The organism is Bradyrhizobium sp. Ec3.3 (genome assembly GCF_000472925.1).
GTDB lineage: Bacteria > Pseudomonadota > Alphaproteobacteria > Rhizobiales > Xanthobacteraceae > Bradyrhizobium.
The window spans coordinates 1-57,671 of sequence record NZ_AXAS01000034.1; the positions used below are offsets into that span (position 1 = coordinate 1).

A 57,671-nucleotide genomic window follows, 5' to 3' on the forward strand; every position below is an offset into this window, starting at 1 on the left:
GAGTCCAAGTGGCCGAGTTCGAAAAACGAGGCGTTGTTGACCGGGCCTGGTTGCACAGTGAGACCGTAGGAGACGTTGATCTGAGTGCCGGCATTGACATGAGGAAACTCGATTTCAGAGCGGTTGGCGCCGCCATCGTTGGTCAGATCGCTCCAGCCCGAGGTGCTCCAATAGTCGCCGGAGCGGACCTGAAACTGCAGTGTGTTGGGATCGGGGTTGGTCAGGCTCCACGGCTGGTTGGCATTCTGGGCTTCGACAGTGTCGCCATCGACCATAAAATGGCTCATGTTGGTAGCCGAGAACGAGGTGATGTCCGGTGAGGTCGTCATTCCAATCATCCTTTGAAGATTTGAGACAAGACATTCCACTGCCGCGCGTGCGATGGCGCACGACATACTTCGTGCTCGCGGCCGCTGACGCGAGCAGACTGAAAGCAGCGTAATCGGGATGATTGCCCCCCCGACTGCTGAAGCGGATGGTTAATTAGCGAGTATGGCGAAAAAAATAGGTGAGCATGGCGATAATTAGAACCGCACGGCCCAGCTGTGGCAATTATCGCATCTGCCTGCCGTTGCTGCTGAATTCGGCGACACTGGCTTGTGGGGAAGCGAAAAGATCTCCCCTGATGGTATCAATGTATGTGCCCGTCGTCGGAAATCATCTTGCATTCTCGCTCCAAGCGGCCCACCAGCCACGCTGGCAAAGGTTGCTGGCGCCCCTCTCCGGGCGTACTCCGCAGAGCACCTGGCTGCCGACACCAGCGCCTTGGCAGCGGCCCATGGGCAACTGCCGTCATGCCTGATCAATGAGTGATGGAAATCGCCCTATTCGAAAAGCGATTGCGGATGTGGACTGTAACACCACGCTCGCCGCGCAACCGCCGGCTTCGTGTGGCAGTTCCTGCTCTCTCCAGGGGAGGGTGGGCCCGCCGCAGACGATGATCGTAGCTGCGCTGTGTCGAAGCCTTCTTTGCCGCCCATGAGGAGCGGACCAGTTCAATCCCGTGCGCATCTCCTGGAGCGCCGAGCCGCCTTTCAAGCCGCGCGATCGCCTCGCCTGGGCGATTGGGGCCGCCCCAGCATGGTCGCCGGTGTCGGTCTTACTCGCTTTCAGAACTTCAAGGGCGAGTCGTTTGGCCTCGCCGAACTGGTGCCCACGTAACGCCGCCGCGGCGAGCGATCCGAACATTGAAACGCTGTCGGCGCGGCTCTCTTTAGTGCCGGGCGTCGGGTGAATGCGATCGAACAATTGCGCTGAACAGTGGCGCGACGTCCGCCGTTGATCCCGGCCTTTCAAGAGCTCGTCGCCCAGTTTGTCGGAGGCGGACTCTTCGAAGAGGCAATTGCGGCAATCGATAGCGCGCTGGCACTCGCACCGCGAAACGTCAATCTGCGGCTCGACCTCGGGTTCCTACACCTCGAGCGCAACGACCGCGGCAAGGCGCGTCGATTCTGCAGCAGGCTGCCGCATTGCCTATCATCTTCCGCGCGGCGTCACCTTGGGCTGAGGCGAGCACAAATAGCTCGTTCGCGGGGCCACGTCGACAATGGCCACGAGTTAGCCCCAAGGCCATTGTGCTGCGAGCGGAAGGATGAATTGTGATCAAGATTGCGATGTTCGGACCTGGTTAAGTCGCCATGAGGGGAACCAAGGCGACGAAGTCATTTAGCATCGACGTGAGCGATGAAAACGTGGTCGAGGGTTTGCGAGCGCCACCAAGGATGAGAGCCAGCATCTGGACGGTTACGCCATGGCCATAGCTGTGTGGGAACGCCCAGCGCGCCGACGGATCTCGCAAGCTATGTCGTGGAGGTTTCCCATCAAATCGCGGAGTTGCTCGGTCGCGGTTGAGCGACGCCCTTGATAGTTGTATTTCGCTCCACGATGCGGCCGCGCACGAACGAGGAATTGGCGCTACCGACTTCGAGGACGGCCCGAACTCGATCGTGATCTTGTTGAGATGCGTGATGGCACAAGTAGCCCACGGCAGCGGACGGATGCCCGAAACGTCGAAACAGCGCAGACGTAGCGGGCGAACGACATCACGCTGATCTCCATTGTCGATTTCGAACAACGGTGATGGGATATCAGGGCAATCGGAGCCGAATCGCCGGCGCGCTCTTACTCACATTTAGGTAGCCACTATGCGCTCCGGTTGAACTCGATCGAGGTGCTTCTATTCTCAACTCCCTTGCTTAAACTTGCATCGTGACGCGTCCGATAGGAGGTCCAGGCTCGGCGTTGATTTGGACCCCTGCGGCAAGACCGTCGGAACTAGATCCCGAGCGCTCGCTTGCGTCCGCCCCGGCGACGCACCTGAAGCCGCTCCCCGCATAAGGATGGCGGTGCTTGTTGTGGTTCATGATGATGCGCTCGCGCTTGAACAGGATGTACAGCCGCCGATAGCCGAACCGCCGGCGAGCAGAACCGCGCGTGTGCTGCCGCATCATTCGCTCGGCGGCTCCGATACGCACCGAGGTGCCGTCGGCTCCAAGCGTAGAGTACGCCCGCCCACATTCGTTCTCCAGACATATCAACGCTTCGAACCAAGAATGGCGGCGAGTGTCCCTGACTACTTGTAACCAAAATGCTATTTGTCTCATTTAGCTTTGTTTTGCTGTTCCTGCCGATAACGATGGCGGGTTTCTTCTTGCTGTCATCCAGCCGCCCGCAGGCATCGATCGCTTTTCTTGCGATAATGTCGTTTGTTTTTTTTACCACTTCAGGCGGTAACCCGCTGTTATTAGTCGTGTCGGTGATCGCGAATTACACCTTTGGGAATCTAATTACAGGCGCGAAAAAAACCGCAGCTACCAAACGCTGGTTGATCTTGGCGCTAATTTTCAATCTTGGCATACTGTCGTATTACAAATACGCCAACTGGTTTATCGACAACCTTTCCGTAATCCTCGGACGCCATATCGAGTCGTTGAACGTCATATTGCCGGTAGGGATTTCATTTTTTACCTTCACGCAAATCGCCTTTTTGGTCGACTGCTATTCCGAAAAAGTGCGGGAAACGAAGTTTGTGCATTACCTACTGTTTGTGACTTTCTTCCCGCACTTGATAGCCGGACCAATTCTTCATCATAGTGAAATGATGCCGCAGTTCGCGCGGGCGGACAACAAAAAGATAGTCTTGAGGAACTGCGTGATCGGCCTCCTTTTGTTTGTCATTGGTGCATACAAGAAATTGTTGTTTGCAGACGGGATATCAGTGTTCGTATCTCCGGTCTTTGACTCTCGTGGGGAGCCGCCGACGATCGGAGAAGCATGGTCAGCGACGCTTGCCTACGCCTTTCAAATCTACTTTGACTTTTCCGGCTATACCGATATGGCCCTAGGCATCTCCCGCCTTTTTAATATCAAGCTGCCGCTAAATTTCGACTCCCCCTACAAGGCGGACAGCATTATTGATTTCTGGAGGAGATGGCACATGACCCTCTCCCGCTTCCTTCGGGATTACCTGTATTTTCCCCTCGGAGGAAACCGCCATGGCAAGTTTCGCCGATACGCAAATTTGATGATCACAATGCTGCTGGGCGGATTATGGCACGGAGCCGGCTGGACATTCGTGATTTGGGGCGGCTTGCACGGACTTTATTTGATGATCAATCATGCCCAGCGGGCGATCGGCGTCAGCGCAATTTCGTCAACGCTGTGGTTCCGTCTGCTAAGCCGGATAACGACTTTCTTGGCCGTTCTCCTTGCTTGGGTATTCTTTCGCGCCAGCGATCTGGCTTCGGCAGGGCGGGTGCTGTCAGGAATGATAGGTCTTCATGGTCTCACTTCTGCGGCATATACGAAAGACGTCCAACCCGGATTATTGCCCTTGCTCGATGCAAACCCGTGGATCTGGATTGCAGCGCTCCTTGCAATTTCTTGGCTTGCACCGAATTCGCAGGAACTCATTGCATTCGCAGAGTCGTTGATTGATCGATACGTCGAGAAGAGCAAACGGCCAGTGTTGCGGGCCACGTCACTGTACATTGGCTGTCTATCAATGTTGCTTTCATTGCTTCTCTTCATCATCACCATAAGCGTAGTACGAGATGCCGAATCCCCGTTCATATACTTCAATTTTTAGAGCCTCGATACGATACTCCTGGGCGGGGCTCATAGGAATCCTCGCGGCCGTCCTCTGCCTCGATGCGACGCTTCGCCTGATCGGATATGGATCGATTCCGTCTCTTGGTTACGGACGATACCAGACTAACATCGGGACACCTGAGCTTGGATATGCTGGAAGGCCGAACATCGACGGGATACAGACCCAGGAGGGCTACAGCCATCTCGTTCTCAACGATTTTGGGTTTCATGACGTCACCCATCGACTTGAAAAGGACCCTAATTCGTTTCGGGTAGCGGTCCTTGGTAATTCCCTCACCATGGCCATACAGGTGGAGACCTCCGAAACCTACGTATCGATTCTCGGCAAGGAGCTAAGGGAGTGCCCAGCTCTGAACGACAAACGCGTGGAGGCTCTCAATTTCGGAGTTGGCGGCTACACCACGACTGAAAATTATCTTTTGATGAGGGATTTTGTCTGGCGTTATTCACCCGACTTCATTGTCCTGCAGGGGTCTCCAGGCATGCCTGATCCCGAAGAAGACGTTTCTGCACGTGTGACAATTGAAAATGACGGGCGTCAGAATATCGATTTGAGCTTTATGGATACGAGGACGTACAAAATACGGTCGTCCAGGGCGTTTACCTGGTTCTTAATGATAAGCGATCACAGCCGGCTTCTTCAATACATCAATGAATTCCGTAGGAAATTGACCTCGAGATCTCGAAAGTCGGTGATGGAAGCGTCTGCCGAATCGAGCAGTGGTTCTTCGCAGCAAAAGACTCGACTGTTGAAAGCAATTGCGGATATAGCGAAATCTCATTCGACGCCTATTGCCATATTTCTTATGCCGGATGGGGGGGAAATGGACCCCCGGAAGGAAAGTAAGCCTGCCCTATCCAAGGACGAAACTTGGTGGGAAGAGCAAGGCCGTGATCTGTCAATTCCGATTATCAACCCGGCAGCGGATGCTTGGAGTTTTGCGCACAAGAACCGGATCTTCCTTTCTGGATTTGGAAGCCAATCAGGCAGTGGACACCTGACCCGGTACGGAAACGCCTTCTTCGGGCAAGAGCTCGCAAATGCGATCTGCGGCATGCTACGCCATTAGATCTCGGCTCGTGGTATTTTCCAATAATTACTCCAACGTAATTCGAAGGCGCTGCGGTAAGCGCCAATCCTCAACACATCGGCATGGAATGCGCTAAGGGAACGGTTCAGCGGCGAAGAGGTTCACGGATTGGTTTCTGCGCGCGCTGCCCGCCGGCCGAGAAGGCCGTAACTCCCACACGCGATCGCGTATCACCCTGTCCAGCGAAGCTGCATTCCTTGAACTCACGTCACAGCCGTACCGCAGTGAGCGCGGGGATAGACCGCGCAAATAGGCTTTGACCTGATCGACGATGCCTGGCGTTGGTGCCCGCCTTTTGTAGACCGGCGGCTCCACCCTTTGGCGATGTAGGCCCTGACGGTCCCTCGGTCGACACTTAGTTGCCGGGCGATGGCGCCGACGGACGGACCTTGGCGATGCAAATCCAGGATCATGACTAGTTCACCAAGCTTGGTCACCGCGCCCCCTCACGCCTGCAGCAGGAGCGTCAGCGATTTGGCGCGCCGGACGGCCGAACTTCGAGGGCAGGTCAGCTGCCTCAGGTTAGGCCGGGCGGAGCTACTGCACCTGGTCGCAGGACCAGAGGATCAGAATCGTCGGGAAACGTTTTGCGCCAGGGGCGAACGTGTCGGCGATCGCGCGCTCTCGCGGGCTTGATCCATCGCAGTTGTTTGTGTGGCGACGCGAAGCGCGGCGGATGGTCGCGCCGCTCTCTGCGGCGCGAGCCCGAGCGGTGAAGTTCACACACTTTGAAGCTGCGGCGCGACAGATGGTGGAAATCGTGACCAGCGTCGGCCCCTTGCGGAAGTCGATCGGCGTGCTGGCCACGTAAACCTGAACGCTCGTTGGTTCGTGCTCATGGCGGCGCTACGTTTCCGGCTCGATCGGTACATTCCGGGTCACCAGCTGGGAATTGGCATGGGACCTGGCAATAAATGGGTAGCTACGATGGTTCATTGAACTGCGGAACTGCGCGACTAAAGATCGACCAGCATTCCGGGCCGGTAAGTAAGTTTGGACGGCTGATGAACATATGGTTTGATCTCCATAACTCGCCCCACATCAACATGTTTCGAAGGCTTATCGGGGAGCTTCAGGAGGAACATGAAGTCGTTATAACGGCTCGACCGCTTGCGAACACGGTTGATCTGCTGAAGCTGCATCGGCTCAATTTCGATGTCGTCGGTAAGCATTACGGCGCCAACATCGCGAGAAAACTTCTAGGATATCCGGTGCGAGTGCGCGACTTGTACTATTTTCTCAAGGACCGTTCAATTGACCTCGCAGTTTCGCAAAGCTCCTTCTATTCACCGGTCGTTGCGCGACTTCTGGGTGTCCGATCAATTTATTTGAACGACAATGAGCACGCTCTTGGAAACGTGCCAGCTTTTCTGTTTGCCGATGTGATCATGCTCCCGGAATTCCTCGACATCAGCAGAGTGCGCTGGCAGGGGGCTCGCGCTGCCAAGGTGCGCCACTTTCCGGGAATAAAGGAAGGCATGTATCTATGGTATTTTGCCGATCAATTCATGTCGCGACGCACTAGGACGGCGCAGGATCAACGCAGAGCGGTCTATGTCAGGCCGGAGCCCTGGACCGCACAGTACTACAAGAGTGAAATCAATTTTCTCGACAGTCTTTTGCTTGGGCTTCGCGATCATGTCGCTTTGACCGTCCTGCCGAGAGGGCGTGCGCAGGGGGCGCATTACAGAGCCGAGAAATTCAACGGCATACGCGTGATCGATACCGCACTTGACCTGGCGGACATAGCTCCGGACTGCGATTTATTTATTGGCGCTGGTGGGACGATGACCCGGGAGATGGCAGTGCTCGGTCTCCCAACGATCTCGATCTACCGATCGGAGCTGCTCGACGTTGATCGTTACTTACTGCGAAGTGGGTGTATGCAGCATCGGCCAGACCTTGACGCGGAAACAGCGCTGAGGATCCTCGACAACACCACTAAGCGCGTCCCGAACCTGGAGCTGCTCCACAAGGGCAAAGTTGCTTACAACCAGCTGTACTCGGCCATTCTCGAGATAGGCGGCCGCCACTAACCGAAGGGCGAGATGATGATCAAAGCGGCTCTCATTGGGCTTGGTAAGATGGGAATCTCTCATCAAGCCATTATCACGGCTCACCCCGATGTAAAAATGGTTGCGGTGTGCGACGCTGCCAATTACGTGCTGACGCTGATGGAGAAATACACCGGTGTTAAAACGTATTCCGATTATCGAAAGATGATCGATACTGAGGACCTTGACTGCGTGTTCATCGCGACGCCGTCGCGTTTCCATGCTGAAATGGTTCGGTACGCACTTGATAAAAATTTGCACGTGTTTTGTGAGAAGCCCTTCTGTCTTGACGTGGAGCAGGGTAGTGCGCTGGCGCAATTGGCCGAAAGAAAGAGGCTTGTCACGCAGGTAGGGTATCATTGTCGATTTGTCGGCGCTTTCCGTGAAGCGCGACGTCTGGCCGCTCCGAATATTCTCGGCAATATCCACCATGTGCAAGTCGAAGCTTACGGACCTGTTGTCGTTAGGACGAAGGGTTCGACCTGGCGTCACAGCAAGATCGAGGGTGGCGGTTGTCTTCATGATTACGCATGTCATGCAATCGATCTAATGAATTATGTGGTCGGAGCGCCGCGTTCGGTCGGTGGAACGGTCGTGAAAAGCATTTTTTCGCAAGACGTGGACGATGAAGTTTATTCAACGCTCTACTTTGAAAATGGCGCTACCGGCTACCTGGCCGCAAACTGGAGCGATGACAGTTATCGAAAGATGTTTACTCGGATAACACTGTGGGGCACCAAAGGCCGATTAAGTGCTGACCGCCAAGAGTATCAGATCTATCTTCGAGAACCGAACGAAGAACTGTCTTTGGACGCCGGCTGGACCATTAAGAATACGGTCGAGTTAACCCAACCGGCGTGGTTTTATCTGCGAGGTGAGGAATATTCAGCGCAGATCGATCATTTTATCCAATCGGTAAAGGCCGGAAACCATCAGACGGAAAGCACATTCAGCTCGGCCCTGGCAACCGATCGTGTCGTACAAATGCTATTGGCTGACGCCGAGGGGCGCCGGACTGAAGTCTGGAAAAATAGCGGGGCGGCAACCGCAAAAAAGAGATCAGTTCTGCAAGACCTGTTGGTGGGCGGGCACTAGCGGCAGCTTGGAAGGTAAAAAATGGATCGAGTGCTATTCGGCGACAACCAATTTTTTGGCGTCAATCACATGTCGGAAGAGAAGGCGCGAGCGCAAGCCATGCGCTTTCAACACGATGAGGCGATAATTGAAGTGCTGGATGCCGCGCTTGACGAGGGCATCGCAACCTTCATGTGCACCACCCACGAGCGGATTGGCGCCATTTGCGATCATTGGCGCGCGAACCCCCCGAAGTACAAGGGTTATAAATTCTTTCCGTGCATGCCCTATGCGCACAAATACGCCAATGCGGCGACCGAATACGGCATCGTAGAGGCGATACGGCGCTTTTTGCCTCAGGAAGGGCTCCTGAACGCCGTCGTCCGCGGCGGCATGTCATTGGCAAAGAAAGATGTCGAAGGCGTTGCAACACTCCTCATCGACGCCGAGATGAAGATGTTTCAGGGCCTTGAGACCCCGGTCATCTTTTTGCAAAACGTGGTGACGGACTTGTTGTTGGGGACAGGCTTTAAGGAGGGGCTTCGGATTTTCGCGGACCATGTGCGGTTGCGGTATAATGCTGAGCCGGGGTTTATAACGATGAACTTAATCCGACTTCTCGATGCTTTGGATGAAGTTGGTCTGGAAAACCCGATAGTCTGCTGTAATATCAATAAGCTTGGTTTTCGTATGTGCGGAGGTGCGGCCGCCTATGAGCAGGCAATCGCGACCAGACGTTTCAGACCAATAGCGATGTCAGTGTTGGCTTCAGGAGCGATTCCTCCTAGAGAAGCGTTCGAATATGTCTGTGCTCAAAAACAAATTGCATCGATTGTTTTTGGGGCATCCACTCGTGAGCATATTCGGCAAACAAAGTCGCTGATACATATGCTCTCTTAGAGGAAGGTACCGAGTATATGGGAGCACGCGGCAGCCTGAACGGGCCGGCCAATACTCATAATAAGTAGCCACAATGATGGGGACTGGTTGAGCTAAATCGACGTTTACCGTTCGTAACCCGCGTGCCTACACTGGCGTCGAAGTTGCGCCTGGAGAATGCTTGGCGCTAGCGCTGAACGGATCACCACTGCGGGGGGTTGATTTGAAGCAGCAGGTTAAAAACGCCTTATTTTATGCAATTGAGAGCGCCGGATTTTTTCCGGTCTTTCGCCGTATCTTCGCTGGTAGGGCGGCGATTCTAATGTTCCACGAGGTTCAGCGGGATTCTCAGTCGGAATTGATGACCGGCATTTCCGTTGAACTATTCGAATATTCGCTCAGTTGGCTACAACGAGAAGGATGGGCGATAGTTAGCCTCGAGGAGTGTCTTGAGCGGCTGGCCGCAGATGACCAATCGCGCCGCTATGCGGTCCTTACTTTCGATGACGGGTACCGGGACAATGTCTCGGTGGCGCTTCCAATCCTCGAGCGCTACAACGCTCCCTTCATGGTGTATGTGCCCACCGGCGCCTTGACGCGGACTCTGCAGTCGTGGTGGTTAGGATTGCGCGAGCTGGTTCGGTCAAGAGATGATATTGCAATCGATGCAATGGGCATTCGGTTTCACTGTTCTGACTTCCGGAGCAAGGTAGCCGTCCTGGACAAACTGGACCGGTGGGTTCACCAGGATTACAAACGAGGCGCGGCGCTTGCGAGGACCTTCGATAAGGCTGGTATTTCGTTATCAGCGTTGAACAACCGATATTTCCTGGACGAGTGCGCGCTTCAAGAGTTGGCGCGTCATCCTCTCGCATCGATTGGCGGGCACACAACTTCACACGCCGCGCTAGCAACCCTGGATGCGACCTCAGCACGGACCGAGTTGGCCGATAACCGCAACTATCTGGAGAATTTGATTCAGTTGCCTGTGCTGCATCTCGCTTATCCGTATGGGTCATGTGGTCCGCGTGAAGAGCATCTCGCTAAGGAATCAGGGTATTTGAGCGCCGTAACAACGCGACATGGTCAGCTAAGCGACGGTCAGCTAAATCAATTCGCGCTTCCCCGTATTGGGATGAGCAGTCGTTTTGACACGGAAAGTTCCTTCGCTGCCAAAATGAATGGGGTGCAGTTGGCATTGCAAACGCTACTTGCGAGACAATCACATCGGCGGCAGTTGAAAGATGCTTCGCGCTTGGCTTGTCCGCCGCCGACAGTGGGTTGATACCACCGAAGGTGTCCGGAGGGGCGCTCGTCAACTGCGGTCCGCCACCGCTGAGTGGGCGGTGGGTAATCCGCCCCAAGAGCGCCGCTCGAAGAAGCCAAAAATGAGGCGTCGGCGTTTAGCGGGTGTTTCCGGCTTTCAACACCGTACCGCCATTCGCCAGATCGATACCAGACGCTTTACGTAGTTGTTAATTTCGTATCGTTCCGCGTGGTCGCGCCGGGCGGCGTCGCCCAGGCGCTGCCTCAACGCTCCATCGTCGAGCAATTGAACGAGCGCATTGGCAAGCGCTTCGGCGTTCCCAACAGGCACGAGGAGCCCGTTGCGTTCATGAGCAATGATTTCGGGAACCGCACCAACAGGTGTTGCGACCACAGCTACACCGTAAGCGAAGGCCTCGATGATTGCCATTGGGAGACTTTCGACGAAGGATGGCAGGGTAAGAATATCGGTCCGCTGAAGCAACGCGGCGGTTTCTGACGGATCAAGCCAGCCCGGCAACTCCACTCGATCGGCGATTCCAAGTCGACGAGCCTGATCGCGAGTTTGCTCCATTTCTCCGCTTCCCGCTATGGTAGCGGTCCAGTCGGTGCGGCACGCCAGCTTTCCGAGTGCATCAATGAGTTGTGGCACACCCTTTTCTGGATCAAGGAAGCCAAGGAAGGTAATGCGAAGCTGACCGGATTCCGACCGCCCCCGATTTGGTTGGTCCGGGGAGGTGGTGGCGTTCGGAAGGATCTTGATTTTATCTCGAAGACTGGGAAGCCGATCGAGAATGACGCGCGCACCATAGTCGCCTAGCACAATAATCGCTGCACTATCCAAGAACAATCGGTTGATGCTTCGACGCAAATATGTCCCGGCTCTTCCCCAGAATTGATCAAACTGGCCGGCGTGAAGATGAACGACATAGGGCACTCGAAAATAGCGCGCTATTGCCGCGATGATCAGTTTACGGTACACGCTCCCGCGAAATGAGAGGTGAAAGTGGATTAGGTCAACGTTACCGCGCGCCGCGGCAACACAGAATTGGACCAGTGCCCGAGCAAAGACCACCACTCCCCAATAAATGCTCTTCTGTCCTCTGGTTACCAGTCGCTCGGCCTTGACGCCAAGATCTCCGCGTGTGTCGATTGTATCAATGATGAGATCCGTAAGACGATCTATTCCTCCTCGCCCATGCGCGCCGTACGGCGTAGCTACGATCAAGCGAAGAGTATTTGGGGTTGTACTCATCAAATACACCGAAATTCGTTAGCACGCTCCGGCAGAGCCATCCTCGGCAATTCCTAACTGCGAAGATCAATCCGATGCCCTTCTGACAATGCTGCTCAACGATGCGCGATATATTCGACGGTGCCCAACATCGTAAGGGTCTCTCTGTGACCTTAGTACTTTTAGTGGCTTACCGACAAGGGTGTCTAGCTGGCGACGCGGCTCGCCCGAACGTTCGCCGTGCTAAGACGACGTTCGCTCATAGTCGTGCTACTGAACATCCAGCCGCCTCGTCGAAGTTTGTGTCGGACGTCCTCGACGCAAAGGGTGATCGAGTGCGACGTTTGTAGCAAACCAGCTAGCAACCGGATCTAAGATTGCGAGCTTCCGCTGCCATTGCGATGTGGCCGAACTCGGCGTTCACGTCGCGGGACTACGTGGACGACAGCGGCCGAGAACCGGTTGGTCACCGGGTTACCCACAATTGGGTAGCCACTCAGTCCCCGGTCGCAACCCTTTTGGCTGCACTTGCTCAGAACGTCCCAGGGCTATTGTCGCAGAATGAAAATTGCGGTGTTCGGAGTTAGCTGCGTCCGCATGGTGGCCGCCGGAGGGCGACGATGCGTACGTCATTTCGAGAATGCCCGACTCTGTCCTGAAGATGGCCCGATACGGTGGAATTCGCAGGCAGGGTGATGCGTAGCCAACAGCGTTTGCAACATGCTGCACTCCATGTCGCTAAGTTCGTGAGGATGCGCGTTGATCCTGCGGTAGCTGTCGATGCCGCTGGTAGCGATGTGATCAGAATTAGCACGGGCATCGTATGGGGTAAGCCTTCGCCACGCAAGGAGGGCTTTCCTGGATCGCATCAATGCGCTCGGCGTGCAGTTCATCATCGGTGTCGGTGGTTCGTTCGATATCCTTCCCGGTGCGGTACGCCGGGTGCCGGTTCGCATGCGACATCTCGGGCTCGAATGGCTGTACCGCGTCTACCAGGAACCGGGACGCATGTGGTGGCGACATGCGAAGACCAATACGCTGTCCGCCGGCATTCGGCCCAAGCCATTGTACGGCAGAGCCTAGGCATGGCGCCGCGAGCAAACAGGGAGCCGCCCGGAACGAGTCGGGTAGGAGGGTGGCGCGTGCAGAGACACCCTCTATTTCCGTTAGCTGTGTCTCGGGAAGCGAACAAGTTGTCGCAGGTCCTAAAGGGAGGAAACGCAATTGCGGATTTCGTTTTCAACCCGACGACGACAACCGGTCGTCCGATCGATTGCTTCGGCCTTCCGGCCTTGTTCCGTTTGATTGATGACTTAATCGCAGCCGGCTCCGGAAGGAGCACATGTCGCGGCTATCATCTGATTGTTGTCGAGGTAAGGCATTTGGCATGTGTGGGATCTTTGGATGGGGTCTTGGGGCCTCGAGGCATCAGGATCGTGAGACTCTTATCAGGCTTACCGATCTGATGTTTCATCGAGGGCCTGACGGCTCGGGTTACTGGCTTCACGAGACATCTGATGAGCGATTTCAAATCGGCTTCGGCCATCGCCGGCTTTCGATTATCGATATCGGTGGCGGCGGGCAACCAATGTCGAGTGAGGACGGCCGCTTTACATTAATCTTCAACGGCGAAATCTATAACTACATCGAACTGCGACAGGAACTCGTTGCCCTTGGCCACCGCTTTCGCACGAACTCAGATACCGAAGTGCTCATCGAAGCATATCGCGCTTGGCACCTTGATGCAGTAGGTAGATTTCGCGGCATGTTCGGCTTTGCGCTTTGGGATGAAGCAGAACAGCGCCTTATCCTGGCCCGCGATGCCTTCGGGAAAAAGCCGCTGTTTCTCGCCGAGTTGCAGGGTGGTCTTCTGTTCGGCTCAGAGATTGAGCCGCTCGTTCAGTTTCCGGGCTTCAGCCGAGCGTTCGATTTCGAAGCACTGGGCCACTATCTTCTTAATCGCTACGTTCCGGGGCCTCTCACGTTCTTTCGTGCGGTGAGGAAGCTGCAGCCTGGTCATTATGCCGTATGGCAGAACGGAACGCTGAAAACGACGCGCTATTTTACGCCACCAGTTGCGACGACGATGCCGGAAGTCAAGTCGTTCGGCGATGCAGTTCGCTTGTTCGAAGAGACATTCGATGAGGCCGTTCGAATTCGTATGCGTAGCGACGCGCCGTTCGGCGCCTATCTTTCGGGTGGGGTCGACTCGTCGGCCGTCGTTGCGACCATGGTCAAGCATAGTGGGGAGCCCGTGCGAACGTTCTCCGTAGGCTTTCGGGAAGCGGAATATTCGGAGCTCGATCACGCACGTGCCGTTGCGGAACAGTTTGGTACAACTCACAATGAACTATTCGTCGAACCCGATGCCTTCATGGAGCATTGGTCAACCGCGGTCTTACGCCGTGGTGCTCCGGTCAGCGAGACATCTGACGTTCCGATCTTTATGCTTTCGGAAATCGCCTCTCGTAGCGTTAAGATGGTGCTCACGGGAGAAGGCGCCGACGAGCTGATGGGAGGATATGCGAAGCATCGGGCTGAGCAGTGGATAGGTCTGTATCAATGGCTGATGCCGCACTTGCTTCACGAGCGACTAATCTATCCACTGGTGCGTTCATTGCCGTACGGGATGCGGCGCGTAAAGATTCTTGCATTGGCTGCGGGCGAACGAGACCTGGTGAACCGCATGCGAGTGTGGTTCGGCGGCACTTCAGTTGCCGAAGCTGAGGCGATGCTCGGCCGACGCCTCTCGGCAGCGCCGCCGGATGTCTATCCGTACTCGTCTGGGCTCGCATCCAGTCTGCGGCGCACATTATTCTTCGATCAGACGTCCTGGCTTCCGGATGATTTGTTGGAACGCGGCGATCGAATGATGATGGCGGGGTCGATCGAGGGGCGGATGCCGTTTATGGACACGATGCTGGCCGGCGTCGTGGCGCGCTTCCCGGATGAGTTTCTGACGGGAGGCAAGGGCGGCAAGACCGTGCTGCGCGCAGCAATGGACAAGATCCTTCCGCAGTCAATCCTGCGGCGCAAAAAGGTCGGATTCCGTGTGCCCGTCGGAGAATGGTTTAGAGGCCCTCACCGGGATCTCGTACAGGACATGCTTGTGAGCGAGAGTTCATGTGTAGCGCGAATGATAAGCGGCTCCAAGCTTCGTAGGCTTGTAACAGACCACCTTAGCGGTCGACAGAACCACGAAAAAACTCTTTGGTCGTTGACAAACCTTGAAATATTCCTGCGCACGTTTAGGATACCAACGTGAAAATAGCGCTCTTACTTTTGTATCCGTCTCCGGAGCTCGGCGAATATCCAATCTGGCTTTTCCACGGGGCGGCGCGTAGCTAGCGTTCGGCGCATTGGTCGGCATGATTTCCGATGCAAGGAGCTCGTGCCTAACCGCCCGCGGTACGGGCTCGCCGCCCTTGCCTTGCGTCAGAAAATCTTCCTGCAAACGCCCTGGCCGGCATCAGCTGAGTCAAAAGAAAAGCGCCTACCGCCTAAAACCGAAGTCGCACCCGTCGGCGTTGATCGACTTGTCAAACGAAAGCAGCGGAGATTCGAAATTCTTGGATGCGTAGATTTTGTGATTCGAAAGAACCACCAGCACATCCGCCCAGCCGTCGACCTTTTCGATGGGAAAGAGCTCGAGATCAAAATCCTTCACGAACGGATCGTGGCAACGGATACTGTATTTTTTCGAGAGAAGCTTTGCAACTTGCAAAACCGGAGTTTCCCGAGCATCGTCGACATCCGGTTTGTAGCTCACTCCCAAAATTCCGATTCTCTGAACGGACGGCCCGATCTTGTTTTGAATTCGCTCGGCAGTGTGCTTCGGCATTTCGTCGTTCAGTTCGCGCGCGGCTCGTATAAGAGTCAGGTCGCTGATGTCTTCGGTCAAAAACCACGGATCAATGGCGATACAGTGGCCCCCGACGCCGATCCCCGGTTGCAAAATGTTGACGCGCGGATGCTTGTTCGCAAGCGTGATCGCTGCCGAGATGTTGAACTTGAACTTATCCGCAATCAGGGAAAACTCGTTCGCGAGAGCGATATTGACGTCGCGGAATGTGTTTTCCATGAGCTTCACGCACTCAGCAGTTATCAGATTCGTTTGGTGAATCGCGCCCTTGGTGAAGCTAGAATAGAGACGCGCCGCTCTTTGTGCTGCTTCCGGCGACGTGGCGCCAATGATGCGGTCGTTGTGCACGATCTCATGTAGCGTGTTGCCGGGAATCGCGCGCTCCGGGCAATGCGCGACTTCGACATTCAAATGTCTCGACTGCAGAATTGGAAGTACGACGTCTTCACAAGTCTTCGGTTTGATTGTCGATTCGATGATGAGGAGATTTCCATCTTTCATGACGGAAAGCAGGCTGTTCACGGCCGCAACGACGAAGGACAGATCGCACTTCTTGTCTTTTTGCGGAGTCGGTACGGCCACAACGAAAACGTCGGCCGGTCTAGGTTTCGTCTCAGCTTTGAAATTGTCAGTCTTCAAAGCCGCCGTTAGCAATTCCGGAATACCTTTCTCTTCAAAAGGGCAGCGACCGCTGTTGATCTCATCTACTGTCTTCTCCCTGAGATCGACGCCTGTAACCCTTAGGCCCGCATTCGCGAACAACAGGGACGTCGGGAGTCCCATGTAACCAAGGCCTACAACGCAAACGGTATCCTGCGTTTGCAGAACCGGCTTCACATCGTGGCCCACAATGACGTCGAGAATCCTCTCGGCGGTGTGGCCGTCACCAAACGGATTAGTCCAAGGTTTGATCGGGCGATTGAGAGCCGCTATCATCGCCTCCGCGTTTCGGTGAACCAACACATTCGCGCCGACATCGACGGTTTCGGGCCGTTCGGTGCGATCGCGAATCGTCACGCAAGGGATGCCGAGGATACATGCTTCTTCCTGCACACCGCCCGAATCCGTAATAACGGCCGAGCAATTCGAAAGCAAATTCAAGAAATCTGAATAGCCAACGGGTTCGGTCCAAGTCAGATTCGCAGGCAAATCAAATTTGTTTTCTTTGAGAACCTTCTGGGTGCGATAATGGATTGGCCAACACACTCTACCTGGAAGTTTCGTGATCAGTTGGATGATTTCCTTCAGCGCACCTGGATCGTCGACGTTCGCGGCACGGTGGGACGTGAGAAGGAAATAACCCTTGGTTTGCAATTTCAGTTCCGAAAGAATCCGACTGTGTTTCTCCGCTTGAACCCGATGAGCGAGTAGAGCGTCGACAATCGTGTTACCGACCATGAAGATTTTCGACTCGGGCAGACCTTCTCTTATCAAGTGGCCGACCTGCAAGTCGGTGACGGCAAATAAATAATCCGAAATATGATCGGCGATAATCCGGTTGCTTTCTTCCGGCATCGTTTGGTCAAACGAGCGTAATCCGGCTTCGATGTGCCCGACTTTTATGCCAAGCTTGCGCGCCGCGAGTGCGCCAGCCACGACCGTGTTCGTGTCTCCTTGTACGAGCAATACGTCGGGTTGCTCCGACATTAGGATCGGCTCAAGCTCAATCAAAATGCGGCCGGTCTGGTTTGCGTGACCGCCGGAGCCGACATTCAGATTGTATTTCGGCGCTGGAAGATCGAGTTCTGAGAAAAAGATCCCGTCGAGCTGCTGCGAGTAATGTTGCTTCGAATGGATGACGAAGTAGTCGAGCTTTCGCTTCTGGCATGCGCGAATGACCGGCGCCATTTTAATGATTTCCGGCCGCGTGCCAACGAGAATGGCGATCTTCATCTGTCCTCCGAGAGCGGCTCAAACACGACCACCCGAGGAGCATAGCCTTTGAGCCGATTCGCGGCTCGACCCTTTCGGGTTACCCATTCTCGATCACAAGGGAAGAGGAGACCTGCCGGTGCGGGAATGGTATAAGGCTCTTGCCGCGATTTCGTACGGCACATGTATAACTCACTGGCGTTTGTACCCCAGCGGGACGCTTTCAGCGACTAATCGAAATATCGAGGGAGTCTGAATTGGGTCGCCTCATTCAGGATTCAGATCTGAGGAGAAAATGGGAAGGTTCGTTTGAATCCAACGCGGTTAGACATCGAAGTTGGTGCTGAATTCCTCGTACGTGGATCGAATCAGTCCGAGAGCACCGACATGCGCATATTGCACCTCACCGATTCTCTAGGCCCGGGAGGGAAAGAACGACAAATCGTCGAACTGTTGAGGGGACTTCTCGCTCACCGTGACATAAAGTCATTCGTCGCTGTTACGGACGAAGAGGAGGTTCGTTACGAAATTGGCTGCGAACTCGCGCAAGTTATCCAGCTCGTTCGGAGAGGCAAGAGAGATTTGCGCCTTTTCAAGAATTTGTACGACCTGGTCTCTGATCTGAAAGTAGATATCATTCACTCTTGGAACCCAATGTGTTCCATTCTTGCGGCTCCAGTTGCAAAAGTGTGCGGCACAGCCTTCGTTAATGGCTTTGTGCGAGACGCACCGCCGCATATTCCGCTGTGGAATAAATACTTTTTAATGGGTAAGCTGACTATCCCATTTTCAGACATTGTTGTTGCCAATTCGCATGCGGGTCTAGCCGCCTATCATATTCCAGAGCGCAAAGGTCTATGTATTTACAACGGGTTCAATCCTGAAAGAGTCTCTAACTTAACGAACGAAGCAGAGCTTCGCAGCATTCTGGGAATTACGACACCCAACGTTGTCGGGATGATTGCTAATTTCACGCCCAGAAAAGATTACGCAACCTTTGTCGAAGTAGCATGCCGCATTTGCCAACTTAGGAACGATGTCACGTTTGTGGCAGTCGGCACCGGTGAAACGTTGTCGCGAGTGCGCGATCGCGTCCCACCGGAATACGCGCCGCGCGTAAAGTTTCTGGGTCGCCGGAAAGATGTGGAAAGTATCGCAAATCTTTTCACCGTGGGAGTCCTGGTCACCAACAGCCGCCTACACGGGGAGGGTATTTCCAACGCCATAACCGAATGCATGGCATTGGGTAAGCCAATCGTAGCAACAAACGATGGGGGCACTCCTGAACTCGTCCTAGAAGGACAGACGGGATTTCTTGTGCCGAGCCACGACGCTGAAGCGTTGACGGGTCGTGTGCTCGAGCTCCTCAATGACCGAGGGCTCGCTAGTGAATTCGGCAGGGAAGGGCGTCGGCGTATTGGAGCAGCATTCTCGCTCGATGCGATGACTAACGCGTATCTCCGCCTATATCGAGGGGTGGCAGATAGGAGAGCGCGCGCGACCTTGAGTGAGGGAGCTGTTGCTAGCGCTATAAATGCCGGCGTGGAGGTCTGCCATGATGAGGATCGGACGCGAGACGCGGATCGAAGCGCGAACTGATAGCGGCACCAGCTGCGTGGTACGGGTGGGAAGCTCTCGGCTGCTTTGCCTGTGGCAGTAGGCGGATCAGGGCGAGTGGGTGCGAGTTAGGGCTGACATGCGGCGTTGCCGGTGCAGTTTCAATTTCTGTGACGACAGGATTGCCGAGCGCATACCAAGGCCGCCCGAGTGATCGCAAGTGCGATGTCGGGAGCGAACTGCCGGGTGCCGCCAGTCCGATTTGGACCGGGTACGTGAACCTTTCGCCCTGGCTGTCGGAGTGTCCGTTCCAGAGCCTACGGCACTCGCCGACTAGGTTCGTGGTTGCATAGTTGCATAGCGCTCCGACCGGAATTGCGCGATTGAGCTCGGCGTACGCCTCCGATGAGGGCCGCCTCGTGCTGACGCAGGGAGGCACGAAGACATAGATCGTATGAGTGAGAGTCGACTATGCCGAAGGGGGCAAGAACAGAGAGCTGCACCGAGCTTTATGATTCGTGGTGTATTAGACAAAGCGGATAAATCGCCATTCTCTTCGAACCTCAAAAAACATTCGATAATACCCGGTCGCAAACAAAACAATAACGTACAACACCAAGATTGCCGCAGGCCCGCCTATTGCAGCGAGCGGTGTCGATGGGTTCAGCTCGTCGGCAAAGAGCCGTACCGCGAGCGCGCAAATTGCGGATATGCTCCAGATTTTTCCGAGGCTTTTCCAATCCTGCAATCTTCCGACCGGAACGCTTATTACCTCTGAAAGTCTCTTCAGAACGAGCGCGTAAACCATCAAACTACCCAATACCGACCCTATAGCTGCGCCCGGTAAACCATAATGCCAGGCGCCGACCAAACTGGTTAACACGGCCAGAGGAATACTTGAGGCTTCGTAACGCATACTCGGCAACCCCTGTTTGAACACATTTAGCAGGGTCATAATATCTATCGAATAAATCAATGTCTGAACCAGATAGATACGTAGCACTGGCGAGCCGCTCACGTACTCCTTTGTAAACAAGAACTGGATGACTTGGTCGGAAAAGGCGAATAACGCGGCAATCGTGGGGAAAATGATCGCGCTGAGGATCAGGTTTCCTTGATTATTGAGGCGCAGCAGCTCTTCGTGATCACCAAGTGAATGGAGGTGGCTCATTTTGGGCAAGAGCAAATTCGCGACTCCGCCTCTCAGGACTTCAATGGGCATAAGGAGCGTAGTTGCGATTGAAAAAACGCCGAACAGCGCCGATGAAAACATCGTAGCCACAATCCATTGCTCGGTCTGTTTCCTCGTGTGGAATAGCAACGTGGCCACGCCAAATGGAAGAGCATACCGAAGCTGTTCACGGAATTGCAGCTTGTCCACGGGGAACAGTCGAATACCACAATGTCCTGCAATGAAATAGGCCAAAAGCCCGAGGCGTACGCAGCCAGCAATCAATGTGGCAACCAGTACCACTTCAAGTCGTTGAAAAAATACTGCTGCCGAAACTATGAGCGCGGCCCTAAGCACAGATGCAGCCACGACAGCTTGCGCCTGCCAGCGAATCTGCCCTGCAGCGTTGGGTAATACATCGAGTATCAAGCCCAAATTCCAGATAAACAGGAAAGCCGCGAGCAAAAGCCCATGGTCGTGCAGCAGGTCTTTCATGCCAAGAGGAAGAGCGTCGCGAAAGACAAAAATCAGAAGCGCCGCAATCATCGTGGTGGCGAGCAAGAACAGCACCGTCTGCCCGACATAGAGCCGGCGTCCTTCTGAATCCAAACGGACAAAGAAAAAAAGCAAGCTACGAGGCACGTCGAAGGGGAACAACAGGCCTACGGTAGTTACAAGTAGCCAGAACAGCCGATATTCGCCGAAGGCTGTGGGGCCGATCGTCCGCACTAGAACGACCGGCGTCAATAGCATGATGGCCTGTTCGATGTAGCGCGCAGCGGAGAGTGCAATGCCTTGCCGCAATATTGATGCCATGGATCAGTGACCTACTCGCCAGCCGTCAGCTGCCGATGCATCGCCGCGTAGGTCATAGCCCTTGGTTAGGCTAGCAGGCCATTCATCCGTTGCCATGACGATGTGCATCACGAACATTCATTGATTGTCGATTGAGCAGTCATCGGAGAAATCATATCAGACCTCGCGTGGCGCATCTTGAGCAAATGTATGCAAAACGGTTAAGAACAGAAGGACTTATATCAAGACCAGCGGTGGCTGATTGGCTACCCATTCGTGAGTACTCCGGTAGCGCATTGATCGTCGATCGCCGCATTGCTATGATAAGCAATGCCCTCGCAACTCCTGAAAGATCCGAAGCGCGCGCACCACTACAGGGTCGAAATCGGGCTCGCAGACCGGCTGCGCAATTCCTCGCGCGCGGAGCGCAAGCATCTTTACAGCTCGGTTTACGAAGAGCTGTTTCGCGAGGTTCCGTACCACTCGCAGCTTGTGCATAAGAGCCAGGAGACGCTGAGGCGAGCCGAGTTGCAGAAGCTGTTTGAGACGCTCCGTCCGTTCCTGAATCCTGACACGGTGTATGCGGAGGTCGGAGCTGGCGACTGCGCGCTCACGATGATGGTCGCGCCGCACGTGCGGAAGGCCTACGCGATCGATGTCTCGGAGACGGTGACGCGCGGCGTGAGCGCGCCAAATCTCGAAGTTGTGCTCTCAGACGGTATCAGCATTCCGGTGAAGGCGACGCTTATCTTCTCGAACCAGCTGATGGAGCACCTCCACCCGGATGACGCCCGCGACCAGCTCGCGAACGTGTTCGCCGCGCTAGAGCCCGACGGAAAATACTTCTGCATCACGCCGAGCCGCATGAACGGTCCGCACGACGTCTCGCGCGGTATCGATGAAGTGGCGCGCGGCTTTCACTTGCGCGAGTACACGAATCGCGAGCTAGCGGGCCTGTTCCGCTCCGTGGGTTTCGCGCGGGTGCAGGCTCTCGCGGGCATCCGAAACTTCCAGATGACGCTGCCGGTTGGCGTCGTGATTGCGTTCGAAACCATCGTCGGCTGCCTGCCGCGGAGCCTCGGATGGCGCGTTTCGAACCTGCCGATTCTGCGCCGCATCCTCGGAGTCCAGCTCATAGCGACGCGGCGCTGAGGGCCCGCCAGACACTCCTGGAGTGGTCGAGAACCAGTGTTTGGCGGAGTTGGTGATTCCTGCTGGCGTTGATGACGGCGCGTGACCTAAGCCGCAACTTGGGGCGGAGCCTCCGGCGTAGCGCAGCGCACTGCCCGCGGCGCGGCAAACCGGGAATGATCGTGTCTGACCACGGCACCGAGGTCACCCTGCAATGCCATGCTTTCCTCGAGCAAGATATTCATTCGGCGTAGGCCTCGGGTCATCGCCTGAGCCCGATGAGCTCGATCAGGTTTTCAATTCCGAAGTCGGTGAAGGCTTTGACGCCATCTTCTCCGATGCCACGGACCCAGATCACGCCATCTTCGATCTCCATTTCAATGGAGATGTCCCGCAGCCAATCTGTATCCGTCCGGTGAAGGCCGCCTTGCCGAACGAGGCGCGTTGTTGAGAACTGTCCTTATGGACAGTGATAGGCGCAGTGCCCAAGTCGAACGGCTTGAGGTGGTGGATACGGGCCGGCGGCGGCGCTGGTCCGAGGATGAGAAGCTCAAGATCGTCCTGGAGAGCTTGCAGGCGCCGCGCCAGGTCGCGGCAACAGCGCGGCGGTATGGCGTTTCGCGCTCATTGCTGCTGCGATGGCGACGCTCGTTTCGGCCGGAGCCGAAGGATGCCGCCGATCAACCTGGCTTCGTACCGGCGATAGTGGTCGCGGAATCAGAGCCGACGCCTTGTCCAGTCGCGTCGGCCAGCAGCGGCGGGTCGATCGAGATCGAGTTTGCGACCGGGGCTCGGATGCGGATCACGGGTGCGGTCGACGCGGCGACGCTGAAGGCCGCCCTGGCGGCGCTGGCAGATGGACGCCTACGGTGATCCCCATTGCGTCGGGCGTGCGGGTGTGGATTGCGACCGGCCACACCGATATGCGTCGCGGCATGAACTCGCTGGGCTTGCTGGCGCAGGAAGCCTTCAAGCGAGACCCGCACGGCGGCGACCTCTATGTGTTCCGTGGCAAAAGCGGCAAGCTGATCAAGATCCTTTGGTACGATGGACTGGGCATGTCGCTCTACGCCAAGCGGCTGGAGCGCGGCCGATTCCTATGGCCGTCGTCAGCTGATGGCGTGGTGACAATCACCCCAGCCCAGCTTGGCTACCTGCTGGAGGGCATCGACTGGCGGCTGCCGCAACATACCTGGCGACCGCAGGCGGCGGGCTGATCGCCGGGATTTGAATCGGTGGCAGGATCAGCGGTTCAGACAGAGATCGCGTCTTGTGATTCTCTGGTCGGCGATGGGCACTCATGATTCTCTTCCCGACGATGTGACCACCCTGCAGGCGATGCTGCGCGCCGAGCGAGCGGCCCGGTTGGCCGCGGAAGCCGAAGCCCAGGCGGGGACATTGCTGATCGAGAAGCTCAAGCTCACGATCAAGAAGCTGCGGCACGAGCAGTTCGGACAGTCCTCCGAGCGAGGCGCATTGCTGGACCAGCTCGAGCTACAGCTCGCCGACCTGGAGGAGAACGCGGCGCAAGCTGAGACCGCAGCGCAGATGGCAGCCGAGAAGATTGCGGTGCCATCGTTCGAGCGCCGGAAGCCAGCCCGGCGGCCGCTGCCGGAGCATTTGCCGCGGGAGCGCATTGTCTATCCGGTGCCTGCCACCTGCCCATGCTGCGGCGACAGCCGATTGCGCAAGATTGGCGAGGACGTGACCGAGACGCTGGAGCTCGTTCCACGCCGGTGGAAGGTGATCCAGCACGTGCGCGAGAAGCTCGTCTGCCGAGCCTGCGAAGCGATCACCCAGCCGCCGGCTCCCTCGCATCCGATTGCGCGCGGGCGTGCAGGGCCCAAGCTGCTGGCCCATGTCCTGTTCGCCAAGTACGGCCTGCACCTGCCGCTCAATCGTCAGAGCAACGTCTACTAGCGTGAAGGCATCGATCTCGACGTATCGACGCTCGCGGACTGGGTAGGTGCCGCGGCGGCAACCCTGATGCCGCTGGTCGATGCGATCCGGAGCCACGTCTTCGCGGCCGAGCGCATCCACGCAGATGACACCACGGTGCCGGTCCTGGCCAAGGGCAAGACCCGGACCGGCCGGCTCTGGACCTACGTGCGCGACGACCGTCCGTTTGCCGGCCCAGATCCGCCGGCGGCCGTGTTCTTCTACTCGCCCGATCGTGGCGGTGCGCATCCGGAGCAGCATCTGGCGGGCTATGCCGGACTGATGCAGGCCGACGCCTACGCCGGCTTTGGCAGGCTCTACGAGGCCAATCGCAAGGGCGGCCCGATCATCGAGGCCGCGTGCTGGGCGCACGGCAGACGCAAGTTCTTTGATCTGGCACGGCTCACCAAGGCGCCGATCGCGGCCGAGGCGGTCAAGCGCATCGATGTCCTGTTCGCAATCGAACGTGAGATCAACGGCCTTGCTCCGCAGGAGCGCCTGCGTGTGCGCCAGGAGCGTAGCCGCCACCTGATCGTCGAGCTGGAGGCGTGGTTGCGCGAGCAGCGCGCCAAGCTCTCCAGGAACAACGACACGACCAAAGCGATCAATTACTGCCTCAGCCGCTGGGATGCATTTAGCCGCTTCCTTGATGACGGACGGCTTTGCATGTCGAACAATGCTGCCGAGCGTGAGCTGCGGGCGGTCGCCGTGGGACGAAAAAATTGGACCTTCGCCGGGTCCGACGAGGGCGGCCGGCGTGCGGCTGCCATCTACAGCCTCATCGCCACCGCTAAGCTCAATGACATCGACCCACAGGCTTGGCTTGCCGACATCCTGGCGCGCCTACCGGATCACCCTGCCAAGCGCATTGACGAACTGCTGCCTTGGAATTGGCACCCTCAAAGCGTCGCTCACGCCGCTTAAGCGCGATCAGCCTTCCGCCAAAATACGGCCTAGCTGGGGGCCGTCGCCAGATGCGCACGAATAAGACGGGCTAGCTCTGGGTGGTCCAAAAATTTGGTCTCGCTGCAAATGTCACCGGGACTCCACTTGTCGGCGGATGAAAGTTGGGGCTCAGGTCACCGCCGTTCGCTCATCTCGTGCGCTCGCCGCAGATGAGCGACGGCCCCTCGCTTGACAGCGAGCGTCACCACTTTTTTGACAGCAGATCCTTCAGCGCGGCTTGTCCAGCATCGAGTCCGCCAACAGCTTCTTCAACCGGGCGTTCTCCCCCTCAAGCTGCTTCAGTCGCCGGCCTCGGAGACGTCCAGGCCGCCGAACTTACTCTTCCAGTTGTAAAAGGCCGCCTCGCTGATCCCGTGTTTGCGGCACAGATCAGCTGTCTTCGCACCCAAGTCATGTGCTCACGCAAAACCCCGATGATCTGTTGCTCCGTAAACCGCTTCCGCTTCATCGTCTGGTCCTCCTTCAGGGCCAGACTCCTCGATAAAACCGCGGGGGCAACGTCAGGCGTTCTCCTCCCCGAGCCGATACAGTTGCTGCATCTTAGCGGCAGCAGAACCATCATAATTTTTCTCTCGTCGAAATAGATACTGCAACCGCGCCAAGTTGATCATCATCGCAATGATTGGGAATACATACATGTTTTGAAGTGTTGGAAAGATTTCACGGTCAGTCATCATGCCAATTCCATATCCGAAGATGCATGCGAACAAAGCCCAATAAAGGTCACTATTCAGGCTTCGTCCGACTCGCCAAGCGCTAGTTATTCCAACGAGAAGGAAAATTATAAGCACACTGGTAAAAATAGCGCCGCAATCAAGAAAGAAGCCGATAATCGCATTATGCGCATGAACGGCGTGTATGAGGGTTCCTGTATCCCAAAGTTGGCTGGTCATCATTCCGTAGCGACCAGCGCCAAACAGGAATAGCCCGATATCGTTCGTCCATTCATTTAGCAGCGGAACCCAAATGTAATCAACGCGGCCCGTCAGCAAGCTATTGGCAGAGAGCCCGGAACTGTCTCCAAACCCTGTCGAAAAAAGAGCGTAGACGCTTTGTCCGATCCACAGAAACGATGTGATGCCGATCGCCGCAGCACCAAGAACTAAAATGTCAAACCTACGTCGCTGAATCAGAAATAGACAACACGAAACTGCTACCGCGACAAGTGTACTGCGCGATTCGACGAAAAGAATTGCCAGAAGCGATAGAGAGAGAGGTACGATCCAGAGACCGCCGCGCGTAAGAGCTCTATAGAGTAACAAGGGTATCGTACAAATGTATATAGTTCCGAGCGTATTGTAATGGATACCAATATAACCTTCGCACAACTCAGCCATCTCATCCCGGGCGCCTGAGATCAGCCCAGCCATTTCGCTCCGTTCTGAAAACAGAACGGACGGATTCATCAGGACAAGTGTGATGAAAGCGACCGATAACAACAATACGGAGAGGCAGATCACGGTCGTGAGCCTCTCGAGCTCTTGAAAGGAGCGCATGCGCTTAAGGGTAAATAAAAATGCTACAATATAGAAGGAAGGGACAATGAAAGAAGACAGTACATAGTCCGAATAGGACTCTGAAAATGAATTGGGGTAGTGACTATGAAAGAGCGGAGCATTTGGAATCGATCGAATGAAAGCAATGGTAAAGGTTGCGAAGTACAGGAGAAAGATTCTGATGGATCTTTGCTCAATTTTGTCCGTCGCGTGTAAGGGCGCACTTTTGAAAAAATAGACCAACAATATCGCTGAAAGCAAGTTGAACGGCTTGAAGCCTTGTAGGCCAAACAAATTGTCTGTGAGGAACGGTACCTCATGGAATGGCAATGCAAAAACGAACAAAAGAAAAACAATTCTTCCACTCTGCACGTCTGAATGCGCAAATGTGAGATGATAAGGAGCGTGGCCGGTATAATTCAAAAAATCCCTCATAACGTATCGGAGTTTTTGCTTCTAGTGCGGCACGGATCTAGCCGTGCCGGTGATAGCATCGCTCCCTGAGTCAAGGGGGGCCGTGACGTGACGCCAGGTGGCCCCGACCCGGTTGTTAGCGTCATATTTCGAAAATAGGCTGCGACAGTCTCGGATGGACCTGCGTTCCGATAGAGTCCATACATCCAATAGGTGGGGGTCCCAAAGCCCAAGGGGCCATGATAGTTCGCAACGTTGTTGCCATTTACCCAAACCTGCAAATACCCGCTACTGTCGTCCGACACATTGGCCCGTATTTCGATATTGATATACTGTCCAGTGTGAATTGGATTGGGGTCGGTCCAGAGGGTGAGATGTGTCACGTTTCCGGCCGCGTTACTCGGATCCAGACCCACAGGGCAATAGCGCGCGACAATCTGCAGATGGTTGCCATCAAGCTGGATGGCGAATGCAGGCGAGCCTGACGCGGCGGTGGTTTGCATTTCTGAAGTGACGAACCAGTTCGCCGTGTTTATAAATGAGCCATTGGGCCCGTTTGCCTCCACCTTAAACTGATAGTTGATGTGGATAGGAGTACCGCCCGCAATATGCTCTTGGTCTCCACTGTTGGTGGTGCGCTCAATTTCGGCGCGATCACATTCTTCGCCATCTGCGTCATCGTAGTAGGCTTTATCACCCGGGCGGATTTCGAAGCGGAGCGTTTGTGGGTCAGGATTGGTCAGGCTATAGCTCTTGCCCGCCGTATCAACTTCGTAGATGTCACCACCGATAGGAAAGCGGGTTTGCGGCTTAGTCGAAAACGAAGTGATCGACGGGGCAGCTGTTATAAATACAGGCGGGTACGATGCGCTCTCGTTGCCTGCCATATGCGTGGCAGGAAAGCTGCGAGCAGATAGACCTGCACCTCCGAAATTCCGGGGACCACTTGCGTCTGCCACAGTACCGAGGAACCTCGATCCATCAGATATGTTCACCATGCTGCCGGCCGCTGCAATGATAGCTGGTATCATTATTATCATTGCTATTCCTCTTGCCTCTATTCTTACTTGTTAGTCGGAGCATGATAATGGCAACATCTTGTTGTAAAATTCCGTCAGCGTTCTGCCGCAGAAATGCTTCGCCACCTGTGAAAAGAGCTCATTCAAATCCCGATACAATTTTTCGATTGAGTCAATCGAGGGAAAATAAGGACTACCGCCAGGCATGAGCTCCGAGGAATGCGTCATGAATTCTACATAGGGCCGATTTTGGGAGATAGCAGTGTCAAGAATGCGCAGCATAGACGTCAGATTCGACCCATTGGGGCGGAGCCAATCAAGCGGCCAAATGTAGCGCCGCACCCTGTCCGGCAAGTCAGATATGTTTTCACAAGCTCGGGTCGCCCGGATCATCAAAGCAGGCGATCGATTGATAATCGTCATTGGAACCTGCAGTAGTGAAGAGGCTCCCGGAAGCGCGATATTTCGCTTACTCATCCAATAATGCTGCTCAGGAAACCCTCGATAGTCAGTCCCTCCTGCGCTCCGCCAGTCCACATGAGGGGTTACGGAACAGTCTACTCTAAATCCGAATTCCCTCAACATATCCGCATAGAATGCATTAAGGGCCCAGCGGCCCGATCGATGGCTCAGCATTTTGACGCCGAAAACGTCCTCCAGAAAATGCGTGTGAAACTCTATCTTCTTCCGAATCTCGTCTTCTGGATATTCGATTAGAAATGGCTGGTGCCAGGCATCATTGCTAGTCAGGGGATGAACTGGGGGTGAATTCCAAGCGTGCAAATGCATCCCGATTTCGCCGGCGCCTCGAGCGATTAGATCGCGGCCAAATTCAACAAAGCCACGATCATTCGCCATTTCATAGTTGACCAGGTAGGTCGGCTTCAGTCCGAATTTCTCACATAGCGCCTGAAAGCGAGGAAGAAAGGACGCGTTGCGAGTTTCGATACTTGAACGCTTGCTCCAAATATCATCGCCCTCTGTATCGATTGTAATAAGAAAGCTTCTCAAGGCTTCTACTCTACGTAAGCAACACGTCGACATTCGCTAGCGTCCGGCAGTGAGCCGGGGAACGGGACAGATGCCGGCCAATTGCGAAAGGACGCATGGACAGCACGTTACCATTCAGGGACTACGTTCCAGCTTAGATCACTACACACCGGGTCATTCCGTGGAAATTGGCAATAAATGGGTAACCAGGATGGTCCATTGAGCCGCGGCGGCGGGCGACTAGAATTCAAAAAAGCTCTGGGTGTCAGGTGCGGATTCTCTCAATAGATTTTTCCATTCCCTACCTATTGAAGGATGAGAACTATCCGATCGGCGGGTGGGCCGTCGAACTGTTAATATGGCTTCGCGCGCTTGAAGATGCTGGCCATGAAACAGCTGTGCTTACCTGGAAGGGCGCTTTGGCCCATGTTGGTCCGGGCGAGCAAACCAAGCTGATTGAGACTTATGATCCCGCGCAGGGCGTTCGGGTAGCGAAGTATTTCTACTCGTACATTCCCAAAGTGTTGGCAGCTGCCCGCGCTTATCGTCCGGATGTCATCATCCAGGGTGCACGTGGGGTGGGCACCGGCATCATGGCGTTCGTTGCGGATCAATTGAAGGTCCCGTTCGTCTACCGTGTTGTTAGCGACGCAGACGTCGATGAACGATACAAGATCGGTCTTCGACAGTATGAATGGTTATCCTATTCTTGGGCTCGGCACCGAGCAGCCGGATTTCTCTGTCAGAATCAGTATCAACGCGACCAGTTGGCAGCACTGTTTACTGGCAAGCCCATTCACGTCATTCACAATCCTATTGTCGTGGCGGAGGACGCGACCGCTCCGTTGCTGCGCGCAGAGCGCGGATATGTCGCTTGGCTTGGGGTCTTCCGGTATCCAAAGAACCTGCCATTACTTTTTCGGATCGCTCGTGAACTTCCCGCCGTCGAATTTCGCGTGGCAGGGATGCTGTCCCGAGATGCTGATCAAGTGACCGTCGATGCCGTCAATGGTCTGCACCATCTCCCGAACGTGAAAATGGTTGGGTATGTCCGGAGGGCTGACCTTAAACCATTCCTATCAAATGCGGCGATGCTCCTGTGCACATCGCATTACGAGGGCTTCTCGAACGCGTTTCTGGAGGCTCTGGCCGTGGGCACACCTATTGTGACGCGCCGGCCTGTCGATCCGGATTTAATCGTCCTGCGTCATGTCCTCGGCGCATCGGTTGTGGACGAGTTGGAACTCTGCAGATCGGTGCAGGCAATATGGGAGCTCGACGCGGACGATCACAACGCGCTGGCGCGACGATGTCAGATCTACGTTAAGACCAATCACTCGCCGACGGCAAAAGTTACGGAGTTGATTGCCGCTTTGACGCCTCTTGTTGCTGAGCGATAATTGCTCGTCTCGCCTACGTTCTCGTCGACCTGATCTTGCGCGAGCGAGGCCGCAATCGCGTACCTGCGCTCCACACATGATCGGTGGAATGGTCTTTCTGCTCGCCGCGCTCTACCGCTAAAGCCCGTGACACTCACGGTACCAGTTCGCGACCGTGCAACACCCTCGTCGACTGTCGTGAAGGGGCGGAATCCGATGTCGCATTCGAGCTCGGCAATATCGGCGTAAGGTACCGCGACATCGCTGGACTGGCGCGTTGACCTTGCCCCCTGGACTTAATCCAGATTGAAGTTCGCTCTGGCCCATATGAGGACCAGAGCATGAAGCGCAGCCGCTTTACGGAAGAGCAGATCATCGGGATTTTGAAGGAGCACGAGGCTGGCGTGTCGGTTGCCGATTTGTGCCGGAAGCACGGCGTCAGCGATGCCAGCATCTACAAATGGAAAGCCAAGTTTGGCGGGATGGAGGTCTCGGAGGCCAAGCGGCTGAGGACGCTGGGGGACGAGAACACGCGGCTGAAGCGGCTATTGGCCGACGCCATGCTGGACAATGCGGCGTTGAAGGACCTCCTGGGAAAGAAGTGGTGACGCCCGCAGGGAAGCGGAAAGCTGTCGCCCATCTCATGGAGGCCCACGGGATGAGCGAACGGCGGGCGTGTAAAGCCATCGGCTGTTGCCGCATGACCGTCAGATACCAGACGACCCGGGCGGATGACGCTGCCCTACGCCAACGCATGAGAGCGATCGCCGAGGTGCGCCGTCGCTTCGGCTATCGGCGCCTGCATGTTCTGCTCAAGCGGGAGGGCTATCTGGTCAACCACAAGAAGCTGTTCCGGCTCTATCGGGAAGAGAGGCTCGTGGTCCGTCGCCGTGGTGGCCGCAAGCGGGCGCTCGGGACCAGGGCGCCGATGGTGGTGCCGATAGTGCCGAATGACCGCTGGACGCTCGACTTCGTCTCGAATCAGCTTACCGATGGCCGCCGCTTCCGCATCCTGACCGTGGTCGACGAGTGCACGCGCGAGTGCCTGGCGTTGGTGGCCGACACCTCGCTGTCGGGCTCCCGGGTGGCTCGGGAGCTTGACCGGCTGATCATCAAGCGCGGCAAGCCCAAAATGGTGGTCAGCGACAACGGCACCGAATTGACCAGCAACGCCATCCTGACATGGGCCGATCAGAGCCGCGTCGCCTGGCATTACATCGCGCCCGGCAAGCCGACGCAGAATGCCTTCATCGAAAGCTTCAATGGCCGTCTCCGAGACGAATTGTTGAACGAGACGCTGTTCACTTCGCTGGCCCAGGCCCGGGTCGAACTCGGACATTGGCGGGCCGACTACAACGATACGCGACCCCACTCGCAACTCGGATGGAAAACACCATCCGAGTTCGCCTTCACCTGCAACCCGCGACGGGATCTGGCGCTGCGCTATGCCGATGGCTCCGCACCAGCTCCCGTCGCTACCACCGCCCATTCGGGTAAATCCACCAGCCAGAGCGAACTCAGGACTGGATAAAACTTGGGGGCAAGGTCAGCGCGTGCATCCGGCGGTCAGCTGGCTCGACCCCGAGGTCGACAAGGGATCTCCTCGAGAGTCGTACCTTCGAGCGTCATCTGGCGGACTTTGCCGGCGGGCGATGGCTATGCCGCCTATAATCGGCACGCCAGATCGGTGTTCAAAACGAACCGCCCGGTCGGGCGGAGCCGATCGTCGGTGAAGATGGCACTCTTCACCCCGAACCCGTGAGGCGTACAGGCGTTGCCTTTGCCGATGCTTCGGATTGATGATCTGGTCGAATCATATCCGGAGGCATTCGCTCGATCCGGCCCTCCTCGGTGCTTAGACGATGTTCCGGCCCGCTCGCGCGGACGCCTCGAGCCAATAGATCGCGCAGCACTGCGACAGCGATGCCAAGAAGTAGCCCTCCAACGATCGCTATTCCAAGCACGATTCTAGGTTTTGGCGAACTTGCCCTCAAAGGAGGTGACGCCGCGCTGACGAGGTTCGCCTCAAACACCGGCGAGGATTGTTGTTGCGTCGCTTCAGTCTTACGCAGCACGTGGCGAAAATTATCATAGGCCTTTTTTGATAATTCCGCAGCGGCTGCCAATTTATCGATGGTAGCAGCTGAGTCCGCTGGCTCTTTCCGATCCTTACCATAATCCTCCAATGCCTTTTGGGCAGCTAGTGCTTGAGTGCTCAATTCGTTCAGTCGATCCTTAACCCATTTGTCGTCTTGCCAGCTGGCCCTGTCCATTGGAGGGGTAATGTATCTTTCTGCAACGGCATTTGCGATCTGCGCCGCTCGATCAGGATCTCTGGAGTCGAAGGTAATCTCGACAAGATACGTAGGGCCGACACGTTTGACCGAAAGCTTGCGTTCGAACGGTTCCAGGGCATGGCGCGCGGCGCTGGCTTCCGTCTCCGGTTTGGTCCAGCCGAGCATCCGGGATATGGATATCATCCCTTGGCCAGTCGCAAATTCCGGGTCTTGAGCAAGGCCGAGTTTTTCGATCACGGCGCTGGCGATGCTCTCAGACTTTATGATCCCGACCTGGCTTTCCACGACCGTTGAGACCGCCGCAGCATCCGCAAGGCTCGCCCTCGAGTTTACGATGATTAGCGCCTTGGCGGTGAAGGTCGGTACCGCGGTGACGAGGTAAACTGCAGCAACGCCAAGCGCCGCGAAACATGTCAGCAATATGATCGGTAGATGCCGTCGCATGAAGGCCAGCACGGCCAGCACTTCTGCCAGGGACACGACCGGGCCTGGACGAAATTCAGGCGGCCTATTGTCGCGACTTATCCAATTATCGGTCCTGTTGTTCTGCAACATTTCTCACCAGCCTGATAGTCGATGCTACGACCCAGTCGCTCATCTCAAGCTAAATCAGTACATTCCAGGTCGCTAATGGGAACTGGCAATATGTGGGTAACTACGATGGTCGGTTGAGCCGCGGAACTCCCGGAATCCGAGCGCCCTGTGTTGGGCGAATGTCCAATGGTGGGCATCAGACGAACAGGACGCTGCATTGCTTCGCGCCAAGCCATGGGGCAACGCCTATTGGCTGCCATCGCGTTGTCAGGTTCAACCCCAACGAACCACGCCCTCTTATCGGCGGCGCGGACCCGCTGGCTCGAGCAGATAGACATCGCCATCGACGAGGAGGCCTGGTGCCGGCGAGCTGCAAGCAGGTATCGCTGCGGGAGCGATGAAAAACCGGCTCCCTCGGCCTGCGCGCTGCGCGTCGTCAGGCCGAGGGGAGTGCCAGCTGCGATCTCGCGTGCCATTCACGCAAGGGCAGCTCCTGCCAAGCGTCTGGACGTCGACGAAAGTGTCGCGGCTTACCGTGGGATCGTTCGCACGACGGCAGTCGTTTCCGGGTCCCTGCGCCTACTTGTAGAGCCGTGCCGCCGCGCGAGTCCCTCGGTCCACGCCCTTGCGGAGTAGACCGTCGATAGGGGGTACCGCGACGTGACTAGACTGGGGGACCAATGGAGCCGGCTCGCTGATCTGCTCCATCTCGGAGATCACCTCGAGAGGCTTCGCAATCCCTCTGCCCGGATCGACGGCTGTGAGCGCGCGACCGCTTGCCGCTCGTACCAGCGACCCATGGTTCATTCCCCAAATCGCCGCTTGCGTCCGGTTCTGGACCCGGATCTTGCGCAGGATCGCCTTGACGTGGACCTTCACGGTAGCTTCGGCGATATCGATCTTTCGGGCAATGCACTTGTTGGAGTCGCCTTCGATAAGGCAGGATAGAATTGCCTTCTCGCGCGGCGAGAGCTGCGGCGAGATCGGGTCCTCCGACGTGACGAGGATCGCGTGCTCGTTCTCGCTGAGCGGCGTCGTTTCGCATTCGCGATTGCCGTCAAGAGCGAACGACAGAAATGCCGGCGGGAAGACGGTCTCGCCCATCGTGACGAGCTCAACGGACTTGATGAAAGCATCGCAAGAAATGACGTTAACGAAGTAGCCGTTGGCGCCTGCACGAAATGCAGAAGCAAGTTCGGCCGGCCGATAGTTGTCCGAGACGATCGCGACGCGCGCGTCCGGATATCTATTTTTCACAGATCCAATTTGTTCTCTCGCGAGATCGAAATCATCGCCGGTGTGGACGATGAGAAACATCAGTTGCTGTTCTTGAAGTGAGCCTGGCAATTCCGCGGGGCTTGACGCCGATGCGGCGATACGAAAATTTGCCGCGTGCAATATTTTAGCAATACCTTCTCTAATCAGAACGTTCTTTCCAATAAGGACCGTTCCGTAAGATTGCCGCCTCCTCATTTTACCCTCCAGCCTACGCAATGACACAACAGCGACGGACGGTTGAACTCAATTTGGCCTTTCGACGAACGAATCGTTGTTGTTAAATTGGTCGTTCTCCCTCAGCGTGTAGTCTTCAAAAATATCGAGTTACTTCGATCGTGATCCTCCTCTTTTGTCGTTCGCCGAACGTTGTCGGCGATCACTCCAGATTGCTTAAGCATTTATGAATGTTAGAGGCGAATTTCCAATCGCCCTATATATCGTTGGTTATAGGAACGGGCCTGCATATATCCGTACGATTACGATGCCTGAAAACGCCTTCTGGCACAGTCTCTGCGCGAATAAGGTCGCGATGTTGATTCAACGTTGAAGAACTTGTCGGAGTTTTTGTTCGTCGATGCCACGTCTGCGCGAACACATTCTGCAAGCGAGTTAACGGCGCTGTGCAGATCGAACGTTGAGGAAATGTCGAAGGTGTGCGGCCGTAAGATTTCGCCGTTAACCAGGCTCGTCCGCAACGGAGGCGGGCGGGCGAAGGCTGATTACCGGATTCTTACGGGGCGTTCGTCTCGCCGAATTGCTGGGTGAGAGTCGGGAAGCGAGCAGACCGGCACGTCTGTTAACCTTTAAGTATTGCTTGTGTTATTGGCACGCCTGTTAACCTTTAAGTATTGCTTGTGTTATTGGTAATTTCGAATGATTCTATCGCTTGCAGTGAAATAGTGATGGGGACACAGAGTTTATCTTTTGGGGGCGACGCGCTGAGGAGCGCCCAATGCGACGTACCAGTGTAGTCATTGCAGACCGGCATCCGGTGGTTTTGCAGGGACTGAGCAACGTGCTCGGTGGCGTAGCCGATTTCAATATTGTCGCATCTTGTAGCGACGCCACGAGCTGCATCGAAGCGATTCGGAACTTGGCGCCCGATATCGCGATCGTCGATCCCGCAATGCCTGATCTGGGCGCGCTGAGAATTCTTTCGACCGTCAATTCAGAGAATCGTTCAACGCACGTGGTGTTTTTCGCCGCGGGTGAAGATTGCGAACTGATACTCGCGGCGACGCCCATGACCTGTAGTATCATCCTGAAGGACACGGAGCCCGAAGTGCTGGTGCAGTCCTTGCGGCACGTCGCCAATAATCACAGCCTGCTGCCAGCCGCCCCATCCGAGTCGATTATGTCGCAGGGCACAAATTCGGATAGCGCGCTGACCGCGCTGACGGACCGCGAGCGTCAGATCATGCGTCTGGTCTCCGAAGGGCTGTCGAACAAGGAAATCGGGCGGCGATTGAACATAGCCGACGGCACCATCAAGGTGCACCTGCACAACATCTTTCAAAAGCTTGAAATCAGCAATCGGACGGTGCTCGCGGCGCTCGCCATCTCGCAACATGAGCGCGCGACCATCCCGCGAGAGAAGGCCCGCATTCCGGATTGAGTCCGGCAAGTGGAGAGCGCTGAGACAATCTTCACGCGCCACGCTTGACCATCTGCGCGAGCCTCTACCGGCGGGGAACGAGACGCCAGGTGTCACCGTGCGCCGGAAATGATTGGCGCGGGCGCCGCTTGATTGGCGGCGCAATGTCCCGGAGGCTTGGTGGGGTAGTCCGTCGGGGCAGGCGGCTGATCCAGAATCGCAGCCAAAGTATCGGCCGGAAAGTGTATCTATTGGTCATCTGCAGCACTGGTCCATCGCGGTTTGTCCGTTGTCTGGTAAAACGAAGTCGCGGGCGATAGCGAGCGGCTCCAGATGCGATCGCAGAGATGTGCCGACCGGACGTGGGCACATCTGGAGCGGCGGCCCTGGCCCTCCCTGCTGCCCCCTATGGTCAGGGCCGTTTCTCCACAGACAGCCTGCCAACGTGACTAAACACTGTGGTCGAGCCGCAAGCGCGCAGGCGGGCGCATCTTGATGTCCCTTCAGTTTCACCGTGCCGTCGAGGACATGGAAATTTGGAGCACGACCGGCGAGGGCTTTTCCTTTGTGATCACGTATGAGAGCTCTGCTGGTTCCGGCTTTCATGGACGTGCCGGCTATATGGCGTCGTGGCGTCCGCTCGATCAGAGTAACAGCGCGATCAAGATCGGCGGTTCGGCGTTCGCGACTTTCACGGAAGCCGAGGAGGTCTGCAACACGATGCTTGAGCATCTGAAGGGGCCGCGCTGGAATGAAGTGCACAGCCTGCAGTCAGGCGACGTCGACTTCGATGCCTGAGTTTCGGCGGTCAGGCGGTGTTACCGGCGTCGACCGTGACCACGGTCCCGGTGATGTTCCGGCCGCCTTCGCCGAGCAGATATTCGACCATTGAAGCGACATCGTCGGCTTCGGGCAGGCGGCGCAGTGCGCTGCGGCCAGTAATGCGGCGACGGCCTTCGTCGTTCAGGGATCTGGTCAATTCGGTGTCGATGAAGCCGGGCGCGATCGCGTTCACGGTGATGCCGACCCTTCCGACCTCTCGGGCCAGCGAACGGGTGAAGCCGGCGACCGCGGCCTTGGACGCGGCATACACGGACAGGCCGCTGTAGCCGGTCGAGGCGACGATAGAGGAAATGTTGACGATCCGCCCCAGACCGTCGGCCATCATATGGCGCGCCACGTATTTGGTCAGGATGATCGGCGCCAATACGTTCAGGCGAATCAAGGCCTCGATTTCGGAATTGTGCATGGTCGCCAGCAACCCATCAGTGCCGATCCCGGCATTGTTGACGAGGCCGTAGATCGTGCCGAATTCGTCGCGCACCGATTTTGCGAAGACTGGAATCGCATCAGTCGCCGCAAGGTCGCAGGCGCGGAAATGCAGGCGCCGTTGTGCCTGGCGGATTGCGGCCGCGAGCTCCCGGCTTTCGCGGCGCGCTACCGCGACCACATTGTAGTCGCCGGATGCGGCGAGCCTGCGCGCAATCGCAATACCGATACCGCGGCTGCCGCCGGTGACGAGGACGTTACGCATCGGTGCGTGCCAGTTTTCCCGCTGCCGTGACGTCAAGCCGCTCGACGAAGCGGATCACTGCAGGCACCTTCCATACCATCAGGCAGTCCTTGCACTGGCTGAGAATTTCCTTGCGGATCGTCTCGTGGCGCTCCCGATCGGTGCCGTCGGCGAGGACGACATCGGCGACCACAATGGCGCCGGTGATCGGGCTCCTGCGCGATCGCGCGCGCGACATCTGGACGGAGGCGTGCCGGTTGATCACCGCTTCCACCTCCTCTGGATGCACCTTCAGCCCGCCGATGTTGATGATGCCGCCTCGCCGGCCGACGAAATGGTATCGTTCGCCGCGCAGCTCAACAATATCGCCGGTATCGACGTAGCCGTCGGCGTCGGTGAGCGGCGGCGCATCGGCGCCGACATAGGCGCGCGCAGTACGCTTGGAACGGATCCGCAGCGAGCCGTCGACCACCTTCATCTCAACGCCGCCGCGATTCGGTCCGATCAGGTGGGCAGGAAAACCCTCGCGCCCGTCGTCCACACTGAAACCGACGCCCGCCTCGGTCGAGGCATAGGCGTGGCCGATCGACGCATGCGGAAATGCCCGAGCCAGGCCGTCGAGCACTGCCTGGTCAGCGATTTCACCCGAGAGGCGGACATAGCGCGGCGAAAAGTCGGCGGCCGCGCCGCTCATCAGGAGCTTGCGCCAGTGCGACGGTGTTCCGGAGATGTGGGTGACGCCGCCCGTGCGCAGCCGCGCCACATGGGTTGCGATAGCCTCCCCGGGCTCCGAAAGCACCATCGATCCGCCGCCGATCAAGGCGCGCAGGAAGATTTGCAGGCCGCCGTAGCGACGGATGTCGTAGAACGTCGCCCAGGTTGCGTTCCGGTAGCGCGCAGGCCCGTCGGCGATGATCGCACCGGCGAGCCCATCGAGCGTATGCCGGACGATCTTCGGCAGCCCTGACGTCCCCGAGGTCAGCATCAACCACTCGGTCGCGCGGTCGACCTTCCATCCCACGGTCCTCCGTTCGGGCAGGTCGATGCCGATGACGATGTACTTGCCGGCAATACATCGCTGTAACGGCCGATCGGTGACGATGGTGTCGATCTCGGCCTGCTCGAGCAGGACCTGCAGGCAATCCCAATCGAGGTCGGGCGGGCATAGAAGCATGCGGCGGGCGACGCCGTCGAGCTCGATCATTGCAAGCGCGGACAGCAGCTGTCCCGACGTCGCAAGCAGCACCGAGCGGCCGGACAGCTCGCAGGATCTGCCAGTCAGGCAGCTGTACTGGACAATGTCGGTCAGCGATACGCTGTGCCGGGCATCGGAAATCGTGCGGTCCTTCAGCTCCGGGCCAAGATATTGGCGCAGCGCGAAGATGTCAGGCAGGGACATTCTCGTAGGCTCTGACGAACTCACCGAGCGTTGACGGGAAGGCCGCGTCCTCGGCGACAGTGAAGGGATCGATACCGAGCTCGTCCTCCAGTCGCGCAACCAGGATCGCGAATGCCAGTGAATCGAAGCCGGTTTCGTTGAGCGGCAGATCGTCCTCAAGCGGCGGAAGCGTGACCTTCTGTTCCTCGGCGATCTGCTTCATCGCGGAAAAGATCTTCGACTTGACCGACATGGTACACCTCACATTTCGGCTTTCCGGGCCGATGTTAGAGCCTGATTTCGCCTGCAACGATGCGCGCATAGACGGCCCGGTCGATCGAACGATAGTCGCCGGTCGCTGGATCGCGCAGGAACAGCGGATCGTCCACGACCGAAGGATCGAATCCCTCGCGGATCAGCCGCTGCTTCTTCTGCTTAAAGGTGTCGGTCGATTCTAGCGCCCGGCACAACCTGACGAAGGCTGGAACTGCATAGGACGGAAGCCGTTGCGAAAGGTGTTCTCTGAACATCCCGAAATCGAAACCTCGGTCCACCACCAAAGCCGCCATGCCCGCGCGGCCATCGGCTCCGGCAACGGCAACTCCGTAGGTCGAGGCGTCGAGAACGCCGGGGCAGTCCCGTATTGCGTCGTTCACTTCGCTGGTGGCGACGTTCTCGCCCTTCCAGCGGAAGGTGTCGCCGACGCGGTCGACAAAGTGCAAGTAGCCCTGCTGGTCGCGCAGCATCAGGTCACCCGTGCGGAACCAGGCATCGCCCGGGGTAAAGACGTCGCGCAGAATCTTCTTCTCCGTCTCGGCGGGATCGGTGTAGCCCTCGAAAGGAACGCCGTCGCGATCGGCGCCGCCGATGCACCCGACAGCCTCGCCCGTCTCGCCAGGGGCGCAGGCGATGCAGAGCCCGGCGTCGCTGCGCAGCGGGCTGCCGCTGTCGGCATCGACCTTGACGATCGAGGCGGGAAAGCGATGCGCCAGCACCGGCGGAATCCGGCCGATCGCGCCGGGTTTTCCTTCGACGTTGAAAAGCGAGAAATTGCCTTCCGTTGCGGCGTAGAATTCGAGGATCTGCGGAATCGCGAACCGGCTGGCGAACATCTCCCAGATGTCGCCGCGCAATCCGTTGCCGACAGCCAGCCGCAGCCCGTGCCGCACCTTTCGTTCAGACGCCGGCGTCTTCAGCAAATAGCGGCAGAGCTCGCCAATATACTGGAAGATGGTGCAGTCGAAACGCACGATGTCGTCCCAGAAGCTGCTGGCGGAGAATTTCTCCGCAACCACGACCGAACCGCCCGCGCAGAGCATGCTGCAGGGAGCTGCGACGCCACCCACGGAGTGGTGGAGTGGCAGGCAATCGTAGAGACGATCGTTGGTGGACGCGTCTGTCAGTCCGGCAAACCATCCGCCCCAGGTGAGAATGCGGCGATGACTGACGTTCGCCGCCTTCGGCAGCCCCGTGGTGCCCGAGGTGTAGATGAGGAGCGCGCGTCCATCGATCGTGACGTCGCCACGCTCGGCGGAGGACAGCGAGCCTGGCTCGAAAGCGGCGAGCGCGGCGTCCAGATCGCTGCCTGAGCCGCCGGTGCCGAGGCTCCAGCTTTGCGGCACGCGCTGCAGGTACGGACGTGCGGTCTCGAACGCATCCACGCAATCGGCCGCAAGGATGACGTGATCGGCCTGCGCGACGTCGATGCAGTGGGCAAGTGACCGGCCGACCAGCCTGGTATTGATCAGCGCCACCGTCCCGCCGACCCTGCTGATGCCGAGCCAGCAGGCGAGGTAGTCCGGCCGGTTCGGCATCAGCAGACAAACGGTGCGCCCTTCATGAAGGCCGAGGCTGCGCGCCCAGCGCGCATACCGGTTGATCCGGGCGGTGAGTTCTTCATAGGTGAAGGATTGGTCGTCCGAGAGCAGGGCAGATCGCTTGGGCTGACGCTGTGCCCATTCTTCCACGATGTCGGCGAACAACCAATGCGGCTGCGCTTCGACCCGCGCGGTCAGTGCGAAGGCTTGCAGCCAGGTCTTGGCGGCGGAACGTCTGCGCTGCGGCGCGTCGCGTCCGGTCGCCCGCTGGATTGCGGCTGAATGCAGCTGGGTCGGATCGACATCTGCGCGCACCTGCTCGCCAGTAGGCGAGGTCGCGGCCACGGCCACCGTGCAATCATCGTCGATGCGGCCTGCTTCGTTGTCGACGCAGCATCTCTGTTCAATCGGCTTCATCCCGACCGGGGTCCAAGCTGGTTGAGGATCATCCGCTCCATCGTCTTCACCGATTGAAAATTTTCGGGCGTGATCGCGAGTTGAGGAAGAATGAGATCGAACTCGGCCTCAACCTTGAGCATCAGCTCGACCATGCCCATCGAGCTCAACCCGATATCCACCAGCCGCGACTCCGGGTGGATATCGGCGGTGATCGCGTTCTGCTCGAGGACGCTCCTGACGACGGATAGAACACGGTTCTGAACGTTGACGGTAATGTCATGCATTTCAACGGTCCCTCGCCGTGACCGGGGCGTGATCACAATCGGGCGACGATACCCAACTGCACTTCCGGTCAATAGCTCTGCTTCGGAGGTACCTCGCTCGGGAGTGGAAGCTCCCTGGCACCCACTTTTGCGCCAACGACGCAACCAGGGAAGTGGGCTAGTTGTCGATTTTGAGGGGAATCATCTCGCGTGGTTCGCGTCGTCCAACCATGAAATCGAGGCTTTGGCCATGAGTGTGCAGGAAGTCCAGTTCCGCGACATCGCCCCGGAAATTGGCCGAGCAGCATTCTCTCCCGACGGCTCCTCGTTCCGGCAGCGGACGGCAAATGTCGCGGAGGTCGCTGCGATGGACGCCGAGGCGGTCGATCGCGAGGCGCGCTTCCCCCGGAAAGCGATCGACGCGGCGCGCAGCGAGAGACTTCTGGGCGCTCAGATTCCGATCGAGCTCGGCGGAGACGGTGCATCCATCTCCGAGGTGACCGATATGTGTTACGCGCTCGGCCGTGCCTGCGCCTCGGTTGGGATGATCTTCGCGATGCATCAGACCAAGATCGCGTGTCTGGTCCGCCACGGCAAAGGCAGCGGCTGGCACGAAAGTCTCATGCGCCGCGTGGCTGCCGAACAGCTGCTGCTGGCATCGTCGACCACGGAGGGCCAGAACGGCGGCAACATACGGTTCAGTTCGGCCGCAGTGGAGCACGCTGGTGCCGAGATTTCGCTGGTGCGCGACGCGACGGTGATTTCGTACGGCGCCGAAGCGGACGGCATCGTCACTGTCGCCCGCCGTTCCGACTCTGCCGCCGGATCCGATCAGGTGCTCCTGGCCATCACCCGCGACGACTATACGCTGGAACCCACTCTCGCCTGGGAGACGCTTGGCATGCGTGGGACCTGCAGCGCCGGGTTCAAGCTGAATTTCAGAGGCGCTGCGGACCAGATATTCCCGGTGCCATACGAAAGGATCCATGCGCAGACAATGACGCCCGTCGCCCATCTGTGCTGGTCCTCGGTCTGGGCGGGAATCGCGGCTGCGGCGGCGGACCGGGCGCAGCGCTTTATCCGCAAGGCCGCCCGCGGTGCGGGCGGCAACATGCCTCCCGGCGCGGCGCATTTCACCGCGGCCAAAATGACGCTGACGAAACTGCGCGCCATCATTGCCGCGAATCTCCAGTTCTATGAAGCTCGGGAACGGGACGAGCGCGCGCTGGCGTCCGTCGACTTCCAGTCTTCGATCAATCTTCTCAAGGTCGAGGCCTCCGAGCTCGCGGTCGCGACCGTTATGCACGCGATGCGCGCCTGCGGCCTGTCCGGTTATCGCAACGATACTGACGTAAGTATCGGTCGCCATTTGCGCGACGTGCTTTCAGCTCCGATCATGATCAACAACGATCGCATCCTCGCCAGCATGGGTACTGCTACGCTGATGAGCGCCGTCCCGGAATCCCTGCGCGATTGATATTTCGTCCTCGAAAGGAAATGGGTCTCGATATGAACGTGGCCATGTATCCCGCAACGCCGGAATCCGCTTCTCGTCCGTCCGATCCGCTGGACCATCTTTCCGATCTGCTGTTCCACGAGATGGGCTCTCCGGGGGTCTATGGTCGCACCGCGCTCTATGAAGACGTCGTAGAGCGGCTCGCGGTGCTGATCTCGCGGCATCGCGAAGCGGACACCGAGGTGATGCGCTTTCCCCCCGTCATGAATCGCGCGCAGCTTGAGAGGTCGGGCTATCTGAAAAGCTTTCCGAACCTCCTGGGTTGCGTCTGCGGCTTGCACGGCACGGATAGCGAGATCCATGCCGCAGTCAGCCGCTTCGAGGCCGGCGGCGACTGGACGCAGTCGCTTTCACCGGCCGACCTCGTGCTGTCGCCGGCAGCCTGCTATCCGGTCTATCCGATCGCAGCGAGTCGCGGTCCCGTACCGGCAAGCGGTTGGCGTTTCGACGTGGCCGCCGATTGCTTCCGCCGCGAGCCCTCGCACCATCTCGACCGGCTGCAGTCCTTCAGGATGCGCGAATTCGTCTGCATCGGCAGCCCTGATCGGGCCTTCACGTTCCGGGAGCGTTGGATCGAGCGGGCTCAGGAGATCGCCCGCGATCTCGGGCTGCCCTTCAGGGTCGACTACGCCAGCGATCCGTTCTTCGGCCGGGTCGGCCAGATGATGGCCCTGAGCCAAAAGCAAATGTCGCTGAAATTCGAACTGCTGGTGCCTCTGCGCTCCGAGGAGCAGCCGACTGCCTGCATGAGCTTCAACTATCACCGCGAACATTTCGGTGCTGCCTGGGGCATCGTGGATGCGGCCGGCGAGCCGGCCCATACCGCCTGCGTGGCGTTCGGAATGGACCGTCTCGCGGTCGCCATGTTCCACACGCACGGCGTAAACACCACCCGCTGGCCGACCGCAGTGCGGGACCTGCTCGGTTTCCCGCGGAACGACCAGTAGGCGGCGTCGGAATTGGAGAACGTGCAATGCGCCAGGGACATCCCGAGGTCGCCCGGGATCGAAGAGTCGAAGGACCCTCCTCAATGAGGAGAGAGACCATCGCCATCCACGGCGGCTTCAAGGACGATCCGGTCACCAAGTCCGTCGCCGTGCCGATCTATCAGACCGCCTCGTACGCATTCGACAGCGCCGACCATGGAGCCGCACTCTTCAACCTTGAAGTGGATGGCTTCCGCTATACGCGAATCGGCAATCCGACCAATGCGGTGCTTGAGAGACGCGTCGCGGCCATGGAAGGAGGCATCGAGGCACTCAGCGTGGCCTGTGGTCAGGCCGCGGTGAACTATGCGGTGGTCAATATCGCGGAGATGGGCACCAACATCGTCTCGGTCCCGCAGCTCTACGGAACCACGCATACGCTGTTCGCGCACATCCTGCCGAGGCAGGGCATTACGGTCCGGTTTTCAGAAGACGACCGGCCGGCGAGCGTAGAAAGACTGATCGACGACGATACGAGGGCGGTGTTCTGCGAGAGCGTCGGAAATCCGGCCGGAAATGTCTGCGACATCGAGGCGATGGCCGACGTCGCACACCGGCACGGCGTCCCGCTGATCGTCGACAACACGGTGCCGACGCCGATCCTGCTCCGGCCGATCGAATATGGCGCAGACATCGTCGTGGAGTCGCTGACGAAATTCATGGGCGGGCATGGCACCACGCTCGGTGGAATTATCATCGACAGCGGCAGGTTCCCATGGGCGGAGCATCGCCGGCGCTTCCCGATGATGAACGAGCCGGAGAAATCGTACCACGGGCTGGTCTTTACCGAGCGTTACGGGGCCGCTGCCTACATTGCGCGTTGCCGTGCCGTCTCCCAGAGGACCACTGGCGCCGTCCTGGCGCCGATGAACGCTTTCCTGCTGCTCCAGGGCATCGAAACTGTGGCGCTGCGGATCGAGCGGCACGTCGAGAATGGCGAGAAGGTCGCGCAGTTCCTGCGCAACAACCGCGCTGTCGGATGGGTGAACTATGCGGGCTTTCACGACAGCCCCTATTACGCGCTGACGCAGAAATATCTGGGCGGCCAGGCGTGTTCGCTGCTGACTTTTGGCGTGGCCGGCGGCTTCGAGGCGGGCAAGCGGTTCTACGACGCGCTGAAGCTCTGCAAACGGCTGGTCAATATTGGCGACGCCAAAACGCTCGCCTGCCACCCCGCATCGACCACCCATCGGCAAATGTCGCGCGAAGAGCAGGACAAAGCCGGCGTGCGGCCAGAGATGATCAGGCTGAGCGTCGGAATCGAGCACATCGACGACATCATCGCGGATCTCGATCAGGCCCTCTGTGCTGCGAATTGATGTTTCGTCAACCGTGAAGGTATTCGGATGGCTGTTTTAATTGATGTAGATTCGTACGAACACCACCTCTTATCGAGAGGGTCGCGCGGAAGCGATTATGCAAAGGCGTCAGCCGGAAAGCGGATGGAGTGTCTCGACATCGGGCTCATCAACAACATGTCGGATGCTGCCTTGATGTCGACCGAGCGTCAGCTGTTCGATCTGCTTGATGCGGCGGCCGGACGACTTCTCGTCAGGCTGCATTTCTATACGATGGAAGCGACCCCCCGTTCGGAATGGGGGCGCGATTACGTACGTCGATATTACCGCGGCATCGACGATCTCCTGAACAGGAGGCTGGATGGGGTGATCGTGACCGGCGCCGAACCCAAAGCCGCCAGCCTGACTGAAGAGCCATATTGGAGCACCTTCGTAGAGATCGCCGACTGGGCGAGGGAGAATACCGTGTCGTCGGTGTTTTCGTGCTTGGCCGTCCATGGGGCCGTCCTGCACTTGGACGGCGTTGCGCGGCACAAGCTGCCCGCCAAGTGCTTCGGTGTCTTCGCTCAAACGAAGAGGAGACACCATTCCTTGATGCAGGATGTTCCGACGACCTTCAGAATACCGCACGCTCGATGGAACGAGGTGCGGGAGTTGGATCTCCTGAACTGCGGATATTCGGTTCTGTCCGGGTCGGCGGAGGCGGGGATCGACTGCTTCGTCAAGCAGCAAAAGAATAGCCTTTTCGTCCATTTCCAAGGCCACCCGGAATACGAATCCCTGAGCCTGTTGGGCGAACATAGAAGAGACATGGGGCGCTTTCTCCGCGGAGAGAACGAAGTCTGTCCGACAATACCGAAGGACTATTTGAGCGTGGCGGCGGAAGAGATATTGATCGCTTTCCGACAGAAAGCCCTTTCCGACAGACGCCCGGAGCTTTTCGCCGACTTTCCAGCCGATCAGGTGGCGAAGGACCTGAACAACGTCTGGCATCTGCCGGCCAAGCGCATATACCGCAACTGGTTGCTTTACATGGTGTCGCAGCGAGCTGGACGCTCAAAGCCGTTGGGGGCGCGAGAGGCGGCTCTCTCCGCAGCCGGAATGCCCGCGCGGCGCCATGGACGCAAGTTGGTTGCCGCTCGATCCGCTCGCCTGGCGCGCTTGCCAAAGCTGATGATCAGGAATAGGACGCGGCTCGGATATTGCGAGTGAGTTCGGACCATGATCCGATGCCGCGAGATAGGATTAGCCGATCTTGGCGCCATCGCCGATCTTCTGACACGCGGCTTTCCGATCCGCTCGCGCGACTACTGGATCGACGGACTTCGGCGCCTGTCCGTGCGCGAGACGCCCGACAGTTTCCCGCGCTTCGGCTACATGCTCGAGCATGAACGGACGCCCGTCGGCGCTCTGCTGTTGATCTACACCGCACGGAACGATGGCGGCTGCGCCTCCATCCGCTGCAATCTTTCCAGCTGGTATGTGGAACCCGCATTTCGCGGCTATGCCCCGATGCTGACCAAGGTCGCGCAGCGCCACAAGGACGTCACCTACGTCAACATCAGTCCGGCAGAACGGACATGGCGGGCTATCGAAGCGCAGGGATTTCGCCGCTATTGCAGAGGCTTGTTTTTCTCCTTTCCAGCGTTGTCGCGTCCGGTCAGGGATATGCGCGTCGAAGTCGTCCGGCAGGATGCGCAGGCGGTCGACGGCTTGTCCGAAGCTGACGTCGCTCTGCTTGCACGTCACGCAGCCTACGGCTGCCTCAGCTTGGTGTGCCGCGCGGCCGACGGCCGCGTGGTTCCCTTCGTCCTGCAGTCAATGCGCATCAAAAACCGGATCGCGCCTCCGGTGATGCAGCTTATCTACTGCCGTGACGTGGCCGATTATGTCGCCTGCGCCGGCGCCATCGGCCGCTTCCTGCTCTGGCGCGGCCGAATCTCCGTCGCTCTCGACGCCAACGGTCGCATGAAGGAGCTCGTCGGCCTCTATAGGGAACGCCGCAAATACTTCATGGGTCCGCAATGCCCCCGGCTTGCCGATCTGTCGGATACCGAGCTGGTGATCTACGGACCATAACTCAGTCGTCCCAGAATGGAGGTTCGTCATGGTTCCCAACGCCAAGCCCGTCAGCCATTCGAGGACATGGACATTCTTCCGAGGCGAGTGGCACGAGGGCAATTTGCCGATCATGGGGCCACGCACCCATGGGCTCTGGCTCGCCTCGACCATCTTCGATGGCGCGCGCGCCTTTGCAGGCGTCATGCCCGACCTCGATCGTCATTGCGCCCGCGTCAATCAATCTGCGCTCAACTTCGGGCTCAAGCCGATCGTCGATCTCGGCACATGGCTCGGACTGGCGCGTGAAGGTATCGCTCGTTTCCCAGCCAATGCCGAACTCTACATCCGCCCGATGTACTGGCCGCAGAACGGCATCGGCGGCGGCGTGCTGTTCGATCCGGAAACGACCGACTGGTGCCTTTGCATCTACGAATCGCCGATCCCGGCGCCCGTCGGTAGCGCGATTACGCTGTCGCCGTTCCGCAGACCGACCGCCGAATGCGCGCCGGCCGACGTCAAGGCCTCCTGTCTTTACCCGAACAGCTCCCGTGCGCTCAGGGAGGCCGGTTCGCGCGGCTTCCAGAATTGTCTGATGCTGGACATGCTGGGTAACGTCGCGGAATTCGGCAATTCCAACGTGTTCATGGCGAAGGCGGGCGTTGTCTATACGCCGGCGCCGAATGGCACCTTCCTGAACGGAATCACGCGGCAGCGCGTGATCGAACTTTTGCGCGGTGACGGCATCACGGTGGTGGAGGCAACGTTACGCTATGCCGATTTCGTCGCTGCGGACGAGATCTTTTCGACCGGCAATTTCGCCAAAGTCGCGCCCGTGATCCGGATCGACGACCGGCAACTCTCGCCCGGGCGCTTCTATGCGCGTGCACGAAAGCTGTATTGGGATTTCGCGCACGGGGTGAAGCTTGCGGCGTGAGAGCTTTCGGCTGGCCCCTTTGATGGAACGATAGGACTTGCGAGCATCTCCAGGACCAGCCAGGATGAGCGCGCTACTGCAGGCAACTCCAATCCGGAAGATGACGATGCGAACGCTCTTTCAGCTCTGTGCCGACAGTGCTTGTAATAAACAGATCTGCTCTCGCATCCAACTCTCGTGGGCTATGGTGCAGCACGATCGTTTGACGCTGACGTCAGTGTACGTGTGCGCCGTTGGCTTCAGTCCCTCGTGCATGCCTTTCCAGATATCGAGCGAGGCGAGAGCTGGTTCGGTTAACTCTGCCTTGCAAGACGTCGGAGGGGTTGCATAGCAATCCGCGGTCATTTTTCTCGACACGAGTCGGATAACAGGAAACGCTACCGCCTCACGAGGATGGCCAACGCAAGGCCTCCAGCGACTCCAACAATAATGTGACCATTATCTACGCAAAACTTCCGGGCAGTTCGAAGTGCTCGCTTAGTCCAATGCGGAATCTCTTCTGACATTCGAAATCCACCAAAAATTCTATGGGCTCAAATCGTTGCGATCGAACGGGCGCGCAGCAAATCAAAGCCGATTCTGCTCTCTTGATGCGATGCCCTCAAGGCCACTGTTGCGGCGCGGGTGGTATGGCATCGCGCCATCCACACGAAATTGCGGCGGTCCAAGCGCATAGGATCTGAGCCATCGGGATCAATCTGCCGTTCGATCGAAGCTGGTCGCAGAGGTCAACACCAGCATCCGCCCAGGGTGTCGTCGGCAACTCCAATCCGGAAGATGACGATGCGAACGCTCTTTCCGCTCTGTGCCGCCCTGGCCTGTTTCTCAGCAGCGATGACTCTGAGCTCGTCCAACGCGAATGCGGTGTTCTGGCGCGGCCTGACCGCGCCAACCGACATCGACTATCACGGCTACTTCATCATCAATGAGCCTCCGCCCAGCCCGAGTCAGTGGATACGGGTGAACGGCGGCTATTACGTCAGACAGTGCGTCTACTAGAGATGTCTCAGCCATCGCCGGCTCCGCATCTTACCACCTGGCGTGTGTTCAGACGCACGGCGCGAGGTACACCAGCGTGTCGTTGGCCAACCGCAACAATGCGCGAACTCGCGGGCAGCTGGCTAACGCGAAGATCCCGGGCGCGTCGCACTGAGAACACCGCGCTGATGCCGACGCTTAAGCTACCGCAGCGATTAGCTCGACCTGCGCGCACATCCTGCTCGCGGTCGGGACAATGACCTCCTAGACGACAACGACGCTGGCAAGGTGGAACGCTGATGTGAGCGAGGGCGTCCGCACCGCTGACTCAGCAGCTGACTGGACCGCCTAAATTAGGCGGCGGACGACCTCGCGAATTAATCATGCCAAGACCCCGCGTCGGCCGGATGCCGGCAAGATCACCGCAGGAAAGCTCGAAGTGACCTTGAATAACGATGACCCCTATCTTTGCAATCACGCCGCCCAGATTTTGGCGGACTTCATGACGGCGCTCGTGGACAAGGCGCTGCTGCGCGCCGCCCGGGGCCGCCAGCATCAGCTTGGTCGGCGCCACGTCGTCGTGGCGCCTCAGCCGGCGAATCCGGCATAGCGTATAGCCTACATCCTGGCGTGCTTCGCCGGCGACCGCGTCGAGCGACGCCGCGACCTTGGTGGAATTTACCTCAGCCCCCGCGCACGCTTTGACGATCGTGACTTCATAGTCGCCGAGGCGCCGAGCAGACCGCATTGCTCCAGCGAAGTCCTTGGCGCTGAGGCTTCCCCAGATACTTTCGGCATCCTTCTCCGTCGTTCTCCGCTATCCTCTACCCCAAGTGCCTCGGGTATCGGGCCATCCGCCTCGCCCTCCGGTGTAACAGCGATAGCCGCAAGGATTCGCGGAACCATGCAGTAGTAACCGGCAGTCATGGCTAGTTCGATGCAGGCTTCGGGATCAAAGTGTCGGGCGAGCTCGGCATGGGTCGCATCATTCACCCTACCGGCCACCATGGCCTCAGTGAAAGCAAGAGCCGCTCGCTCCCCTGAATCGAAGGCATCCGACCATCGCCACATCGTCAGCTCTGCCACCTGCTGCTCAGGTACGCCTGCCTCTCGCGCCATCCGCCGATGCTGATGCCATTCGTAAAATGACTCGCTGAGCTGAGCGGTGCGCAGGATCATCAGCTCGCGCAAGGACCGTGGCGTCTTGCATTCACGGCGGACGGCGTAGGCGAAATCCACCCAGATCTTCAGCATGGGAGGTGCGTTCGCAAGGACTCGGTAGAGATTGAGCGGTCGGCCGCCGAGCTCTCGAATTTGCCGGGCTACCTCTGCTGGGACTTGGGCATAGGGATAACGTTGTATTTTCATGTCCAATCCTCATCCGCGCCAGACGCGCCGCCGTATTTGGCGTTTGTACTACACCGGAAGCAAGACTATTTCAGAATAGAGCTTGTCGAGCTCACTCGCAGTAAATAGCGGCGAGTGATAGAGGTAGGTCGTCACGAATGACCGTCCTCGGGGTTGTTCTGGAAGGAGCCCCTCGTCACAGACCAGACGAAGCGTCCGTTGGCGCCGCAAGATTGCCAGCTTGATGCGTTCGAGATGTCGTGCGAGCAGAGTCTGGTTGCTGCAATAGAGAATATCCGAGTACGCCATTTTAATTCTACCTCCTGGGCGACGTTTGACGACCAGAAAAGCGTGCTCCGGTCCGACGGTCGCGGACAATAGCAGGCAGTTGCAGCGCGCATGATCGTCGAAGATCAAACGCTGTTCATCGTCGAGCGATCGACGCACCCTTTCCGGGTCGAAACTGATCAACACACCCCGCTCGCGCAACGTGTCGACATGGAGCAGCGGCGGCAATTCAATCCTGCGCGTATTCCATCTAGCGAAGCCCATCGCTTCGAGCATTTGGGCTACGGCTGGCGCCGGTGTCAAAGCCGTGAAAGTCACGTTCTCCTTGCGGATCGCGGCGTCGAGAAGCTCGACCGCCCGTCCCCGATATTGGGGGAGCACATACCAGGACGTAAGATTGCAGACAACGCCAGCCTTTCCCCTTATCTTTCGGGATGCATATATCGCACCCAGGAATCCAACAATCTCATTTCCGACTGTGAGCAGGTGTCCAAGATCCGGCTTGTCATCGAGCCACGGGTAGTCAAAAAGGCGCCGCCAGGCGGGAAGCGACACGCGGGTGAGCCCTTGATGGAGAAATCGGCAAAGCGGTTCGATGTCAGCGGGCGTCACTGGACGGATATCCGGGTGCGATCGGCTGCGCGTTGCCTTCGGTTCTCCGTCGCCAACAGTTCCGCGTATCAGGGAAGCAATACCCGCAATAGTCGGGGATTCAATCAGGGCGCCGAGCGGTAGATCGCATTTTGTGCGCTCCATGAGCTCAAGAAAGAGGTTCAGCACTGTTATCGAGTCTGCGCCAGATTCCAGCAAATTTTGTGACCACTCGGGAGAAATACCCAACACCGACTCGCAAATGCGCTGGAGCGCTCGTTCAAGTGCGCCAGGGGCGTCCAGATTTCTTAACGTGCTGTCCTCCGGCTGGGGAGCAATCTCCCTGGCACGCTCGCGCAGCTCGAATTTTTGGATCTTGCCGGTCGAGGTTTTCGGCAAAGGCCCGAACACGATGCAACGTGGCACCTTGAACTGCGCCAGATTGGCGCGACACCAAGCGATGATGTCCACGGCCGGAACCGGGTTGACATCCGGCTTGAGCGCAACAAAGGCGCAGGGAATCTCGCCCCAGAGCGGGTCGGGCTTGGCGACGACCGCCGCTTCCATGATCTGCGGATGGCGGTAGAGGACCTCCTCGATCTCGAGCGAGGAGACGTTGTCGCCGCCCACGATGATGATGTCTTTAGAGCGATCCTTGATCTCGATGTAACCGTCGGGATGGCGGACGGCTAGGTCGCCGGTATGGAACCAGCCGCCCTTAAAGGCCGCTTCAGTGGCGGCCGGGTTTTTCAAATACCCCTTCATCAAGGTGCTGCTGCGTAGGACAAGCTCACCCAACGCGCGACCGTCCGCTGGGACGTCGGTCATCGTCTCCGGGTCGACAACACGTTGAGTGTCGAACGTCAGATAGGGCACACCCTGACGCGCCATCCGGGCCGCGCGCTGCGCTATCGGCAGGTCGGCCCAGGCTTCTTGCCAGGCACAGACCGTGGTCGGGCCATAGCTTTCGGTCAAACCGTAGAGGTGGGTGACGCGAAAGCCCATTTGCTCCATCGCCTCGATCACCGCGGACGGCGGGGCCGCCCCCCCGGTCGCGACTTCAACGACGTGGTCGAAGCGGCGCTTCAGCGCTTCCGACGCATTCACCAGCAGGTTCAGGACGATTGGCGCCCCGCAGAGATGGGTAACATGGTGCTCGGCGATCGCCGCAAAGATCGGCGCCGGATTGGCGCGGCGCAAGCAGACATGGGTGCCGGCGACTGCGGTCACGGCCCAGGTATAGGTCCAGCCGTTGCAATGGAACATCGGCAAGGTCCACAGATAGACCGAATCGCGATCGAGTTTGAAGGTGATCGCGTTGCCGATGGCATTCAAAAATGCGCCGCGGTGATGATAGACGACGCCCTTCGGGTTGCCGGTGGTGCCTGAGGTGTAATTGAGGGCGATAGGCTCCCATTCGTCCCGCGGCATAGCCCAGTCAGCTGCATCGCCTTCGGCGAGGAAAGCCTCGTATTCAGTCCCGCCGAGCGACGCGCTACCCGGGACATCGTCGATTTCGACCAGGTGAATCGGACGGCCAAGCTCTTCGAGCGCGGCTTTGACAATAGGTGCGAATTCGCGGTCAGCGATCAATAGCTTTGCTTGGCCATGCGCCAGGATGAAGGCGATAGAGCGAGCGTCGAGATGATAGTTCAACGCATTCAGAACCGCCCCTGCCATTGGCACGCCGTAATGCGCCTCGAGCAGTGCCGGTATGTTTGGCGCCATAACGGCGACAGTATCTCCTGTGTGGATGCCGCGGCCGCGCAACGCCTTGGCGAGCCGCCGACAGCGGTCGTAGAACTCGCAATAAGTGAACCGGGTGGCGCCATGAACGACCGCAAGCTTGTCGGGATAGACCGTGGCAGCGCGAGGCAGGAAAGTAAGTGGTGTCAGCGCGGTAAAGTTCGCCGCGTTGCGAGCGAGGTGCGGCGCATTGTAGGAACTCGGCCCTTCGCCCTTGTCTGTACGCACCGAGGACGCCCGTTGCGCGTCACCACGCGCGTTAGGGGACACGACAGCGCCAAACCACATCAGCGACTTCGCCAGCACCATTCGTAAGGCCCCGCGTCTGCCGCGAACCAACGCAGTGCGCTTCTATACAACCGGCGCTGAATTGGGTCGAGCAACGCAACAAACTATTTATAACCTGGATTACCACTTTCGCGGTAGGCCGCGGTGGGTCGGGTCTTCCGGATTAGTGTCGCCGAGCCGCGGATCGTCTGGTCCAAGAACCACTATGGTTATAGTTCGTGCACCGCCACACCTTGGTTGCCATTTGCTAAGGTGGCGACTGGCGAGAAGAATGACGTTCTCGCGTCCGTAGGCGCCGCCGAGCGTTCGCCAACCTGGGGTGGCTGTGGGCCGGGTCCGGGGCGGACACTGCATGGGTTACGGTCCGTAGATGGCGAGCTCGGTGTCCGACAGGTCGGCAAGCCGCGGACGCTGTGGACCTTTGAAGTATTTGCGGCCGCGCGACTGGCTGTAGAAGCCGACCATATCCTTGATGCAGGCGTTGGCGTCGAGAGCAACCGAGATCCGGCCGTGCCGGAGCAGGAACCGTCCGATGGAGCCGGGCAGGTGACGTAGTCGGCCACATCGGCGCAATAGATCAGCTGCATTGCCGGGACTTTGATGCGGCGCACTCGTAGCGGCTGCAGGATGAAGGGAGAGCAGGCGCCGTCCGCCGCGCTGCACACCAGGCTGAGGCAGCCGTAGGCCGCGTGACGCGCAAGCAGCGCGACGTTAGCTTCGGACAACCCATCGATCGTCCGGGCGTCGTGGTGGACGACTTCGACGCGCATGCCTTTCGCGGCGCGCGAGAGTGCCGGAAAAGAGAAGAACAAGCCGCTGCAATATGCACGGAATCCTTGGGCTTCGATGGTCCGCCAAGTCCAGTGTGCCGGACTGATGTTGACGTAGGTGACGTGCTTGTGGCGCTGTGCGACAGTGCTCAGCATCGTCGCGTAATTGCGAAAGCCCGGCTCCACATACCAGCTCGAAAGATTACAGCGGATCGATATCCCGCCATCGTGGTCGCGTGCGGTATAGATCACAAGCAGAACGCCAACAGGCTTCTCCGCATTGTCAAGCATATAGCCCAGGCGGGGGAAACCCTCGGGCACATCGCGCGCGAACTGACGGCGAAGGCCGCCTATCCAGTACTCGCGCGAGCGTTCAGCAAAGCCACGTGCCAGAAGATCGGCGACTGCATCGACATCGCTTGTTGTTATTTCGCGGCATCGGATCATAGTCCGAGTCCGTCGTCGGAACCATTGCCGACGAATCGGCAACTCCTTTGTCCAGCATCATCTTTGCAAATTGTGCGGTCGGACATGACAAGCATTTGCTGATGCATCACCAAACATTCTGTGTGTTTACGAAATCTCGAGTGCTTCAGGTTCTCTGCGAAAGCGTGGTTTGCATGCGGCTCCGCAATCGACATATCGCCAACTAAAACGTTGAACAGCTGCGGAAGGTTCATCAATATTCGTCCGAAGTAACCAATACCGGTACTCTGGAACTTGTTTTGCGGCCGGTTTGAAACGACCGCCATCCTCGATCACCATCATCGATGGGAATTTTCAAGACGCAAATGAACTGTCGTCGTAGCCGTGACGGGTCCGGCGAAATAGGACCGGTCCCCGCGTAGGGAGCTTTATCACCACCGAAACGAGAAATGAACAGAGGACTCGCAGGTGGTTCGTCCTGCGCGGCCCCTTCGCATTCGCACGCAAACTCTTGACTTGCAGGTTTGAAGCCTGTCCCGCCGCGACTCCTCGGCCCGAATTTTCCGACCGGCCGGACCGGCTGCTCAATCGCTCATGAGCCCCAACGCGGTCCTAACTGGTGAAGAAGCTTGGGCAGTTCATGGATTCGGTAAGCACAGAGCACCGGAGGCGGACGCACGACTTACCGCGTCGATTTGTCGAACCGGCAACGGCGTGCGGTGGGCCGGTTCACCGAAGATCTTGGCCAGGACAGCTAACTCGTGCGGGCAATGCTCAGTAGCGTGGCACCGGCGCTGCATAGGCAGTGCCGAAGCCGCTGAAGTGATAGTTCAGCCGAACCAGACCGATATCAACACCGAGGCCGCCAACCCTGGGATTTCCTCCGTGGCAACTTGGCAGCTTTCCGGAGGCATGAGTCGACGCGCTTCGCATCTTTGGTTCCTTACGCCGGAGCCGACATCTTCCGCGCGGCGTGGCCTTCTTCGGCGCTTTCGGCGCAAAGCGGACATCAACCATCCGACAACCGCCGCTAAATCCGTCGCAATTGACCCTGGCTGCGTGAAAACGACGAGTCAGATAGAGATCGTCTCGGGGTTTTCGGAGACGATCGATGCGACGGTTCATTGAAGGCGCGGATCGCGATCAATCGACGTTGTTACCGGAATGTCTCGATGATTGGGTCGGTGAGAGCAATCCTGTTCGCGTTGTCGATGCGTTTGTCGAAGAACTTGATCTCGACGGGTTGGGTTTTGAGGACATCGAACCGTCGGCGACCGGGCGACCCGGCTATCATCCAGCGGTGCTGCTCAAGCTGTACATCTACGGCTATCTAAACCGCATCCAGTCGAGCCGCCGGCTGGAGCGGGAGGCAAGACGCAATCTCGAGGTGATCTGGCTGTTACAACGGCTTTCGCCCGACGACAAGACGATCGCCGACTTTCGTCGCGACAACGGCCTCGGCATCAAGAAGGTGTGCGCGAAGTTCGTTGAGCTTTGCCGGCGGATGGGATTGCTGACGAAAGCGAGCGTCGCTATCGACGGATCGAAGTTCAAGGCGGTCAACACGCGTGACAAGAACTTCACAAAGGGCAAGGTCGAGCGCCGTCGCCAGCAACTGGAGGAGAGCGTGTCGCGCTATCTCGCACAGCTCGACACGGCGGATCTGCAGGAGCCATCTGAGACTCTCGCCGCGAAGACGACGCATCTGAAGGAAAAGCTCACCAAGCTCAAGAGCGAGATGCACAAGCTCGAAGCTTACGAAGAGGCGATGCTGGCATCACCAGATCAACAGATCTCGCTGACCGATCCCGACAGTCGGTCCATGGCAACGAGTGGCCGTGGCTCGGGCGTCGTTGGCTACAATGTGCAGATTGCCGTAGATACCGAGCATCACCTCATCATCGCGCACGAAGTAACTAATAGCGGCTCGGATCGCGCTCAACTGGCAAACATGGGCAAACAGGCCAAGGCCGTGCTCGGCGCCGACAAGCTCGAGGCGTGGCCGATCGCGGCTATTACACAGGCGAAGAGATCAAGGCTTGCGCCGACGCTGATATCCTTGTGACTCTACCGAAGCCAAACACGACAGGCATGGAGGCGAAGGGCAAGTTTGGAAAGCACGACTTCGCATACCTGGCCAAACAGGATGTGTATCGCTGCCCGGCTGGGGAGTTGCTGGCATATTGGCTCACAACAGTGGATGGCGAACGCACCATTAGGCGCTACGTCACGAAAGCTTGTGGGAGTTGCCTACTGAAGGCGCGCTGCACCACGGCCAAAAACCGCGTCATCTCTCGTTGGGAGCATGAGTACGTCATGGAGGATGCCCAGAGGCGGCTCGACGCTGATCCTCAGGCGATGCGTCGCCGTCGCGAGACGGTCGAGCATCCGTTCGGCACACTGAAGATGCGCATGGGCGCGACGCACTTCTTGACGAAGCGCTTGCCGAAGGTCGCCACTGAAATGGCGCTGCACGTGCTCGCCTACAATCTCACGCGCGTGATGAACATCATGGGTGCTGGTACGCTGATCGCGGCGATTAAGGCATGAGGTAGGAGCGCTGTCGCGCGCGTGCCGCCAACCTCATCATCGATCACAGCGGCTCGGGCAAGCCATTCGGCTGGCTTCCGGCGCCTCGCCGGAAATTGGGCGCCAATCCGGACCCCACGGGGCTGTTCCAAGCGGCGCCACCCCGCAACGAAACGTTTTCACGCGGCCAAGACCCGAAACCGACGTCAGCCGTTCCTAATTTAGCATCATCCGGTACGATCACCTTATGTGAGGTCTCATTCGCTCCCAAGGCCTGCGGCGCTCCAGAAATTGCAGCGAAAACAAGATCTGACAGGCTTGCCGCCAAAGTGTCGCTTCATACCGGCTCAACCGATCGAGCGGGTAGCTGGGCAGGTTCGACAGGCGCAGGAAAGCGCAGGTGACTCCATCAGTATCGCCCTCCGACACCGTCATGGAGGCCGATCCCTCAACATCAGCGTTGTTGTGCTCCGGAAACTGCGCCGCAGCCTCAAGCGAGATGGCACTACGGCACAGCGCCTCGACTGTTTCCTGAGGTTTTT

Annotated in this window: 42 protein-coding genes and 6 pseudogenes (1 of these 48 running past the window's edge); 28 read left to right on the forward strand and 20 right to left on the reverse strand. The window is 57.9% G+C overall.

What is annotated here, in order from left to right:
- A partial coding sequence (locus tag YUU_RS51905; protein ID WP_035663540.1) for a hypothetical protein occupies window positions 1–329 on the reverse strand: 329 nt, incomplete at its 3' end.
- Window positions 330–1,260: 931 nt separating this feature from the next.
- On the opposite strand from YUU_RS51905, the gene YUU_RS62780 reads away from it, so the two are divergent.
- The 3 genes from YUU_RS62780 to YUU_RS0128185 all read left to right on the forward strand — a co-directional run bounded on the left by YUU_RS62780 (window position 1,261) and on the right by YUU_RS0128185 (window position 5,180).
- Window positions 1,261–1,602 carry a tetratricopeptide repeat protein gene (locus tag YUU_RS62780; RefSeq protein ID WP_371260510.1) on the forward strand — a complete coding sequence of 114 codons (342 nt, stop codon included), beginning with the start codon at window positions 1,261–1,263 and terminating at the stop codon, window positions 1,600–1,602.
- Between the two features lie 985 nt (window positions 1,603–2,587).
- Window positions 2,588–4,087: an MBOAT family protein gene (locus tag YUU_RS0128180; protein WP_027525397.1), complete on the forward strand. Its 1,500-nt coding sequence runs from the start codon at window positions 2,588–2,590 to the stop codon at window positions 4,085–4,087.
- A complete protein-coding gene (locus YUU_RS0128185; protein ID WP_156944545.1) occupies window positions 4,053–5,180 on the forward strand; it encodes a hypothetical protein in 1,128 nt (375 codons plus the stop codon). Before YUU_RS0128180 ends, YUU_RS0128185 begins: the two co-directional genes overlap by 35 nt.
- A gap of 308 nt (window positions 5,181–5,488) precedes the next feature.
- Here YUU_RS0128185 and YUU_RS61400 read toward each other — a convergent pair.
- Window positions 5,489–5,638 (reverse strand): annotated as a pseudogene (locus tag YUU_RS61400) (IS21 family transposase); the annotation flags it as partial.
- Between the two features lie 119 nt (window positions 5,639–5,757).
- On the opposite strand from YUU_RS61400, the pseudogene YUU_RS62785 reads away from it, so the two are divergent.
- The 5 genes and pseudogenes from YUU_RS62785 to YUU_RS51920 all read left to right on the forward strand — a co-directional run.
- Window positions 5,758–5,904 (forward strand): annotated as a pseudogene (locus YUU_RS62785) (transposase); the annotation flags it as partial.
- A gap of 211 nt (window positions 5,905–6,115) precedes the next feature.
- A complete protein-coding gene (locus tag YUU_RS0128195; RefSeq protein WP_198031839.1) occupies window positions 6,116–7,237 on the forward strand; it encodes a DUF354 domain-containing protein in 1,122 nt (373 codons plus the stop codon).
- 12 nt (window positions 7,238–7,249) lie between these two features.
- Window positions 7,250–8,350 carry a Gfo/Idh/MocA family protein gene (locus tag YUU_RS51915; RefSeq protein ID WP_063621745.1) on the forward strand — a complete coding sequence of 367 codons (1,101 nt, stop codon included), beginning with the start codon at window positions 7,250–7,252 and terminating at the stop codon, window positions 8,348–8,350.
- Window positions 8,351–8,371: 21 nt separating this feature from the next.
- A complete protein-coding gene (locus tag YUU_RS0128205; protein WP_027525400.1) occupies window positions 8,372–9,229 on the forward strand; it encodes a hypothetical protein in 858 nt (285 codons plus the stop codon).
- Window positions 9,230–9,389: 160 nt separating this feature from the next.
- Window positions 9,390–10,493 (forward strand): polysaccharide deacetylase family protein, encoded by a 1,104-nt coding sequence (locus YUU_RS51920; protein WP_245288109.1) that lies wholly within the window; start codon window positions 9,390–9,392, stop codon window positions 10,491–10,493.
- A 138-nt stretch (window positions 10,494–10,631) separates the two neighbouring features.
- Here the strand turns inward: YUU_RS51920 and YUU_RS56720 are convergent, their stop codons facing one another.
- Window positions 10,632–11,729, reverse strand: a complete 1,098-nt coding sequence (locus YUU_RS56720) for a glycosyltransferase family 4 protein (protein WP_084801580.1) — start codon at window positions 11,727–11,729, stop codon at window positions 10,632–10,634.
- A gap of 861 nt (window positions 11,730–12,590) precedes the next feature.
- Between YUU_RS56720 and YUU_RS61410 the strand changes: the two genes are divergently transcribed.
- Together YUU_RS61410 and asnB are read left to right on the forward strand one after the other, a co-directional pair.
- Window positions 12,591–12,791, forward strand: coding sequence for a WecB/TagA/CpsF family glycosyltransferase (locus YUU_RS61410; RefSeq protein WP_027525403.1), 201 nt, complete (start codon window positions 12,591–12,593; stop codon window positions 12,789–12,791).
- Window positions 12,792–13,095: 304 nt separating this feature from the next.
- Entirely contained in the window at window positions 13,096–14,973 is a 1,878-nt protein-coding gene (gene asnB, locus YUU_RS0128230) for an asparagine synthase (glutamine-hydrolyzing) (protein WP_027525404.1), read from the forward strand.
- Between the two features lie 228 nt (window positions 14,974–15,201).
- Here asnB and wecB read toward each other — a convergent pair whose 3' ends face one another.
- Complete coding sequence (wecB, locus tag YUU_RS55250) at window positions 15,202–17,463, reverse strand: non-hydrolyzing UDP-N-acetylglucosamine 2-epimerase (protein ID WP_051389919.1); 2,262 nt, start codon at window positions 17,461–17,463, stop codon at window positions 15,202–15,204.
- Between the two features lie 366 nt (window positions 17,464–17,829).
- On the opposite strand from wecB, the gene YUU_RS56730 reads away from it, so the two are divergent.
- Window positions 17,830–19,041: a glycosyltransferase gene (locus YUU_RS56730; RefSeq protein ID WP_084801581.1), complete on the forward strand. Its 1,212-nt coding sequence runs from the start codon at window positions 17,830–17,832 to the stop codon at window positions 19,039–19,041.
- A gap of 484 nt (window positions 19,042–19,525) precedes the next feature.
- Here YUU_RS56730 and YUU_RS0128245 read toward each other — a convergent pair whose 3' ends face one another.
- Window positions 19,526–20,986 carry a lipopolysaccharide biosynthesis protein gene (locus YUU_RS0128245; protein WP_027525405.1) on the reverse strand — a complete coding sequence of 487 codons (1,461 nt, stop codon included), beginning with the start codon at window positions 20,984–20,986 and terminating at the stop codon, window positions 19,526–19,528.
- A 309-nt stretch (window positions 20,987–21,295) separates the two neighbouring features.
- On the opposite strand from YUU_RS0128245, the gene YUU_RS51930 reads away from it, so the two are divergent.
- The 4 genes and pseudogenes from YUU_RS51930 to YUU_RS51935 all read left to right on the forward strand — a co-directional run bounded on the left by YUU_RS51930 (window position 21,296) and on the right by YUU_RS51935 (window position 24,958).
- Window positions 21,296–22,117, forward strand: coding sequence for a class I SAM-dependent methyltransferase (locus YUU_RS51930; protein WP_051389920.1), 822 nt, complete (start codon window positions 21,296–21,298; stop codon window positions 22,115–22,117).
- A gap of 441 nt (window positions 22,118–22,558) precedes the next feature.
- Complete coding sequence (locus tag YUU_RS0128260; RefSeq protein ID WP_027525406.1) at window positions 22,559–22,969, forward strand: transposase; 411 nt, start codon at window positions 22,559–22,561, stop codon at window positions 22,967–22,969.
- Window positions 22,966–23,313, forward strand: coding sequence for an IS66 family insertion sequence element accessory protein TnpB (tnpB, locus tag YUU_RS0128265; RefSeq protein ID WP_027525407.1), 348 nt, complete (start codon window positions 22,966–22,968; stop codon window positions 23,311–23,313). The genes YUU_RS0128260 and tnpB overlap by 4 nt, the downstream gene beginning before the upstream one ends.
- Before the next feature lie 73 nt (window positions 23,314–23,386).
- Window positions 23,387–24,958 (forward strand): annotated as a pseudogene (locus YUU_RS51935) (IS66 family transposase).
- 158 nt (window positions 24,959–25,116) lie between these two features.
- Here the strand turns inward: YUU_RS51935 and YUU_RS51940 are convergent.
- The 4 genes and pseudogenes from YUU_RS51940 to YUU_RS51945 all read right to left on the reverse strand — a co-directional run.
- Window positions 25,117–25,448: pseudogene (locus YUU_RS51940) on the reverse strand (transposase); the annotation flags it as partial.
- 52 nt (window positions 25,449–25,500) lie between these two features.
- A complete protein-coding gene (locus YUU_RS0128280) occupies window positions 25,501–26,919 on the reverse strand; it encodes an O-antigen ligase (protein WP_156944547.1) in 1,419 nt (472 codons plus the stop codon).
- 8 nt (window positions 26,920–26,927) lie between these two features.
- The gene (locus YUU_RS56735; protein WP_210164178.1) at window positions 26,928–27,797 is read right to left on the reverse strand and encodes a heparin lyase I family protein; all 870 of its coding nucleotides are present in this window, start codon (window positions 27,795–27,797) and stop codon (window positions 26,928–26,930) included.
- Between the two features lie 183 nt (window positions 27,798–27,980).
- Window positions 27,981–28,940, reverse strand: coding sequence for a deacetylase (locus tag YUU_RS51945; protein WP_035663545.1), 960 nt, complete (start codon window positions 28,938–28,940; stop codon window positions 27,981–27,983).
- A 248-nt stretch (window positions 28,941–29,188) separates the two neighbouring features.
- On the opposite strand from YUU_RS51945, the gene YUU_RS0128295 reads away from it, so the two are divergent.
- Both YUU_RS0128295 and YUU_RS0128305 read left to right on the forward strand, forming a co-directional pair.
- Window positions 29,189–30,319: a glycosyltransferase family 4 protein gene (locus YUU_RS0128295; RefSeq protein ID WP_084801583.1), complete on the forward strand. Its 1,131-nt coding sequence runs from the start codon at window positions 29,189–29,191 to the stop codon at window positions 30,317–30,319.
- A gap of 320 nt (window positions 30,320–30,639) precedes the next feature.
- Window positions 30,640–31,829 (forward strand): IS3 family transposase gene (locus YUU_RS0128305; protein ID WP_156944548.1). Its coding sequence is split into 2 segments (ribosomal slippage): window positions 30,640–30,889 and window positions 30,889–31,829, totalling 1,191 coding nucleotides; the frame shifts between segments, so codons are not numbered across the junction.
- Between the two features lie 214 nt (window positions 31,830–32,043).
- Here the strand turns inward: YUU_RS0128305 and YUU_RS51950 are convergent.
- Together YUU_RS51950 and YUU_RS0128315 are read right to left on the reverse strand one after the other, a co-directional pair.
- On the reverse strand, window positions 32,044–33,150 hold the full coding sequence (locus YUU_RS51950; RefSeq protein WP_084801586.1) for a Wzz/FepE/Etk N-terminal domain-containing protein: 1,107 nt from the start codon (window positions 33,148–33,150) through the stop codon (window positions 32,044–32,046).
- A 558-nt stretch (window positions 33,151–33,708) separates the two neighbouring features.
- Window positions 33,709–34,602 (reverse strand): response regulator transcription factor, encoded by an 894-nt coding sequence (locus YUU_RS0128315; RefSeq protein ID WP_035663549.1) that lies wholly within the window; start codon window positions 34,600–34,602, stop codon window positions 33,709–33,711.
- Window positions 34,603–35,359: 757 nt separating this feature from the next.
- Between YUU_RS0128315 and YUU_RS0128320 the strand changes: the two genes are divergently transcribed.
- Both YUU_RS0128320 and YUU_RS51955 read left to right on the forward strand, forming a co-directional pair.
- Entirely contained in the window at window positions 35,360–36,022 is a 663-nt protein-coding gene (locus YUU_RS0128320; protein ID WP_027525414.1) for a response regulator transcription factor, read from the forward strand.
- A gap of 474 nt (window positions 36,023–36,496) precedes the next feature.
- Window positions 36,497–36,799 (forward strand): hypothetical protein, encoded by a 303-nt coding sequence (locus YUU_RS51955; protein WP_035663553.1) that lies wholly within the window; start codon window positions 36,497–36,499, stop codon window positions 36,797–36,799.
- 10 nt (window positions 36,800–36,809) lie between these two features.
- Here the strand turns inward: YUU_RS51955 and YUU_RS0128330 are convergent, their stop codons facing one another.
- The 5 genes from YUU_RS0128330 to YUU_RS0128350 are packed head-to-tail and all read right to left on the reverse strand — an operon-like array spanning window position 36,810 to window position 41,392.
- Window positions 36,810–37,535 (reverse strand): SDR family NAD(P)-dependent oxidoreductase, encoded by a 726-nt coding sequence (locus tag YUU_RS0128330; RefSeq protein WP_027525415.1) that lies wholly within the window; start codon window positions 37,533–37,535, stop codon window positions 36,810–36,812.
- A complete protein-coding gene (locus YUU_RS0128335; protein WP_027525416.1) occupies window positions 37,528–38,913 on the reverse strand; it encodes a class I adenylate-forming enzyme family protein in 1,386 nt (461 codons plus the stop codon). The genes YUU_RS0128330 and YUU_RS0128335 overlap by 8 nt, the downstream gene beginning before the upstream one ends.
- Window positions 38,900–39,145, reverse strand: coding sequence for an acyl carrier protein (locus YUU_RS0128340; protein WP_027525417.1), 246 nt, complete (start codon window positions 39,143–39,145; stop codon window positions 38,900–38,902). Before YUU_RS0128340 ends, YUU_RS0128335 begins: the two co-directional genes overlap by 14 nt.
- A gap of 34 nt (window positions 39,146–39,179) precedes the next feature.
- Window positions 39,180–41,126: a long-chain-acyl-CoA synthetase gene (locus tag YUU_RS0128345; RefSeq protein ID WP_156944550.1), complete on the reverse strand. Its 1,947-nt coding sequence runs from the start codon at window positions 41,124–41,126 to the stop codon at window positions 39,180–39,182.
- Complete coding sequence (locus YUU_RS0128350) at window positions 41,123–41,392, reverse strand: phosphopantetheine-binding protein (RefSeq protein WP_027525419.1); 270 nt, start codon at window positions 41,390–41,392, stop codon at window positions 41,123–41,125. The genes YUU_RS0128345 and YUU_RS0128350 overlap by 4 nt, the downstream gene beginning before the upstream one ends.
- A 229-nt stretch (window positions 41,393–41,621) precedes the next feature.
- On the opposite strand from YUU_RS0128350, the gene YUU_RS0128355 reads away from it, so the two are divergent.
- The 8 genes from YUU_RS0128355 (at window position 41,622) to YUU_RS58960 (ending at window position 49,754) form a co-directional block, all read left to right on the forward strand.
- Complete coding sequence (locus YUU_RS0128355) at window positions 41,622–42,848, forward strand: acyl-CoA dehydrogenase family protein (protein ID WP_027525420.1); 1,227 nt, start codon at window positions 41,622–41,624, stop codon at window positions 42,846–42,848.
- Window positions 42,849–42,880: 32 nt separating this feature from the next.
- Window positions 42,881–43,834: an amino acid--[acyl-carrier-protein] ligase gene (locus YUU_RS0128360; RefSeq protein ID WP_027525421.1), complete on the forward strand. Its 954-nt coding sequence runs from the start codon at window positions 42,881–42,883 to the stop codon at window positions 43,832–43,834.
- Window positions 43,835–43,917: 83 nt separating this feature from the next.
- A complete protein-coding gene (locus tag YUU_RS0128365) occupies window positions 43,918–45,192 on the forward strand; it encodes an O-acetylhomoserine aminocarboxypropyltransferase/cysteine synthase family protein (protein WP_027525422.1) in 1,275 nt (424 codons plus the stop codon).
- A gap of 27 nt (window positions 45,193–45,219) precedes the next feature.
- Window positions 45,220–46,383, forward strand: coding sequence for a homoserine O-succinyltransferase (locus YUU_RS0128370; RefSeq protein WP_027525423.1), 1,164 nt, complete (start codon window positions 45,220–45,222; stop codon window positions 46,381–46,383).
- Window positions 46,384–46,392: 9 nt separating this feature from the next.
- Window positions 46,393–47,250 (forward strand): hypothetical protein, encoded by an 858-nt coding sequence (locus tag YUU_RS0128375; RefSeq protein WP_027525424.1) that lies wholly within the window; start codon window positions 46,393–46,395, stop codon window positions 47,248–47,250.
- Window positions 47,251–47,278: 28 nt separating this feature from the next.
- The gene (locus YUU_RS0128380; RefSeq protein WP_027525425.1) at window positions 47,279–48,166 is read left to right on the forward strand and encodes a branched-chain amino acid aminotransferase; all 888 of its coding nucleotides are present in this window, start codon (window positions 47,279–47,281) and stop codon (window positions 48,164–48,166) included.
- 783 nt (window positions 48,167–48,949) lie between these two features.
- Window positions 48,950–49,165, forward strand: a complete 216-nt coding sequence (locus YUU_RS0128390; protein ID WP_027525427.1) for a hypothetical protein — start codon at window positions 48,950–48,952, stop codon at window positions 49,163–49,165.
- A gap of 418 nt (window positions 49,166–49,583) precedes the next feature.
- Window positions 49,584–49,754 (forward strand): hypothetical protein, encoded by a 171-nt coding sequence (locus YUU_RS58960; protein WP_156944551.1) that lies wholly within the window; start codon window positions 49,584–49,586, stop codon window positions 49,752–49,754.
- Between the two features lie 68 nt (window positions 49,755–49,822).
- On the opposite strand, the gene YUU_RS55255 is transcribed toward YUU_RS58960, so the two are convergent.
- The 3 genes and pseudogenes from YUU_RS55255 to YUU_RS51970 form a co-directional block, all read right to left on the reverse strand.
- Window positions 49,823–50,512: a carboxymuconolactone decarboxylase family protein gene (locus YUU_RS55255; RefSeq protein ID WP_084801587.1), complete on the reverse strand. Its 690-nt coding sequence runs from the start codon at window positions 50,510–50,512 to the stop codon at window positions 49,823–49,825.
- Window positions 50,513–50,560: 48 nt separating this feature from the next.
- A complete protein-coding gene (locus YUU_RS62790) occupies window positions 50,561–53,425 on the reverse strand; it encodes an AMP-binding protein (RefSeq protein ID WP_063621749.1) in 2,865 nt (954 codons plus the stop codon).
- A gap of 336 nt (window positions 53,426–53,761) precedes the next feature.
- Window positions 53,762–54,621: pseudogene (locus YUU_RS51970) on the reverse strand (acyl-CoA acyltransferase).
- Between the two features lie 1,090 nt (window positions 54,622–55,711).
- Here YUU_RS51970 and YUU_RS51975 point away from each other — a divergent pair.
- A pseudogene (locus YUU_RS51975) lies at window positions 55,712–57,150 on the forward strand (IS1182 family transposase).
- A gap of 219 nt (window positions 57,151–57,369) precedes the next feature.
- On the opposite strand, the gene YUU_RS0128435 reads toward YUU_RS51975, so the two are convergent.
- Window positions 57,370–57,671, reverse strand: partial view of a hypothetical protein gene (locus YUU_RS0128435; protein WP_035663558.1) — the 3' portion only. Its footprint extends 229 nt past the window's final position; 302 of the gene's 531 nt are visible here — the last part of the coding sequence; its start codon lies off the right edge, out of view; the stop codon is at window positions 57,370–57,372.

What these genes read in the sequence shown, in the direction of transcription:
- YUU_RS51915 (WP_063621745.1), top strand. Translation starts at nt 7,250, where the DNA reads ATGATGATCAAAGCGGCTCTCATTGGGCTTGGTAAGATGGGAATCTCT.
- YUU_RS0128180 (WP_027525397.1), top strand. Translation starts at nt 2,588, where the DNA reads ATGCTATTTGTCTCATTTAGCTTTGTTTTGCTGTTCCTGCCGATAACG.
- YUU_RS0128335 (WP_027525416.1), bottom strand. Translation starts at nt 38,913, where the DNA reads ATGTCCCTGCCTGACATCTTCGCGCTGCGCCAATATCTTGGCCCGGAG.
- YUU_RS0128320 (WP_027525414.1), top strand. Translation starts at nt 35,360, where the DNA reads ATGCGACGTACCAGTGTAGTCATTGCAGACCGGCATCCGGTGGTTTTG.
- YUU_RS0128315 (WP_035663549.1), bottom strand. Translation starts at nt 34,602, where the DNA reads ATGAGGAGGCGGCAATCTTACGGAACGGTCCTTATTGGAAAGAACGTT.
- wecB (WP_051389919.1), bottom strand. Translation starts at nt 17,463, where the DNA reads ATGAAGATCGCCATTCTCGTTGGCACGCGGCCGGAAATCATTAAAATG.
- YUU_RS0128390 (WP_027525427.1), top strand. Translation starts at nt 48,950, where the DNA reads ATGCGAACGCTCTTTCCGCTCTGTGCCGCCCTGGCCTGTTTCTCAGCA.
- YUU_RS0128330 (WP_027525415.1), bottom strand. Translation starts at nt 37,535, where the DNA reads ATGCGTAACGTCCTCGTCACCGGCGGCAGCCGCGGTATCGGTATTGCG.
- YUU_RS51955 (WP_035663553.1), top strand. Translation starts at nt 36,497, where the DNA reads ATGTCCCTTCAGTTTCACCGTGCCGTCGAGGACATGGAAATTTGGAGC.
- asnB (WP_027525404.1), top strand. Translation starts at nt 13,096, where the DNA reads ATGTGTGGGATCTTTGGATGGGGTCTTGGGGCCTCGAGGCATCAGGAT.
- YUU_RS0128260 (WP_027525406.1), top strand. Translation starts at nt 22,559, where the DNA reads ATGGACAGTGATAGGCGCAGTGCCCAAGTCGAACGGCTTGAGGTGGTG.
- YUU_RS0128355 (WP_027525420.1), top strand. Translation starts at nt 41,622, where the DNA reads ATGAGTGTGCAGGAAGTCCAGTTCCGCGACATCGCCCCGGAAATTGGC.
- YUU_RS0128370 (WP_027525423.1), top strand. Translation starts at nt 45,220, where the DNA reads ATGGCTGTTTTAATTGATGTAGATTCGTACGAACACCACCTCTTATCG.
- YUU_RS0128195 (WP_198031839.1), top strand. Translation starts at nt 6,116, where the DNA reads ATGGGTAGCTACGATGGTTCATTGAACTGCGGAACTGCGCGACTAAAG.
- YUU_RS0128375 (WP_027525424.1), top strand. Translation starts at nt 46,393, where the DNA reads ATGATCCGATGCCGCGAGATAGGATTAGCCGATCTTGGCGCCATCGCC.
- YUU_RS0128345 (WP_156944550.1), bottom strand. Translation starts at nt 41,126, where the DNA reads ATGAAGCCGATTGAACAGAGATGCTGCGTCGACAACGAAGCAGGCCGC.
- YUU_RS56735 (WP_210164178.1), bottom strand. Translation starts at nt 27,797, where the DNA reads ATGGCAGGCAACGAGAGCGCATCGTACCCGCCTGTATTTATAACAGCT.
- YUU_RS0128245 (WP_027525405.1), bottom strand. Translation starts at nt 20,986, where the DNA reads ATGGCATCAATATTGCGGCAAGGCATTGCACTCTCCGCTGCGCGCTAC.
- YUU_RS56730 (WP_084801581.1), top strand. Translation starts at nt 17,830, where the DNA reads ATGCGCATATTGCACCTCACCGATTCTCTAGGCCCGGGAGGGAAAGAA.
- YUU_RS51930 (WP_051389920.1), top strand. Translation starts at nt 21,296, where the DNA reads ATGCCCTCGCAACTCCTGAAAGATCCGAAGCGCGCGCACCACTACAGG.
- YUU_RS0128350 (WP_027525419.1), bottom strand. Translation starts at nt 41,392, where the DNA reads ATGCATGACATTACCGTCAACGTTCAGAACCGTGTTCTATCCGTCGTC.
- YUU_RS0128380 (WP_027525425.1), top strand. Translation starts at nt 47,279, where the DNA reads ATGGTTCCCAACGCCAAGCCCGTCAGCCATTCGAGGACATGGACATTC.
- YUU_RS0128205 (WP_027525400.1), top strand. Translation starts at nt 8,372, where the DNA reads ATGGATCGAGTGCTATTCGGCGACAACCAATTTTTTGGCGTCAATCAC.
- YUU_RS56720 (WP_084801580.1), bottom strand. Translation starts at nt 11,729, where the DNA reads ATGAGTACAACCCCAAATACTCTTCGCTTGATCGTAGCTACGCCGTAC.
- YUU_RS51950 (WP_084801586.1), bottom strand. Translation starts at nt 33,150, where the DNA reads ATGTTGCAGAACAACAGGACCGATAATTGGATAAGTCGCGACAATAGG.
- YUU_RS0128365 (WP_027525422.1), top strand. Translation starts at nt 43,918, where the DNA reads ATGAGGAGAGAGACCATCGCCATCCACGGCGGCTTCAAGGACGATCCG.
- YUU_RS0128340 (WP_027525417.1), bottom strand. Translation starts at nt 39,145, where the DNA reads ATGTCGGTCAAGTCGAAGATCTTTTCCGCGATGAAGCAGATCGCCGAG.
- YUU_RS0128360 (WP_027525421.1), top strand. Translation starts at nt 42,881, where the DNA reads ATGAACGTGGCCATGTATCCCGCAACGCCGGAATCCGCTTCTCGTCCG.
- YUU_RS0128185 (WP_156944545.1), top strand. Translation starts at nt 4,053, where the DNA reads ATGCCGAATCCCCGTTCATATACTTCAATTTTTAGAGCCTCGATACGA.
- YUU_RS55255 (WP_084801587.1), bottom strand. Translation starts at nt 50,512, where the DNA reads ATGAAAATACAACGTTATCCCTATGCCCAAGTCCCAGCAGAGGTAGCC.
- YUU_RS62790 (WP_063621749.1), bottom strand. Translation starts at nt 53,425, where the DNA reads ATGGTGCTGGCGAAGTCGCTGATGTGGTTTGGCGCTGTCGTGTCCCCT.